The organism is Robertkochia marina, assembly GCF_004799345.1.
GTDB classification, from domain to species: Bacteria; Bacteroidota; Bacteroidia; order Flavobacteriales; family Flavobacteriaceae; genus Robertkochia; species Robertkochia marina.
Genome location: NZ_SSMC01000001.1, coordinates 807,398 through 864,884, shown reverse-complemented (window position 1 = coordinate 864,884; position 57,487 = coordinate 807,398). Strand labels below are relative to the sequence as shown.

At 43.9% G+C, this 57,487-nt stretch carries 58 protein-coding genes (2 of these 58 cut by a window edge); 17 read left to right on the top strand and 41 right to left on the bottom strand.

The features are described from left to right. Nucleotides 1-1,011: the 3' portion of a GTPase HflX gene (gene hflX / locus E7Z59_RS03510; RefSeq protein WP_136334896.1), read on the top strand. The gene continues 207 nt to the left of window position 1, outside the view; the window shows 1,011 of its 1,218 coding nt (coding positions 208-1,218); the start codon falls outside the window, past its left edge; it ends in the stop codon at nt 1,009-1,011. A 25-nt stretch (nt 1,012-1,036) separates the two neighbouring features. On the opposite strand, the gene E7Z59_RS03505 is transcribed toward hflX, so the two are convergent. From E7Z59_RS03505 to E7Z59_RS03470, 8 genes are all read right to left on the bottom strand, one after another. Then, nucleotides 1,037-1,966, bottom strand: a complete 930-nt coding sequence (locus E7Z59_RS03505) for a DUF3078 domain-containing protein (RefSeq protein ID WP_136334895.1) — start codon at nt 1,964-1,966, stop codon at nt 1,037-1,039. A gap of 84 nt (nt 1,967-2,050) precedes the next feature. After that, nucleotides 2,051-2,554: a DUF2480 family protein gene (locus E7Z59_RS03500; protein WP_136334894.1), complete on the bottom strand. Its 504-nt coding sequence runs from the start codon at nt 2,552-2,554 to the stop codon at nt 2,051-2,053. A gap of 28 nt (nt 2,555-2,582) precedes the next feature. After that, nucleotides 2,583-2,948 carry a four helix bundle protein gene (locus tag E7Z59_RS03495; RefSeq protein ID WP_136334893.1) on the bottom strand — a complete coding sequence of 122 codons (366 nt, stop codon included), beginning with the start codon at nt 2,946-2,948 and terminating at the stop codon, nt 2,583-2,585. Between the two features lie 102 nt (nt 2,949-3,050). After that, nucleotides 3,051-3,377, bottom strand: coding sequence for an iron-sulfur cluster assembly protein (locus E7Z59_RS03490; RefSeq protein WP_136334892.1), 327 nt, complete (start codon nt 3,375-3,377; stop codon nt 3,051-3,053). Nucleotides 3,378-3,383: 6 nt separating this feature from the next. After that, on the bottom strand, nt 3,384-3,806 hold the full coding sequence (locus E7Z59_RS03485) for a SufE family protein (protein ID WP_136334891.1): 423 nt from the start codon (nt 3,804-3,806) through the stop codon (nt 3,384-3,386). Nucleotides 3,807-3,844: 38 nt separating this feature from the next. Beyond that, nucleotides 3,845-4,273, bottom strand: coding sequence for a hypothetical protein (locus E7Z59_RS03480; RefSeq protein ID WP_136334890.1), 429 nt, complete (start codon nt 4,271-4,273; stop codon nt 3,845-3,847). A 79-nt stretch (nt 4,274-4,352) separates the two neighbouring features. Then, nucleotides 4,353-5,318 (bottom strand): zinc metalloprotease, encoded by a 966-nt coding sequence (locus E7Z59_RS03475; RefSeq protein ID WP_136334889.1) that lies wholly within the window; start codon nt 5,316-5,318, stop codon nt 4,353-4,355. 212 nt (nt 5,319-5,530) lie between these two features. After that, nucleotides 5,531-6,748 (bottom strand): aminotransferase class V-fold PLP-dependent enzyme, encoded by a 1,218-nt coding sequence (locus E7Z59_RS03470; RefSeq protein ID WP_136334888.1) that lies wholly within the window; start codon nt 6,746-6,748, stop codon nt 5,531-5,533. Nucleotides 6,749-6,834: 86 nt separating this feature from the next. Between E7Z59_RS03470 and E7Z59_RS03465 the strand changes: the two genes are divergently transcribed. Then, the gene (locus E7Z59_RS03465) at nt 6,835-8,181 is read left to right on the top strand and encodes a serine hydrolase domain-containing protein (RefSeq protein ID WP_136334887.1); all 1,347 of its coding nucleotides are present in this window, start codon (nt 6,835-6,837) and stop codon (nt 8,179-8,181) included. 49 nt (nt 8,182-8,230) lie between these two features. On the opposite strand, the gene sufD is transcribed toward E7Z59_RS03465, so the two are convergent. From sufD to E7Z59_RS03445, 4 genes are read right to left on the bottom strand one after another with little or no spacing between them, the layout of a single operon-like run. Then, on the bottom strand, nt 8,231-9,544 hold the full coding sequence (gene sufD / locus E7Z59_RS03460; protein ID WP_136334886.1) for a Fe-S cluster assembly protein SufD: 1,314 nt from the start codon (nt 9,542-9,544) through the stop codon (nt 8,231-8,233). 15 nt (nt 9,545-9,559) lie between these two features. Continuing rightward, nucleotides 9,560-10,312, bottom strand: a complete 753-nt coding sequence (sufC, locus tag E7Z59_RS03455; RefSeq protein ID WP_136335503.1) for a Fe-S cluster assembly ATPase SufC — start codon at nt 10,310-10,312, stop codon at nt 9,560-9,562. Between the two features lie 45 nt (nt 10,313-10,357). After that, nucleotides 10,358-11,803, bottom strand: coding sequence for a Fe-S cluster assembly protein SufB (gene sufB / locus E7Z59_RS03450; RefSeq protein ID WP_136334885.1), 1,446 nt, complete (start codon nt 11,801-11,803; stop codon nt 10,358-10,360). Between the two features lie 27 nt (nt 11,804-11,830). Continuing rightward, nucleotides 11,831-12,160: a HesB/IscA family protein gene (locus E7Z59_RS03445; RefSeq protein ID WP_136334884.1), complete on the bottom strand. Its 330-nt coding sequence runs from the start codon at nt 12,158-12,160 to the stop codon at nt 11,831-11,833. 280 nt (nt 12,161-12,440) lie between these two features. Here E7Z59_RS03445 and thiL point away from each other — a divergent pair, with 280 nt between their 5' ends. Further along, the gene (gene thiL / locus E7Z59_RS03440; RefSeq protein ID WP_136334883.1) at nt 12,441-13,487 is read left to right on the top strand and encodes a thiamine-phosphate kinase; all 1,047 of its coding nucleotides are present in this window, start codon (nt 12,441-12,443) and stop codon (nt 13,485-13,487) included. A gap of 4 nt (nt 13,488-13,491) precedes the next feature. On the opposite strand, the gene E7Z59_RS03435 is transcribed toward thiL, so the two are convergent. Both E7Z59_RS03435 and E7Z59_RS03430 read right to left on the bottom strand, forming a co-directional pair. Continuing rightward, entirely contained in the window at nt 13,492-13,728 is a 237-nt protein-coding gene (locus E7Z59_RS03435; RefSeq protein WP_168731231.1) for a hypothetical protein, read from the bottom strand. 47 nt (nt 13,729-13,775) lie between these two features. After that, nucleotides 13,776-14,555, bottom strand: coding sequence for an alpha/beta fold hydrolase (locus tag E7Z59_RS03430; RefSeq protein ID WP_136334882.1), 780 nt, complete (start codon nt 14,553-14,555; stop codon nt 13,776-13,778). Between the two features lie 60 nt (nt 14,556-14,615). Here E7Z59_RS03430 and E7Z59_RS03425 point away from each other — a divergent pair, with 60 nt between their 5' ends. After that, nucleotides 14,616-15,887, top strand: a complete 1,272-nt coding sequence (locus E7Z59_RS03425; RefSeq protein WP_136334881.1) for a branched-chain amino acid transport system II carrier protein — start codon at nt 14,616-14,618, stop codon at nt 15,885-15,887. A 39-nt stretch (nt 15,888-15,926) separates the two neighbouring features. On the opposite strand, the gene E7Z59_RS03420 is transcribed toward E7Z59_RS03425, so the two are convergent. Next, on the bottom strand, nt 15,927-17,219 hold the full coding sequence (locus E7Z59_RS03420; RefSeq protein ID WP_136334880.1) for an aminopeptidase P family protein: 1,293 nt from the start codon (nt 17,217-17,219) through the stop codon (nt 15,927-15,929). Between the two features lie 116 nt (nt 17,220-17,335). Between E7Z59_RS03420 and E7Z59_RS03415 the strand changes: the two genes are divergently transcribed. The 5 genes from E7Z59_RS03415 (at nt 17,336) to E7Z59_RS03395 (ending at nt 24,665) form a co-directional block, all read left to right on the top strand. Beyond that, entirely contained in the window at nt 17,336-20,188 is a 2,853-nt protein-coding gene (locus E7Z59_RS03415) for a VPS10 domain-containing protein (protein ID WP_136334879.1), read from the top strand. Nucleotides 20,189-20,427: 239 nt separating this feature from the next. Beyond that, complete coding sequence (locus E7Z59_RS03410) at nt 20,428-21,087, top strand: succinate dehydrogenase cytochrome b subunit (protein ID WP_136334878.1); 660 nt, start codon at nt 20,428-20,430, stop codon at nt 21,085-21,087. Nucleotides 21,088-21,099: 12 nt separating this feature from the next. Continuing rightward, a complete protein-coding gene (locus E7Z59_RS03405; protein WP_136334877.1) occupies nt 21,100-23,103 on the top strand; it encodes a fumarate reductase/succinate dehydrogenase flavoprotein subunit in 2,004 nt (667 codons plus the stop codon). A gap of 53 nt (nt 23,104-23,156) precedes the next feature. After that, nucleotides 23,157-23,903: a succinate dehydrogenase/fumarate reductase iron-sulfur subunit gene (locus E7Z59_RS03400; RefSeq protein ID WP_136334876.1), complete on the top strand. Its 747-nt coding sequence runs from the start codon at nt 23,157-23,159 to the stop codon at nt 23,901-23,903. Between the two features lie 147 nt (nt 23,904-24,050). Continuing rightward, nucleotides 24,051-24,665, top strand: a complete 615-nt coding sequence (locus E7Z59_RS03395; RefSeq protein ID WP_136334875.1) for a DinB family protein — start codon at nt 24,051-24,053, stop codon at nt 24,663-24,665. 596 nt (nt 24,666-25,261) lie between these two features. On the opposite strand, the gene E7Z59_RS03390 is transcribed toward E7Z59_RS03395, so the two are convergent. The 6 genes from E7Z59_RS03390 to trhO form a co-directional block, all read right to left on the bottom strand. Then, on the bottom strand, nt 25,262-25,918 hold the full coding sequence (locus E7Z59_RS03390) for a CoA transferase subunit B (protein WP_136334874.1): 657 nt from the start codon (nt 25,916-25,918) through the stop codon (nt 25,262-25,264). Between the two features lies 1 nt (nt 25,919). Then, entirely contained in the window at nt 25,920-26,621 is a 702-nt protein-coding gene (locus E7Z59_RS03385) for a CoA transferase subunit A (RefSeq protein WP_136334873.1), read from the bottom strand. 144 nt (nt 26,622-26,765) lie between these two features. Next, the gene (locus E7Z59_RS03380) at nt 26,766-29,108 is read right to left on the bottom strand and encodes a penicillin-binding protein 1A (RefSeq protein WP_136334872.1); all 2,343 of its coding nucleotides are present in this window, start codon (nt 29,106-29,108) and stop codon (nt 26,766-26,768) included. Nucleotides 29,109-29,117: 9 nt separating this feature from the next. Further along, on the bottom strand, nt 29,118-29,600 hold the full coding sequence (locus E7Z59_RS03375; protein ID WP_136334871.1) for a gliding motility lipoprotein GldH: 483 nt from the start codon (nt 29,598-29,600) through the stop codon (nt 29,118-29,120). Continuing rightward, nucleotides 29,593-30,849, bottom strand: coding sequence for a PSP1 domain-containing protein (locus E7Z59_RS03370; protein ID WP_136334870.1), 1,257 nt, complete (start codon nt 30,847-30,849; stop codon nt 29,593-29,595). Before E7Z59_RS03370 ends, E7Z59_RS03375 begins: the two co-directional genes overlap by 8 nt. A 112-nt stretch (nt 30,850-30,961) precedes the next feature. After that, nucleotides 30,962-31,993: an oxygen-dependent tRNA uridine(34) hydroxylase TrhO gene (gene trhO / locus E7Z59_RS03365; RefSeq protein WP_136334869.1), complete on the bottom strand. Its 1,032-nt coding sequence runs from the start codon at nt 31,991-31,993 to the stop codon at nt 30,962-30,964. Nucleotides 31,994-32,230: 237 nt separating this feature from the next. On the opposite strand from trhO, the gene recA reads away from it, so the two are divergent. The 4 genes from recA to E7Z59_RS03345 all read left to right on the top strand — a co-directional run bounded on the left by recA (nt 32,231) and on the right by E7Z59_RS03345 (nt 35,695). Beyond that, nucleotides 32,231-33,238, top strand: coding sequence for a recombinase RecA (gene recA / locus E7Z59_RS03360; protein ID WP_136334868.1), 1,008 nt, complete (start codon nt 32,231-32,233; stop codon nt 33,236-33,238). Nucleotides 33,239-33,331: 93 nt separating this feature from the next. Continuing rightward, the gene (locus tag E7Z59_RS03355; protein WP_136334867.1) at nt 33,332-33,769 is read left to right on the top strand and encodes a hypothetical protein; all 438 of its coding nucleotides are present in this window, start codon (nt 33,332-33,334) and stop codon (nt 33,767-33,769) included. Nucleotides 33,770-33,791: 22 nt separating this feature from the next. Continuing rightward, nucleotides 33,792-34,334 (top strand): RNA polymerase sigma factor, encoded by a 543-nt coding sequence (locus tag E7Z59_RS03350; RefSeq protein WP_136334866.1) that lies wholly within the window; start codon nt 33,792-33,794, stop codon nt 34,332-34,334. Between the two features lie 2 nt (nt 34,335-34,336). Beyond that, the gene (locus E7Z59_RS03345) at nt 34,337-35,695 is read left to right on the top strand and encodes an outer membrane beta-barrel protein (RefSeq protein WP_136334865.1); all 1,359 of its coding nucleotides are present in this window, start codon (nt 34,337-34,339) and stop codon (nt 35,693-35,695) included. A 72-nt stretch (nt 35,696-35,767) separates the two neighbouring features. Here the strand turns inward: E7Z59_RS03345 and E7Z59_RS03340 are convergent, their stop codons facing one another. Beyond that, entirely contained in the window at nt 35,768-36,508 is a 741-nt protein-coding gene (locus E7Z59_RS03340) for a lysophospholipid acyltransferase family protein (RefSeq protein WP_136334864.1), read from the bottom strand. Between the two features lie 129 nt (nt 36,509-36,637). On the opposite strand from E7Z59_RS03340, the gene trpS reads away from it, so the two are divergent. After that, nucleotides 36,638-37,606: a tryptophan--tRNA ligase gene (gene trpS, locus E7Z59_RS03335; protein ID WP_136334863.1), complete on the top strand. Its 969-nt coding sequence runs from the start codon at nt 36,638-36,640 to the stop codon at nt 37,604-37,606. A 1-nt stretch (nt 37,607) separates the two neighbouring features. On the opposite strand, the gene dprA is transcribed toward trpS, so the two are convergent. Then, nucleotides 37,608-38,717 (bottom strand): DNA-processing protein DprA, encoded by a 1,110-nt coding sequence (dprA, locus tag E7Z59_RS03330; protein ID WP_136334862.1) that lies wholly within the window; start codon nt 38,715-38,717, stop codon nt 37,608-37,610. Between the two features lie 101 nt (nt 38,718-38,818). Here dprA and E7Z59_RS03325 point away from each other — a divergent pair, with 101 nt between their 5' ends. Next, nucleotides 38,819-39,754: an HU domain-containing protein gene (locus E7Z59_RS03325; protein WP_136334861.1), complete on the top strand. Its 936-nt coding sequence runs from the start codon at nt 38,819-38,821 to the stop codon at nt 39,752-39,754. Nucleotides 39,755-40,009: 255 nt separating this feature from the next. Here E7Z59_RS03325 and E7Z59_RS03320 read toward each other — a convergent pair whose 3' ends face one another. Continuing rightward, a complete protein-coding gene (locus tag E7Z59_RS03320; RefSeq protein WP_136334860.1) occupies nt 40,010-40,885 on the bottom strand; it encodes a sugar phosphate isomerase/epimerase family protein in 876 nt (291 codons plus the stop codon). Nucleotides 40,886-41,139: 254 nt separating this feature from the next. Between E7Z59_RS03320 and E7Z59_RS03315 the strand changes: the two genes are divergently transcribed. Further along, nucleotides 41,140-41,649: an acyl-CoA thioesterase gene (locus tag E7Z59_RS03315; protein WP_136334859.1), complete on the top strand. Its 510-nt coding sequence runs from the start codon at nt 41,140-41,142 to the stop codon at nt 41,647-41,649. A gap of 21 nt (nt 41,650-41,670) precedes the next feature. Here E7Z59_RS03315 and E7Z59_RS03310 read toward each other — a convergent pair whose 3' ends face one another. The 8 genes from E7Z59_RS03310 to E7Z59_RS03275 form a co-directional block, all read right to left on the bottom strand. After that, nucleotides 41,671-43,341, bottom strand: a complete 1,671-nt coding sequence (locus tag E7Z59_RS03310; protein ID WP_136334858.1) for a formate--tetrahydrofolate ligase — start codon at nt 43,339-43,341, stop codon at nt 41,671-41,673. 122 nt (nt 43,342-43,463) lie between these two features. Then, nucleotides 43,464-44,699, bottom strand: a complete 1,236-nt coding sequence (locus E7Z59_RS03305; RefSeq protein ID WP_136334857.1) for a murein hydrolase activator EnvC family protein — start codon at nt 44,697-44,699, stop codon at nt 43,464-43,466. Between the two features lie 3 nt (nt 44,700-44,702). Further along, complete coding sequence (locus tag E7Z59_RS03300; protein ID WP_242015581.1) at nt 44,703-45,518, bottom strand: DUF4292 domain-containing protein; 816 nt, start codon at nt 45,516-45,518, stop codon at nt 44,703-44,705. Continuing rightward, nucleotides 45,487-46,440: a tetratricopeptide repeat protein gene (locus E7Z59_RS03295; protein WP_136334855.1), complete on the bottom strand. Its 954-nt coding sequence runs from the start codon at nt 46,438-46,440 to the stop codon at nt 45,487-45,489. The genes E7Z59_RS03300 and E7Z59_RS03295 overlap by 32 nt, the downstream gene beginning before the upstream one ends. 56 nt (nt 46,441-46,496) lie before the next feature. Further along, the gene (locus E7Z59_RS03290; protein ID WP_136334854.1) at nt 46,497-47,507 is read right to left on the bottom strand and encodes a sugar phosphate nucleotidyltransferase; all 1,011 of its coding nucleotides are present in this window, start codon (nt 47,505-47,507) and stop codon (nt 46,497-46,499) included. Nucleotides 47,508-47,567: 60 nt separating this feature from the next. Then, the gene (gene dut, locus E7Z59_RS03285) at nt 47,568-48,002 is read right to left on the bottom strand and encodes a dUTP diphosphatase (protein ID WP_136334853.1); all 435 of its coding nucleotides are present in this window, start codon (nt 48,000-48,002) and stop codon (nt 47,568-47,570) included. Nucleotides 48,003-48,016: 14 nt separating this feature from the next. Continuing rightward, on the bottom strand, nt 48,017-49,498 hold the full coding sequence (locus E7Z59_RS03280; RefSeq protein WP_136334852.1) for a lipopolysaccharide biosynthesis protein: 1,482 nt from the start codon (nt 49,496-49,498) through the stop codon (nt 48,017-48,019). 52 nt (nt 49,499-49,550) lie between these two features. Next, a complete protein-coding gene (locus E7Z59_RS03275; protein ID WP_136334851.1) occupies nt 49,551-50,057 on the bottom strand; it encodes a hypothetical protein in 507 nt (168 codons plus the stop codon). 200 nt (nt 50,058-50,257) lie between these two features. On the opposite strand from E7Z59_RS03275, the gene E7Z59_RS03270 reads away from it, so the two are divergent. Then, a complete protein-coding gene (locus E7Z59_RS03270) occupies nt 50,258-51,478 on the top strand; it encodes a hypothetical protein (protein WP_136334850.1) in 1,221 nt (406 codons plus the stop codon). A gap of 92 nt (nt 51,479-51,570) precedes the next feature. Here E7Z59_RS03270 and atpG read toward each other — a convergent pair whose 3' ends face one another. The 9 genes from atpG to E7Z59_RS03225 all read right to left on the bottom strand — a co-directional run. Then, nucleotides 51,571-52,431 (bottom strand): ATP synthase F1 subunit gamma, encoded by an 861-nt coding sequence (gene atpG / locus E7Z59_RS03265; protein WP_136334849.1) that lies wholly within the window; start codon nt 52,429-52,431, stop codon nt 51,571-51,573. Between the two features lie 60 nt (nt 52,432-52,491). After that, a complete protein-coding gene (gene atpA, locus E7Z59_RS03260) occupies nt 52,492-54,072 on the bottom strand; it encodes a F0F1 ATP synthase subunit alpha (protein WP_136334848.1) in 1,581 nt (526 codons plus the stop codon). A 65-nt stretch (nt 54,073-54,137) separates the two neighbouring features. Beyond that, a complete protein-coding gene (gene atpH, locus E7Z59_RS03255; RefSeq protein ID WP_136334847.1) occupies nt 54,138-54,689 on the bottom strand; it encodes an ATP synthase F1 subunit delta in 552 nt (183 codons plus the stop codon). 6 nt (nt 54,690-54,695) lie between these two features. Beyond that, nucleotides 54,696-55,196, bottom strand: a complete 501-nt coding sequence (locus E7Z59_RS03250) for a F0F1 ATP synthase subunit B (RefSeq protein ID WP_136334846.1) — start codon at nt 55,194-55,196, stop codon at nt 54,696-54,698. An 81-nt stretch (nt 55,197-55,277) separates the two neighbouring features. Next, on the bottom strand, nt 55,278-55,469 hold the full coding sequence (atpE, locus tag E7Z59_RS03245) for an ATP synthase F0 subunit C (RefSeq protein ID WP_117158138.1): 192 nt from the start codon (nt 55,467-55,469) through the stop codon (nt 55,278-55,280). A 33-nt stretch (nt 55,470-55,502) separates the two neighbouring features. Continuing rightward, nucleotides 55,503-56,582, bottom strand: coding sequence for a F0F1 ATP synthase subunit A (atpB, locus tag E7Z59_RS03240; protein WP_136334845.1), 1,080 nt, complete (start codon nt 56,580-56,582; stop codon nt 55,503-55,505). A 105-nt stretch (nt 56,583-56,687) separates the two neighbouring features. Next, nucleotides 56,688-57,095: a DUF6168 family protein gene (locus E7Z59_RS03235; protein ID WP_136334844.1), complete on the bottom strand. Its 408-nt coding sequence runs from the start codon at nt 57,093-57,095 to the stop codon at nt 56,688-56,690. Beyond that, complete coding sequence (locus E7Z59_RS03230; protein ID WP_136334843.1) at nt 57,092-57,316, bottom strand: AtpZ/AtpI family protein; 225 nt, start codon at nt 57,314-57,316, stop codon at nt 57,092-57,094. Before E7Z59_RS03230 ends, E7Z59_RS03235 begins: the two co-directional genes overlap by 4 nt. Next, on the bottom strand, nt 57,282-57,487 hold the 3' portion of the coding sequence (locus tag E7Z59_RS03225) for a bactofilin family protein (protein WP_136334842.1). Its footprint extends 205 nt past the window's final position; 206 of the gene's 411 nt are visible here — the last part of the coding sequence; the start codon falls outside the window, past its right edge — the gene reads right to left on this strand; the stop codon is at nt 57,282-57,284. The genes E7Z59_RS03230 and E7Z59_RS03225 overlap by 35 nt, the downstream gene beginning before the upstream one ends.

Here is a 57,487-nt window from a genome sequence, read left to right as displayed (position 1 = left end):
GTTGAAAATTTCGTCAAGGCCAATGATATAGGTACGGTTATTTTTGACGACGAACTTTCTCCGGCCCAGCAAAAGAACATTGAACGCATACTGCGGTGTAAAGTACTTGACCGAACCAGTCTTATTCTCGACATTTTTGCCCAACGAGCACAGACCAGCTACGCCCGCACCCAGGTAGAGTTAGCTCAATATCAATATTTACTTCCCAGACTTGCCGGATTATGGACTCACCTTGAACGTCAACGAGGGGGTATTGGTATGCGCGGACCCGGGGAAACGGAGATCGAGACCGACCGTCGTATCGTAAGAGATCGTATCAGCCTGCTTAAGAAAAAGCTCGCCAAGATAGATAAGCAGATGGAAACTCAGCGAGGTAACCGCGGAGCCCTGGTAAGGGTCGCCCTGATAGGGTATACCAATGTTGGAAAATCTACGCTTATGAATGTGATCAGTAAGAGCAATGTTTTTGCAGAGAACAAACTTTTTGCCACCCTCGACACCACCGTACGAAAGGTGGTTATAGGAAACCTGCCCTTTCTGTTGAGTGACACGGTAGGTTTTATCCGAAAGCTCCCTACCCAACTGGTTGAATCGTTTAAAAGTACCCTTGACGAAGTTCGTGAAGCCGACCTCTTATTGCACGTGGTTGACATCTCTCATCCGAATTTTGAAGAACATATTGCCTCGGTGAACAAGATCCTTGACGAGATTGAAAGTGCTGATAAACCCACCATCATGGTGTTTAACAAGATCGATGCCTATACCCACGAGACGATAGAAGAGGACGATCTCATTACCGAAAAAAGCAGTAAACATTTCACCCTGGAGGAGTGGAAAAATACGTGGATGGGCAAGATCGGAGATAATGCCTTATTTATTTCTGCATTAAATAAGGAGAATCTTGAGGATTTCAGAAAGAAGGTATACCAGGCGGTAAGGGAGATCCATGTTACCAGATTCCCTTACAATAACTTCCTGTATCCGGAGTATGAAGAGATCGACCCGACTTAATGGTCAGACGATCTTCCGATCACTCTTAAATACTGAAATTAATACCCAGCAACCAGTAGGACTGCAGGGCGTTATCTACATTGTCAAAATCGGCATCCGGAATTCCGAGGGTATTAATGGCATAGTTAAGGGCCTCCTGCTTGTTATCACGAAGTCCGAATTCAAAGCCTAAACCAATATTCTTCCAAAGGGTATAGGCCAGGGTATTGGTCCATGTCCAATTGGAAAAATTGGAGCTCTTGTAACTGAAAAATCCTGTGAAATTAGATTTCACCTTCAGGTCGCCCCATTTTTTAAAGTAATCGGCCATGACCTTGGCACCCGTCGAAGAGGTGAATATATCGTCAGAGGAGCTAAAAACGAAGTTGTAGTTGAGCGGGTGTACCACAATGGTCAACTCATCTTTGATGGCCAACCAGGTAACCCCTGCCCCCAGGTCTAAATACCCCGGATCATTAAAATTACTTAGGAGGGTCGATCTGTATTCTGCCATTGCAGAGAGGGCAAATTTTTCAGAAAGCTTGTAGCCGAATAGCGAATTAACGTTAAATACATCGGTGGCCTCCCGAAAACCTTCATTATCGTTAGGGTCGTTCTTATCATCGAACTTTACCCATTGAATATTGACATTCATGGCGTTCTTCCAAAAATAGGCATCCCGGTCTAGGTTGGCAAAACCATTGAAATTGAATCCTATCTTACCGGAATTCACGTTCGGTGACTCCTGGGCGTACCAGTTGTCGAACTGAGAGATACTTATTCCACCGGTGAGCAATGCACCGACCTGCCAGCCTTTAACGTTGTCGATCTGCTCGGTGAGAAATTTCACCTCATCTTCCAGCAATTTAATACTGTCTTGTTTCTGTTCTTTGAGTGCTTTGAGCTCTTCGATGGTCTGCGCGGAGGCAAGAGAAGAAAATAATACTACTGTAAGGAATAGATAAACGGATCTCATATGAAATAGGTATAGATTATAACTATCTGATTTGACATCAAATAACAACTAAATCTAACCCTTACATGTCAGAGAATATAAAAATCACTTTCTTTTGTACAAAGGCACCGATGAACAGGCCTCTCCGTACATAATGGTTTTGGCTATCGGCTGAAGTTTTCTTAACAAAAAGAGATAGGCGTTTTGAGGTACCGGCTTATTAGAGCAGCCTTTAACGATCACAGGAAGGTCCCGGAGGTATTCCAGATCGAGGTCATTGATGACTTCCTGATAGATCACTGTTTCAAGGTGATCAGGATCTCCCACAACAGTTTTTTGGGCATAAGGAGTAAGGTAGGTTGCGATAAGCATATATGCCCAGGCAGGAACAATGGCATCGGTAGAACAGTGCAAGGCTACAAAGGCATCCTGGTAGGATTGCCAATTCACTTCTTTAAGACTTTGCCTGAATTCCTTTTCTCTCAGCAGCAACCCTTCATAAAGCCACTGACTGATATCCAGCTGTACCCGCTCTCCTTTCGGATAGTGGTCTTCCAGGTCGAAGGTGACCAGCTTACTTTCGGCTACTCGGTTACGAATTTCTTCCATATTCAGTTTGCAGTTTGCTAAAATATATTCATTTGGTTTTGCCCAGATGCTTCATTAAACCAAAAATTGCCTTAGAAACTTCATCAGTCAAGGCAAAGGTTTCTTCAAATTCCTCTTGAGTTATATGATTAACATCTACAGCCAAATACAATTGCGACTTTAACTCATTACATGATCCTTTGGCAATGTCTGAAAATCTTATGAACTCTTTCTTACTTCGCCGCCCGCAACCTTCTGCAATATTTGATGAAATTGAAACAGCGGTACGTCTTAATTGTTTCTCAAGAACAGTTTCTCTTTTTGAAGTACTTGTTTGACCTAACTCGTAGGTCATCTTGTTTACAGCTCTTGCCTTTTGCCATGCAATAAGGTTTTCAAACCCTTTCTGAATCATTTATAGAATATTTTCTATAAATATAATCTATTCCAGAGTTCTTAATCTAATGATTTACAGTTTTTCATCCATAACTGCTAACGGCTAACTGCAAACTGCTTACTACAATAATCCTAATTCCAACTTAGCTTCTTCGCTCATAAGGTCCTGGCTCCATGGCGGATCAAAGGTGATCTCTACCATAGCGTCTTTTACCTCGTCAATGGTCTTTACCTTTTCCTCGACTTCTACAGGCAGTGTTTCTGCCACCGGACAATTGGGTGTGGTCAGGGTCATCAGGATCTTAACCTCGTGATCTTCATTAACGAAAACATCATAGATCAATCCTAGTTCATAGATGTCTACCGGGATCTCCGGATCGTAGATGGTTTTTAATACTCTTACGATCTTTTCTCCCAGTTCTGTGGTATTTATAGTGGCTTCACTCATTATCTTCTAGTTTAATTGTGTTTGATAGGCAATGGCATACATTTTTAATTGTTTAACCATGCTTACCAAACCGTTTGCCCTTGTAGGAGACAGGTGTTCTTTAAGGCCGATCTCATCAATAAAGGCCGTATCGGCATCGATAATATCTTTAGGTGACTGTCCGGAGAAAGCTCTGATAAGAATCGCTATGATCCCTTTGGTAATGATGGCATCACTATCGGCAGTGAATTTCAGCTTATCATCATCAAGTTCGGCATGTACCCACACCTTACTTTGACAACCCTTGATAAGGTTTTCATCCACCTTGTATTTATCGTCAATAAGAGGCAGAGATTTCCCCAGCTCTATCATGTATTCATAACGCTGCATCCAGTCGTCAAACATGGAGAATTCATCAACAATAGTATCCTGGATCTCTTTTATGGTCATAGTGAAAATTTTGAGCAAAAATACAACAACTTGCCATGCTATTCAACTGTTTCTGCCAATGATAATATAGCTTTAACCAATGACTCTAATGGCTTTGGTGCGCCCCCGTGATCAAATTCCGCCGACTTATATGTTCCTCCGGGAGACTTGATCTCTACCATTGCAGCCGGAGCAGCATCTGTAAATCTCTTTTCTCCTGAGCTTTTAAATTTATCCATCTCAGACAATGAAAATGAGCCTGAAACATCCAGTAACTGCTCCCACTCTTCTGATGTGATCTTACGGCCGGCACGATCCATCCCCTTTAATCCGGAACGCACCTTAAGACTGTCCTCGGTTATGGTGACCTCATACAAACTGCCGCGGGTAACCGCTTCGTATCGAAACATTTGAGGTTCGTTCTCCTGCAGCCCCTGATTCGAATTGCAATGGGAAAGAACAGCAATTAATACGATTAGAATTTTCATAGAAATAGGGTTTATAGTTAAAAGATATAAAAATGGCACTCAATAAGAGTGCCATTTCTGTACTTTATTATATTGAGAATTAGTCGGCCATGGTAACACGGAAACCTCCGTTTTCGAAATTGGCCATCATTCTTACTTTTTGACCTTCCGTGAACATATTCAAACAAGGGTCATCAGAATAATCCATGAAGTTCATGGTCATATCATTCGTACCACAACTCACGGTAGGATAGGTCGGACACCCTCTGCTTGGCCCGTCAGAATCAGGAGTGTCGGCCACAAAATCAGAAGCACCACAACCGCCATCGCCCCAGATGTGACGAAGGTTCAGCCAGTGTCCTACCTCATGGGTGGCAGTTCTCCCGGTTGAATACACGGTATTTCCGGTAAACCTGTGATCTAAAACTATCCCATCGGTAGCCCAGCTACCACCCGGAAATTGTGCATATCCTAAAATGTTTCCTCCGCGGTAAGGCATATTTCCAACAACCCAAACATTCAGGAATTCCTGAGGATTCACCACATCACTTCCTCCCGAAGAGGAGAATTTCATAGAATCATCCGGTCTCCATGATCTTTTCTTGGTAGAAACACGAATCACGTCTTCCAGCACAAATCGAATTCCAATATTAGATTCCACTGTCTGAAATTCTGAAGGAATGGTGTTTCGACCGGGATTTTGAAGATTAAAATCTTCATTCAAAGCATCAACCTGTTCCTGGATCTGCGATAAAGGAATATTTTCACTGGCACTATTGTAAATAACGTGGAAAACGACCGGAATTTCAATAACTCCGTTTACCAATCGCTGTGAAAGACCACTCTTAATAATGTTGCTGGTATGCAGTTCGATGGCCTGCATATTTACCGCAAGATCAGGGTCGTTCAGCAGGTTTTCATTTAAGACACCCATGGTACCACACTGGTCTTCTGCAAAAACTAATTGCTCCTGTATCTCATTTACAACCTCTTCGTTAGAAGTTGTCTTCTCACAGGAGGCAAGCAGCAGTAACAAACCGGTAAGACTCAAAAATAGTTTTTTCATAATTGACTAATTGTTAGGTTAATAGAGGCATAATATACACACTTTAACTTAATGTTAACAATTTGTTTAAGACAATTAGAAAACCATAATCGATACCGTAATTTGTATTTTGTCGATAACCCCTTTCCGTTAAAAGAGTCAGAAAGCTCCTTAAAAGTTATCAACAATTAAACAGTTTGAGAGCAAATGGATAAGAATCAACTGTGTTATGACTAGGCTAGCATCATTTGTGCTTTCTGAACGGCTTCGATAAACCGATCTACTTCTTCGCGGGTATTATAAAAAGCGAAGCTGGCTCTTACTGTGCCGGGAATCTTATAATAATCCATGATCGGCTGAGCACAATGATGTCCTGTACGCACTGCAACCCCCAGCTTATCGAGAATAGCACCAATATCATAAGGGTGTATACCTTCAATATTAAAAGAGATCACAGAGGTCTTATTTTCGGCAGTGCCGTAGATCTTAACCCCCTCTATTTCCTTAAGAAGTCTACCTGTAGCATAGTCGAGTAATTCGTGCTCATAGGCGGCAATGGCATCAAATCCGATCCCGTTCATGTAATCAACCGCTGCTCCAAAAGCAATTCCCCCACAGATATCGGGGGTACCCGCTTCAAATTTATGGGGCAGGTCTGCATAAGTGGTCTTTTCAAAAGTAACCTCAGCGATCATTTCTCCACCACCCTGGTAAGGAGGCATCTTCCTAAGCCATGATTCTTTCCCGTAAAGCATCCCTACTCCTGTAGGGCCACACATTTTATGAGCCGAGACGGTATAAAAATCAACATCCAGTGCCTGAAGGTCTGCTTTTATATGTGGAGCCGCCTGCGCACCATCTATAAGCACTGCGGCCCCGGCATCGTGTGCCATTTTAATGATCTTCTCTATGGGGTTGATCGTTCCAAGGGCATTAGAAATATGGTTGCAAAACACAATCCTGGTCTTATCACTCAACAATTGCTCATAGACCTCCATTTCCAATTCCCCTTTTTCGTTCATGGGAATAACCTTGAGAACAGCACCGGTCTTTTCACAAAGCATTTGCCAGGGTACTATATTTGAATGATGTTCCATGGCAGAAACCAGCAATTCATCGCCAGGTTGTAACAAGGCGGCAAATCCGTTGGCCACCAGGTTAATCCCATGGGTGGTTCCTGATGTAAAAATGATCTCATAAGGATGGGCCGCATTGAAATGCCTTTGTAACTTTTGCCTGGCCTCCTCATACTTTTCCGTGGCTTCCTGAGAAAGGGTGTGTACCCCTCTGTGGATATTCGCGTTGTAATTAGTGTAATAATCGGTTATTGCCTTTATAACCTGTTTAGGCGTTTGAGAAGTCGCTGCATTATCCAGGTAGACAAGGGGATATCCGTTGACCTTTCTGTTGAGAATAGGAAAATCTTCCCTGATGCTCTTAATGTCAATCATAACAATTCTTTACACAAAAATACTAAGTATTTATTAGGAGGAATCCCTATCTTAACATTTATTTGCAATAACAAAATCCCACCCCTGTGACTAAACTCAAACAAGGTATTAAGCTGCTCGGAGTCCTTCTCATAGGTGGACTTTTTGCAGTTTTCTTCCTGAATTATCCCAAGCTGGATATCATTACCGGATACTCATCAAAAAGCAATTGTTCCTGCACCTATATCGCGGGCAGACCTGAGGCATTTACCGACAGTGTAGACAACAACTTTTCTCCCGTAAATCTTGCCGACGATCGTGTGAGCAGATCAGAACAGGCTGCTTACGCTTCCCTTGTAGGATTAAAAAAACGTAAGGCGCGTTTTTTCCCTGAACTGGGATGCATCCTTATGCCACCGCAACAGGATGAGCTTACCTTTAGCGAGCGTCCGTTACGATCACGAAGCACAACCTCCCTGCCTTTTCCTTATGGAACAGCAGAACCAAGAGACACCGTATTTCCTGAAGTAAACTACGGGCTTCTAACAGAAACCATTGAAAATGCTTTTGCCGGTAATGAATTGCAACAAACCAGGGCGGTCTTAGTTGTTTATAAAGACCGCATCATCGCTGAAAAATATGCTCCGGGGTTCGATAAATCTTCTATTCACCTCGGATGGTCCATGACAAAAAGCATAACCGCCACACTTTACGGTATTCTTAAACATAAAAGTCAATTTGATTTAGATCAACCGGCAGCCGTTGAAGAATGGCAGCAAGATGATCGCAGTAAGATCACTTACCATCATTTACTTCAAATGAGCAGTGGTCTGGCCTGGGAGGAGGATTATTCGCGCATCTCAGATGTTACAGAGATGTTGTTTACTGCCACAGATATGGCCGGTGTAGCCAGTCGAAAAGAACTGCTCCATGAGCCCGGAGAACATTTTTATTACTCCTCAGGCACCACCAATCTCCTTTCCGGTCTTCTGAAGGATGAATTTCCCGACCTGCAATCCTATTTAAATTTCCCGTATGAAGCCTTGATCGATAAGATCGGCATGAACAGTATGATCATGGAAACAGATGCTTCCGGCACCTTTGTGGGTTCGTCCTATAGCTGGGCAACTGCAAGAGACTGGGCTAAGTTCGGACTGCTATACCTGCACAAGGGCCATTGGAATGGCGAACAGATATTTTCTGAAGACTGGGCTGATTACGTGAGCACGCCTGCTGCTGATTCTGAAGGCACCTACGGAGCCCAATTCTGGCTTAATGCTTCGGGTGTTATGCCTGATGCGCCAAGAGATACTTATTATGCTGATGGCTACCAGGGTCAACGGGTTTATATTATACCTTCTAAAGATCTTGTGATCGTCAGGCTGGGACTAACCAACGGAGATTATTTTGACGGGAATGGTCTTGCGGGAGGTGTCAGCAAGGCAATTCAATAAAAAAGGCCGTCACTCATGACGGCCTTTTTCTTTTCTAAACTTTCTTTACTTACAGGTCAAAACCAAGATTAACACCCAATTTAGAGGCGATCAATTTGGTAATACGCTGTTTTAGTTGAGGAATCTTCACACTTTCAAGAACATTATTGGCAAAACCAAACATAAGCAAGGCAGTTGCCTCCTTTTTTGGTATACCTCTTGAGCGAAGGTAAAGCAATGCCTCATCATCCAGTTGTCCGATGGTACACCCGTGTGAACATCTCACATCGTCTGCAAAGATCTCCAATTGAGGCTTGGCATTGATGGTAGCCGTATCATCCAACAGAATATTGTTACTCTGTTGGAAACCATTGGTTTTCTGGGCCTCCTTCTCTACGATGATCTGTCCGTTAAAAACACCGGTACTCTTATCGGCATAGATCCCTTTATAATCCTGGTGACTCTCACAATTTGGCTGTGCATGGTGCACCAGGGTAGAATGGTCTACGTGTTGTTTCTTATCGGTTATCGTTACTCCTTTCAAGGTAGAATCAAGATATTCACCCTTCTGGAAAAACTGCAGGTTGTTTCGCGTTAACTTACCTCCAAGTGAAAAAGTATGTACCGAAACATGGCTGTTACGTTGTTGAGAGATATAGGTATTATCTATCAAAGACGCCTCATCACGATCGTTCTGGATCTTATAATAATCAACGATCCCTCGCTTGTTAGCAAAGATCTCGGTAACGCAGTTCGTAAAGGTAGGATTATCGGTAAGACTCTGATGTCTTTCAATGATCTGTACATGCGCATTCTCTCCTACAACCACCAGGTTTCTTGGCTGGGTCAACAGTGAAGACTCTACTCCGGTAGTAAAATGGAGGATCTGTATCGGCTTTTCAACCACCACCCCTCGCGGGATATTAATGAAGGCTCCTTCTTTAGAAAAAGCAGTATTTAAAGAGGTAAGCCCATCTTTTACCGCGATCTTATTGAAATAATTCTCGATCAGTAAACGATACTTCGGCTTAGAGAGTGCTGCACTCATTAAGCATACGTCCAGCCCCTCATGTGAGGTTTCCGAAAGGTGCGAACTGTACACTCCGTCTACGAAGACGATCTTGTACGATTCTATTTCGTGAATGAAATATTGTTTTACGTCCTTATAATCTAAAGAGGTCTCCTTTTTAGGAAAAACGCTCAACTGAGGTTTCAGAATACTTTTAAGTGAAGTATACTTCCAGGACTCCATTTTTTTGGAAGGAAATCCCAGAGTTTCAAAGTTTTTTATCGCCTCAGACCGCACCTCGTGAACCGGATGATTTACATCAACCGTATTCTCAAATGCCATAAAAGACGATACCAATTTATCTTTTAAATCCATGTAATTCGTTGCTTTTTATACTGCTGCTTCCTGCTTGATCCAGTCGTACCCTTTTTCTTCTAGTTCAAGGGCTAACTCTTTTCCTCCTGACTTCACGATCTTACCGTTCAGCAATACATGTACGTGATCAGGAACGATATAGTCAAGTAATCTTTGGTAGTGAGTGATCACTATGGTTGCATTCTGAGGAGTTTTTAAACGATTCACTCCATTGGCAACCACCTTCAGGGCATCGATATCAAGACCTGAATCTGTCTCGTCGAGTATAGCAAGCTTAGGCTCCATCATAGCCATCTGGAAGATCTCATTTCTCTTCTTCTCACCTCCTGAGAATCCTTCATTAAGGGAACGGGACAGAAATTTACGATCGATCTCCAGAAGCTCTGATTTTTCGCGGATCTTTTTAAGCATTTCATTAGCCGGCATCTCCTCAAGACCTCTGGCCTTTCTGGTTTCGTTGATAGCCGTTTTCATAAAGTTTGTTACGGTAACGCCGGGTATCTCTACAGGATATTGGAATGAAAGAAAAACTCCCTGGTGAGCTCTCTCTTCAGGAGCCAACTCATTAAGTTCTTCTCCTTCCAGTTCAATGGTCCCGTCGGTTACCTCAAAATCTTCATTTCCCGCGATCACAGAAGCCAGGGTACTTTTACCTGAACCGTTCGGTCCCATAATAGCATGTACTTCTCCGGGGTTTACCTCCAGGTTAATTCCTTTAAGGATCTCTTTTCCTTCAACGCTAGCGTGTAAATTCTTTATCTTTAACATATCTGTTTCTGTATTTCCGGCCATCCGGAAAATTTTACTTTTTTATCATCCAACTGACCCCTCAAGAGAGATCTCTAATAATTTTTGTGCCTCTACAGCAAATTCCATGGGGAGCTTATTGAGCACCTCCTTGCTGAAACCATTCACGATCAAAGCAATAGCTTTTTCGGTGTCGATACCTCTCTGGTTACAATAGAAGATCTGGTCTTCTCCGATCTTACTGGTTGTGGCCTCGTGCTCTATTTGCGCAGTTTTATTTTTGGCCTCAATGTACGGGAAGGTATGAGCCCCACATTCATTACCCATCAACAGAGAGTCACACTGCGAAAAGTTTCGGGCATTCTCGGCGCGTCCGTTGATCTGTACCAAGCCACGATAACTGTTCTGAGATTTCCCAGCCGAAATACCTTTAGAGATGATGGTACTCTTGGTATTTCTACCAAGGTGAATCATTTTTGTACCGGTATCTGCCTGTTGATAATTATTGGTTACCGCTATCGAGTAGAATTCTCCGATAGAATTATCTCCTTTCAACACACAAGAAGGATATTTCCAGGTAACTGCAGAACCTGTCTCTACCTGTGTCCAGCTGATCTTTGCATTGGTCTCACAAATTCCTCGCTTGGTCACAAAATTGAAAACACCTCCCTTACCTTCTTTATCACCGGGGAACCAGTTTTGAACGGTAGAATATTTGATCTCTGCGTCGTCAAGCGCAATAAGCTCGACCACGGCTGCGTGTAACTGATTTTCATCACGCATAGGTGCCGTACAACCTTCCAGGTAGCTTACGTAGCTGCCCTCATCGGCAATAACCAGCGTTCGCTCAAACTGCCCTGTCCCTGCCTGGTTAATTCTAAAGTAGGTGGATAATTCCATGGGGCATCTTACACCTTTTGGAATATAACAGAATGATCCATCTGAGAACACTGCTGAGTTCAGGGCCGCATAAAAGTTATCTTTTCTAGGCACTACAGTACCGATATACTTCTTTACTAATTCCGGGTACTCGCGAATAGCTTCAGAGATCGAACAAAAAATAATGCCTTTTTCGGCGAGGGTCTTTTTGAAGGTAGTGGCTACAGACACAGAATCCATCACTACATCGACCGCCACCCCGGCAAGCTTCTTTTGTTCGTCAAGAGAAATTCCAAGCTTCTTGAAGGTATCCAGCAATTCCGGATCTACCTCATCGAGACTGTCATATTTAGGCTTCTTGCTCGGAGCTGAATAATAGGATATCGCCTGAAAGTCGGGCTTTTTATACTTTACATTCGCCCATTCCGGCTCTTCCATCTCTTTCCAGACACGAAAGGCTTCCAGTCGCCAATCCGTCATCCACTCCGGCTCTTCCTTCTTTTTAGAGATAGCCCTGACAATATCTTCATTCAGGCCAACGGGAAACGTATCAGATTCTATATCCGTATAAAATCCGTATTCGTACTCCTTGGTCTCCAGTTCCTTCTTTAATTCTTCTTCGGTATATGCCATTGATCTTTTTCTTCTGTTGTCTGTATTTTACAATGAAAAGCTTTCACCACATCCACAGGTACGCTGGGCATTCGGATTGTTAAACACAAACCCTTTTCCGTTTAACCCTCCTGAATATTCCAGGGTTGTACCTACCAGGTATAAAAAGCTTTTTTTGTCAACAACGATACGCACATCATTGTCTTCAAATATTTTGTCATTTTCCTTTTGTTCCTTATCGAAATTCAGGTCGTATGACAAACCGCTACAACCACCACTCTTCACCCCTACACGAACATAATGGCTCTGCACGTCATAACCATCTTCCGCCATGAGCTGGGAAAGTTTATTTTTAGCTGTATCAGATACTTTTATCATCTTAAATAGATTATTTCTAAATAGTTCACAAAAATAAGAACTAAAAGACGATTTACCATATTTTAATGAATTTATAAATCAAATGAAGATATAGGCGTTTCCTATACTGTTCACCGCTGTTTGGAAGGTTTTAAAAGATTTTCGGCAATTGTCGAAAATTTCACAAACAGGGCTTGCAAAAAAAATGAAATTCCCGTTGTTTGCAGGAAACTTTTTACGATTCAACAATTGACAATCTCCCGATATTAAACAATTCAATGCATCTGTTTACCTTTGCAGCATGCTTGAAGACAAAAATCCACAACGTACACCCCTGGAAGAATTAGGGGAATTTGGTTTGATAGATCATCTTACCAAAAGCTTTACCACTACTCAGCCCTCTACCATCAAGGGTATTAGTGATGATGCTGCTGTCATGGAGTTCGGCGACCTGCAAACAGTAATGACCACCGACCTTTTGGTAGAAGGAGTGCATTTTGACCTTGCTTACGCACCCTTGAAACACCTGGGTTATAAGGCGGTAGTGGTAAACCTGTCTGATGTGAGTGCCATGAATGCCAAACCAACCCAGATCACAGTTTCTATTGCAGTCTCGAACCGCTTCCCTTTAGAAGCATTGGAAGAGCTTTATGCCGGTATTGGATTAGCGTGTAAACGTTATGGGGTGGATCTTGTTGGAGGAGACACCACATCTTCTACCAAAGGACTTCTCATATCTGTAACGGCCTTGGGAGTAGCCCCAAAAAATGATATTGTGTATCGCAACCAGGCAAAACCTAACGATCTGCTGGTGGTTACCGGTGATCTTGGCGGCGCCTATCTTGGGTTACAGGTCCTCGAACGTGAGAAGGAGGTCTTCAAGGTTAACCCCAATAATCAACCTGACCTTGCTCCCTATGCTTACATTGTGGAACGACAATTAAAACCGGAAGCCAGAACCGATATCCCCGAATTACTGAAAGAATTAGAGGTCAAACCCACTGCCATGATCGACATCAGTGACGGACTTTCTTCTGAGATCCTGCACCTTTGCAAGGGTTCTAAGGTAGGATGCAATCTGTATGAAGATAAAATTCCTCTTGATCCCCAGGTTATATCAACAAGTGAAGAGTTTGAATTAAACAGTACGATGGTAGCCCTGAGCGGAGGTGAAGATTATGAACTCCTGTTTACGATTTCCCAGGATGATTACCCGAAAATAAAGGGCAATCCGCACCTAAGCGTCATAGGACATATGACGGAAGAAAAAGAAGGCGCACATCTGGTAACGCGGGCTCAGACTAAGATTCCTTTAGAGGCCCGTGGATGGAATGCCATGAAAAGTTAATAGATCAGGCAACAGTTCTCAGCGAGTGCCGTTTGCGGTAAAAATCAGCCAGCACGCGATTGATCTCCTTTAATTCCGGAGTTAGAACATCCAGCCTTCCATTAGGATTGGTGGTTGTTTCGCACTGACAAACTTCACATTTGTACTCTGTTACATGAGGGGTAACTTCTTTTGACACCCGGTAACGGTGTCCAAACACAGAACACAGCATCTTGCCCAAGCTTAAATTAGAAGATTTCATAGTTTTGGATTTTAAGGCACTCTAACTTAAAAAATTATAACCAGCTATCAAATTTTTTTTAGCCAAATCCCCAGATCTTGTTGTAAAACTGCCGAATTCTCGAGGTAACTCATGTGTCCGTCAGGGTAAACAACCACTTCCACATCAGTGTATTTCAACCTGTTACGAAGTAATTCCACATCCATCACCGGGTCTTTTTTACCCAAAACCACCATTTTTGGGTAAGGCGTAAAGTGCATTAAAACTTCCCTGTCAGGTCTTATTTTCATTCCTTCCAGGGCAGCCACAATTCCTTGAAGCGGGGTCTTCAAAGCTTCCTTTTTCAAGACTCCGATCTCCCTGGCAAAGATTTTCCTGTTCTTAGGCCTGAAAAGATTGGCCACCGCTACCCTTATAAAGCTTTTGTGATTTTGCTTGACCGCAGCAATGGCCCTGTCACGGTTTCTCTTTTTTTCATCAGAGTCAGGAAGTGGGGTAGAATTGACCAGGGCAAGCCCCTTCACATGGTCGGCATACATTTCTGCAAAAGCCAGGGCCACATAACCTCCCATAGAGTGCCCCGCGAGCACCACTTTTCTCAACCGTAAGTGATCCAGTACAGCCTTTACTGCCTCCGCCATCATGGTCATGGTATGCATATACCCCAGACAGCCCGTAGCCCCATGCCCTAACAGATCAATACATACCACACGATTTCGCTCAACCAAATGCGACTTAAGACCTTCCCAGATGCTGCTGTTCTCCAAAAATCCGTGAAGCAGGATCACCGCAGTACCTTTCCCTTCATCTGTATAAAAAATTTGAGTGCCTTTGTAAGCTAATTCCATTTTATGCTATCTTGAATCACGTTTTAAAATGAATCGTCAGCTCAAAGATAAACCAACCTAATGAGGTATACGAAACTTACCCTAATCACCAGCTTTGCTTTATTCTCACTTTTTTTCGGCGCCGGTAATATAATTCTTCCTCCTTTTCTCGGTTTCACCACCGGAAGCAATTGGATGTGGGTAGCTGTTGGTTTTATGATCACGGCAGTCATCATACCCATTCTGGGTATCAGAGCTCATGCCCGTTTACAGGGCAGTATGCTTGATTTTGCAAATCGCATCTCCCCCCTTTTCAGCCTTGTATTCTGCTCTTTGGTTTACCTGATCGCTGTTTGTCTTCCTTCTCCCAGAACCGCCAGCCTTACGCATGAAATGGCCGTAGCACCCTATTTCGAGGTGAGCAGCCTGCTTACCAGCACCGTTTACTTTACAGGAGTATTCTTTTTCGTTTATTTCAGATCAAAAATTCTTGATAATATCGGCAAGTTCCTCACACCCTTCATCCTGACACTTCTTTGCCTGGTCATTTTAATGGTCGTCTTCGGCGATCTGAGTTTAGCAAACTCCATAGCCGGTAATGCCACCGTTACCGAAGGCATCCTGGAGGGTTATCAGACCTTTGATGCCATGGGAGCTGTGGTGGTCGGTGCCGTGATCATTATTTCCCTCAATTACAAAACCGACCTGGCGTACCGGGATCGTAAAAAGATCATTACCAGAGCCGGGATCATGGCCGGATTAGGACTTTGCCTGATCTATTGTGGTTTGATCTACAGCGGAGCCCTGCTTTCAGGAATCTATGAACAAGGACTTGACCGCAGTGGAATATTGAACAATATGATCTTCTATGCCTTGGGGGAAAAGGGTCATTTTTTTCTTTCAGTGCTTATAGCCCTGGCCTGTTTTTCTACCACGGTAGGCATCATCACAGGAGCCTCCGACTTTGTAAAAGGCATCAGTAGGGAGAGTGACCTGGCCTACAGGGCCGCAGCATTACTAGGGTGTATCATCGGAATCCTGGTCGGGCAGTTCAAGGTTGATCTGATCATTGACCTGGCCATTCCTGCCTTACTGTTTATCTATCCGCTGATCATTATTTTTATCATCCTCCACAACCTCCCGGAAAACCTGGTTAGACCTGATACTTTTAAGTGGGTTACCTACACCGTGATCCTTTTCTGTGTACCCGATGTTCTAAATGCCCTCGGCTATAGCTGGGCCAGCGAACAACTCACAGCGATCACTCCATGGAAAACCACAGAGTTCAGCTGGGCCGCACCGGCCTTGCTTGTATTTCTCCTTTTTCAAATAAAAAAACCGGCTAAAACATGATCGTTCAAGCCGGTTTGATAATTTAAAGGATCTACCTCCTTATTTGTTCATCCAATCTTCGATCTCCTCTACTTCGATGGGAATATCCCTCATTAAATTAAAAGGTTCTCCATTCTCTCTGATCACCACATCGTCTTCGAGTCGAATTCCCATATTTTCACCGGGAATATAGATACCGGGTTCAACGGTAAAAACCATATTGGCTGTCATAGGCTCCTTTAAGGGCCCGTAATCATGGGTGTCCAGCCCGATATGATGACTCGTTCCGTGCATAAAGAATTTTTTATAGGCGGGCCAATCAGGATCTTCATTCTGCACATCAGCCTTATCCAGAAGTCCCAGCCCCAGCAATTCGCTGGTCATTAACTTTCCTACCTCTACGTGGTATTCTTTCCAGAAAGTTCCGGGAACTAACATCTTTGTAGCCTCATTCTTAACCCTTAGCACAGCATTATAAACTTGTTTTTGTCTGTCAGTAAAACGGCCGTTAACCGGAATGGTACGGGTCATATCACTGGAGTAATTTGCATATTCAGCTCCAACATCCATTAACAACATATCACCATCCTTACATTGATTCTTGTTCTCAATGTAGTGTAGTACATTGGCATTATTACCCGAGGCAATAATAGGGGTATAGGAGAATCCACGGGAGCGGTTTCTCAGGAATTCGTGCATGTATTCTGCTTCGATCTCATACTCCCAAACGCCGGGTTTCACAAATTGCAATACCCTTTTAAACCCTTTCTCGGTTATATGACACGCCTGTTGCAAGATGTCGATCTCCTGTTGCTCTTTAGTCCCCCTGAGTCGCTGAAGGATGGGATTACTTTTCTCCCATTTGTGAGCGGGATATTTCTTTTTACACCATTGAATAAAACGATCCTCACGGGTTTCGGTTTCTACCGCCTGACGGTAGTGTTCGTTCGTATTGAAGTACACAGTGTCGGCTTCGGTCATGATATCAAAGAATACCTTCTCAAATTCAGTAAGCCAGTATACTGTTTTGATCCCGCTTACTTCAAAAGCCTTCTCTTTGGTGAGCTTTTCACCCTCCCATACAGCAATATGATCATTGGTTTCCCGCACAAAGAGAATTTCTCTGTGCTTTTCTTCTACAGCATCAGGGAAAAGTAGCAGGATACTTTCTTCCTGGTCTACACCACTCAGATAAAAAATATCTCTGGCCTGCTGAAAAGGCATGGTACTGTCTGAACCAATGGGATAAATGTCGTTTGAATTAAATACCGCTATACTTTTCGACTTCATTTGAGCCATGAATTTTTTGCGGTTCGCGATGAATAGATTACGGTCTATCAGGTCGTATTTCATATCTATTGTTTAAATTTCCCCAAATTTAAGAAGAATGACAGCCTTTAATGTTAAACTTCGCTAAATTTCCCGAAACACGTCAACAGACGTATTTTTTTTACTAAAAACCACTAACTATGAAATACCCTTTACTGCTATCGCTCCTTGCAGGGATGCAATTGCAACTTCAGGCACAACAACCGGCTTCTGCTCCTGAAGATTACCTGGAAGCCATTAACACTAAAAAAGAACTCGAGCTTCAATCCAGGGTGGGAGCCCTGCCCTTGCGCAATGCGGGGCCTACCATTATGAGCGGACGGGTGACCGATCTTGCTGTAAACCCACAGGACCCGACCGAATTTTATGTGGCTTATGCAAGTGGTGGCCTATGGCATACCGCTAATAACGGGACCACCTTTACTCCGGTAATGGATAATGCCCCCACTCAAAACATAGGTGATATTGCCGTAGACTGGAAAAACGAAATTATCTGGGTAGGAACGGGAGAAAATAACGCTTCAAGATCATCTTATGCCGGAATTGGTATGCTGCGTTCTGATGATCGAGGCACGACCTGGACACATGTAGGATTACCCGACTCTCACCATATTGGCCGTATTCTGCTGCATCCGGAAGATCCCAACACATTATGGGTAGGGGTTGCCGGTCACCTGTACTCTCCTAATGAAGAAAGAGGTGTTTATAAAAGTACTGATGGCGGAAAAACCTGGAGTAAAACTCTCTACATAGATGAAGAGACAGGGATTATTGATATGGCCATGGTTCCCGGGAATCCCGAACTCATTTTTGCCACCGCCTGGCAAAAGGACCGGAAAGCATGGAACTTTAAAGGAAACGGAAAGGGCTCCGGGATCTACAAAAGTACCGATGGCGGAGAGACCTGGACCTTACTGACTACCGAAGATAGCGGGTTCCCAACAGGAGAAGGTGTTGGAAGAATCGGAATTGCGGTTTACGACCAAAATACCATTTACGCCATTCACGATAACCAATACCACAGAGAAAAAGAAAAAAGTGAAACCAAGAAAGATGACCGTCTTGAAAAAGATGATTTCAAGGCCATGGATACCGAAACCTTCCTGGCGTTAGATAATAAAAAATTAAATGAGTACCTGAAGACCAACGGATTCCAGGAAAAATACCGTGCAGAGAATGTCAAGCAGCTGGTAAAGAGCGGCTCTGTAAACCCCGCTGATCTTGCCAAGTATCTTGAAGATGCCAATACCATGCTTTTTGACACCCCTGTGATCGGCGCCGAGGTTTTTAAAAGCACCGATGGCGGTAAAACATGGACCAAGACGCATGAGGACAGTATTGACGACCTCTTTTACAGTTACGGGTACTACTTCTGCCAGATCGCTGTAGACCCGGGCAATCCTGAGAAATTATACGCCGGTGGTGTACCGATCATCCGCTCAGATGACGGAGGTAAAACCTGGATCTCCATAAACGGAGACAATGTACACTCTGACCATCACGCCATCTGGATCAATCCTGAAAAACCCGGTCATATAATCAACGGAAATGACGGAGGGGTAAATATTAGTTATGATGACGGTGAGAGCTGGATCAAGAATAACACTCCGTCTGTAGGCCAATTTTACGCCATTGAAGTAGACGATCAGAAACCCTATAATATTTACGGCGGACTCCAGGACAATGGTGTGTGGAAAGCTCCACACAATGCCCAAGAATCCTCTTCCTGGCATCAGCGCGGTCAGTATCCGTGGGAAATGATCATGGGAGGTGATGGCATGCAGGTAGAAGTAGATTCGCGTAACCCCGAGATCGTTTACACAGGATTTCAGTTTGGAAATTATTTCCGCCTGAACCTGGAAACAAAAGAACGTAAGTACATTCAACCGAAGCACGAACTGGGTGAAAGTCCGTATCGTTTTAACTGGCAAACGCCTATCCTGCTTTCTCCTCACAACTCCGATATTCTTTACCTGGGAGGAAACAAACTCATGAGAAGTCTTGATCGTGGAGACAACTGGAAAGCGATCTCTGAAGACCTTACCGCCGGAGGAAAACGCGGTAATGTTGCCTATGGCACTCTGACAACCATCAGCGAATCGCCTTTTACTTTCGGGTTTTTATACACGGGAAGTGATGACGGAATGATACAACGCTCTACCGATGGCGGCAGTTCATGGCAGCTGATCTCAGAAAGCCTGCCTAAAGACCTGTGGGTGAGTCGTGTGTCGGCATCAGGCCACAACGAAAACAGGGTTTATGCAGCTTTAAATGGTTACCGTTGGGATGACTTTACACCCTATATCTTCGTGAGCGAAGATCGTGGCAACACCTGGAAAAACATCAGCAGCAACCTCCCATTATCTCCTGTGAACGCGATCCTGGAAGACCCGGGAAATGAGAATCTTCTGTTTGCCGGTACCGATAACGGACTCTATATAAGCTTTGATCGCGGAGCCTCCTGGGAACCCTTCAGCAACGACCTTCCTCAGGTGGCTGTTCATGACCTGGTAATACAGGAAAGAGCAAAAGACCTGGTAGTAGGTACGCATGGAAGAAGCATTTACATAGTGAATATTGAAGCCTTACAACAGGCCGATGCTGCTACCCTGCAGAGTGAAATAACCCTGTTTGAACCGGAAGACATCAGATATTCACCACGTTGGGGTAAATCAGGCACCTGGTCTGATCCATATGAACCAGAGTTTTCTTTTACGGTTTACGCCAAAAGCGAAGGCACGCTAAAGCTATCGGTTAAAAGTGAATCAGGGTTAGAAATGAGAACCACTGACATGGAGGTTAAAAAAGGATTTAATACCCTTTCGTACGACCTGCGTGCCGATGAAAATGGTATTCGAGCCTGGAATAAAAAGAACAAAAAGGAATCATTGAAAGAGGCAGACAACGGTGCAACCTACCTGCCCAAAGGAACCTATTCCATCTCAGTTTCTAAAAATGGCACTACACACGAAAAGTCATTTGAGATCAAATAGTTATTAGTTAATTTTTATTTAAAACCCCGGGTGATACCCGGGGTTTTATTATATTCAGCAGGTACGGAAATCAATTTTCGTTTAGTCTTTGAGGCCTTTTCCGGCTTAATACCACCTAATCTTTAAACAGGCAAATCCGGTATTTTAAAATTGTTCTAAATTCCTTGTAAAAGGGATGTTATCCCTTGTGCAATAGCATGCGCTGGGTTATTTTTGCTGTAACTAACAAAATAGTACTAATGAGCGGAATACTTAACACTTCAATTGCCAGAAAGATCGCCATGGCTTTGTCCGGCCTCTTCCTGATAATTTTTCTAACCCAACACTTTATCATCAACTTCACATCGGTGGTCAGCCCCGAAAGTTTTAATGAAATTTCTCATTTCATGGGTACCAACCCACTGGTGCAGTTTTTATTGCAGCCGGTATTGATCTTTGGGGTGGTTTTTCACTTTGTTATGGGTTTCATCCTTGAACTTCAAAACCGCGCGGCGAGAACCACCGGGTATGCAGTATACAAAGGAAGCGCCAATGCGAACTGGGTATCCCGAAACATGATCATCAGCGGATTGGTGGTTTTAGCATTCATGGGATTACACTTTTACGATTTCTGGGTACCAGAAATGATCTACAAATACGTTGAATTTAATTCGGAAGATCCGAACCGCTATTACGAAGAGCTGGTGCACAAGTTTGAAAGCCCGGCCCGAACCGGAATCTATGCGGTCTCTTTTATCCTGCTGGCACTTCACCTGTGGCACGGATTCCAATCGGCCTTCCAAACGATGGGAGTAAATAACAAATACACCCCGGCCATTAAAAACCTGGGGAAAGCCTTCGCGGTCCTTATACCTTTTGGCTTTGTCGTTATTGCAATTTTCCATCACTTTAACCACTAAACACTAAGATACATGGCAACATTAGAATCTAAAATACCACAAGGGCCATTGGCCGATAAGTGGACCAAACATAAAAATGATATTGACCTGGTAAACCCCGCCAACAAACGTAATATCGATGTGATCGTAGTGGGTACCGGGCTTGCAGGAGGTTCGGCAGCAGCCACCCTTGCAGAGCTGGGTTATAATGTAAAAACCTTTTGTTACCAGGATTCTCCAAGAAGAGCACACTCTATTGCAGCCCAGGGAGGTATTAACGCCGCCAAGAATTACCAGGGTGACGGAGACTCTGTATACCGCTTATTCTACGATACCGTAAAAGGAGGTGATTACCGGGCCAGAGAGGCCAACGTATATCGTCTGGCAGAGGTGTCAGCAAATATTATTGACCAATGTGTGGCCCAGGGAGTTCCTTTTGCAAGAGAATACGGCGGGTTACTCGACAACCGCTCTTTCGGAGGCGTACTCGTTTCAAGAACCTTTTACGCTAAAGGCCAAACCGGGCAGCAATTGTTACTCGGTGCCTATAGCGCCATGAACAGACAGATCAACCGTGGAAAGATCAAGGCTTATAACCGCCATGAAATGCTTGACCTGGTACTGGTAGACGGAAAAGCACGTGGTATTATTGCACGCGACCTGGTAACCGGAGAGATCGAAAGACATTCAGCTCACGCAGTGGTTATCGCTTCCGGAGGATACGGAAACGTATTTTTCTTATCAACCAACGCCATGGGTAGTAATGTTACTGCGGCCTGGAAGATCCACAAAAAAGGCGCCCACTTTGCCAATCCATGTTTTACACAAATTCACCCAACCTGTATTCCTGTTTCGGGAGACCATCAGTCAAAACTTACCCTGATGTCAGAGTCACTTCGTAACGATGGTAGGATCTGGGTACCTAAGAAACTGGAAGATGCCAAGGCTGTTCGCGAAGGAAAATTAAAGCCTACCGCAATTCCTGAAGAAGATCGCGATTATTACCTGGAAAGAAGATATCCTTCTTTTGGTAACCTTGTACCACGAGACGTAGCCTCCCGTGCCGCGAAAGAGCGTTGCGACGCAGGATACGGAGTAAATGCAACCGGTGAAGCTGTATTCCTTGATTTTGATGCAGCCATCATGCGTTACGGACGTGAAAAAGCCATTACCAGCGGGATGAAGAACGCCTCTGATGCTGAAGTGCGTAAGCTTGGAGAAGAGATCATCGAATCTAAATACGGGAACCTGTTCCAGATGTATGAAAAGATCGTTGATGAAAACCCATATAAGACCCCAATGATGATCTACCCGGCGGTTCACTACACCATGGGAGGTATTTGGGTAGACTATAACCTGATGACCACCATCCCCGGGTGTTACGCAGCCGGAGAAGCTAACTTCTCTGACCACGGAGCAAACAGGCTTGGAGCTTCAGCCTTGATGCAAGGACTTGCTGACGGATATTTCGTGCTGCCTTACACCATAGGAGATTACCTTTCTGACGACATCAGAACCGGTCCTATTTCTACCGATCTGCCGGAGTTCGAAAAGGCCGAAAAGAATATAAAAGAGCAAATAAACAGTCTGATCAATAACAACGGAACCAATTCTGTAGATTATTACCATAAAAAACTTGGTAAGATCATGTGGAATAAATGCGGAATGGCACGTAACGAACAAGGTCTTAAAGAGGCCATGGAAGAGATTCGTGCACTTCGTGAAGATTTCTACAAGAATGTTCGCGTTCCCGGGGATGAGAACGGCAAAAACTCAGAGTTGGAGAAAGCACTTCGCGTAGCTGACTTCCTTGAACTGGGTGAGCTTTTCGCCAAAGACGCCCTTCACCGTAATGAATCTTGCGGAGGCCACTTCCGTGAAGAATATCAAACGGAGGAAGGTGAAGCCCTCAGGGATGACGAAAACTTCAAATATGTAGCCGCCTGGGAATACAAAGGAGAACCCAAAGATGCTGTGCTGCATAAAGAAGACCTGGTTTACGAAAACATTGAACTTAAAACAAGAAGTTATAAGTAAAACTGTTGCTCAAGGGCAACCCCTGCTAAGGCAGGGTTAAAAGCACCAAGATTATGAAATTAAAACTCAAAATATGGCGTCAGAAAAACGCCGACTCAGCAGGAAAGATCGTCGATTATGACATCAACAACGTATCTCCGGATATGTCTTTCCTGGAAATGCTTGATGTACTTAACGAAGACCTGATCGCTAAAGGAGATGATCCTGTAGAATTTGATCACGATTGCCGAGAGGGTATCTGCGGAGCATGTTCGCTCCAGATAAACGGAGAGCCTCATGGTCCTGACAGAGGGGTTACTACCTGTCAGCTGCATATGAGAAAGTTCAAAGATGGCGATACTATCTATATTGAGCCTTTTCGCGCCAAAGCATTCCCTGTTGTTAAAGACCTCATTGTTGACCGAAGCGCATTTGATCGTATTCAGCAGGCCGGAGGTTATATTTCTGTGAACACCTCAGGAAACACCATTGACGCCAATGCTATTCCGATCAATAAGCACGATGCCGACAAGGCTTTTGATGCTGCCACTTGTATCGGCTGTGGGGCATGTGTTGCTGCCTGTAAAAATGCCAGCGCCATGCTGTTTACCTCTGCCAAGGTATCTCAGTTCTCACTGCTCCCACAAGGTAAAGTAGAGGCTACAGAGAGGGTGATGAACATGGTGAAGCAAATGGATCTTGAAGGATTCGGAAACTGTACGAATACCGGAGCTTGTGAGGTAGAATGTCCAAAGGGTATTTCCCTGGAGAATATCGCACGACTTAACCGCGAGTATCTTTCAGCCTCTGTAAAAGGGTAAACCTTTAACAACATAAACCATAAAAAAGCCTGCAGTATTGCAGGCTTTTTTATTACCAGCCAATATGTTTTACAAATACTTAATTAATTGTTTTTCAGCGTGTTAAATACTTTATTGCGTATTTTTGCGTTTATTAAAAACATCAACATGAAAACAAAAATGTCAACCATCCTCCTGATTGTCATGTGCCTGACCATAAACACAGCAGATGCACAACAAGGTCTTACCAAAGAAGAAAGAAAAAAAGCCATCAATCTTTATGACAATGCCATGGCAGAAACAGACGAGGTAATTGAAGGGTTATCTGCAGCACAACTCCGGTTTAAACCCACAGAAGACAGTTGGTCTATTGCCGACTGTATAGAGCACCTGACCCTTACTGAAGACATGTTTATGCAAATGATCGAGAAATCACTGGAGACACCCGCAGATGAAGCCATGAAGGCTAACAAAAAGTTCTCCGACAAAGAGGTTTTTGCGATGATCACTAACAGAGATCAAAAAATGCAAACCCAGGAACCCTTGGAACCATCCGGTAAATGGGGCACTACCAAAGAAACCATGAAAGCCTTTAAAAGCTCAAGAAAACAAACGGCAAACATGATAAAGAAGACGGACAAGGATCTGAGAAACCATTATTTTGAATTTCCTTTCGGAACGGTAGATACCTATCAGCTGTTGATCTTCGGTGCCGGCCACCAAAAGCGTCATAACGCTCAGATCATGGAAATAAAAAATCATCCTGACTTTCCTACTTCCTGACTATTTACACCAAAAAATCATACCCTCCCTCTGCCCCTAAAGGCAGAGGGTTTTTTTATGGTATAAAAACGATTAGAATGGATATGATCAAAACAAAAAAAGAGACGCAAAAATCTATTTTGCGTCTCTTTTCAAGTTTTCACCAAAAAACTGTTTGTTTTGGGGCCATTCTGAGGGGCGATCAGAACATAAACAGCTTCTTAGTCACTAGCAATAAACTTTTACTCAATTCAAGGGCCGACGTTAAGTTCTCAATTAGGGCAGCAAAAGCTGATCGACCCTCAGACTTCCTATTCTGGTAGGTTGCAGAATACTCACTCATAACAAAGCAGATTGAAGTAGGTTTACGATTAAAGACTTTATAAAAGTAAGACCACAAATACAATGCTTACAATTTATGTTGCAAAGACACTAATTCTTGTTGTGTATCTCTCTTTTAAATCTCTATGTGTAAGAACGTCATGATTGCTTTCAAGAATAAACTTACAACAAATTTTGAATTCATCGATAATCAACATGATTTTTTCGATGAAATGCACGGTTCAGGTAAAAATAAAAGGCCCAAAGGCCTTTTTGCTTTTAATATCATTTCAGACTCAAAACTTCATTTCAGGCACCTCCGCGGGCACTTTCAGATTTCCTTCAGTTGCCGCTTTGATATCCTCCACCGACACCCCGGGAGCCCGTTCAAGCAAAACAAAGGAACCATCCTGAATTTCGAGTACAGCCAGATTGGTAACCACCTTCTTCACGCAACCTACACCGGTAAGCGGCAGGGAGCAGGTTTTAAGCAGCTTCGATTGTCCCGCCTTATTGGTATGCATCATGGCCACGATAATATTCTCAGCAGACGCCACAAGGTCCATAGCACCCCCCATACCCTTTACCATTTTACCTGGAATCTTCCAGTTAGCGATATCACCGTTTTCGGCCACTTCCATAGCCCCTAATATGGTAAGGTCTACATGCTGTCCTCTGATCATGGAAAAACTCAATGCAGAGTCAAAGAATGAGGCTCCGGGGAGGGTTGTTATGGTTTGTTTACCGGCATTGATCACATCGGCATCTTCTTCTCCCTCAAAAGGAAATGGCCCCATGCCCAACACTCCGTTCTCACTTTGAAATTCGACTGAGATATCATCTCTTACAAAATTTGCTACAAGAGTAGGAATCCCAATTCCAAGGTTCACATAATAACCGTCTTTAACCTCTTTAGCTATTCTTTGTGCTATTTGTTCTTTGCTAAGGCTCATCTTATACTTTTTTTCTAACGGTTCGCTGTTCTATTCGTTTTTCGTAGTGTTCACCCCGATAAATTCTTTGCACAAAGATCCCGGGGATATGAATGGCATTTGGATCCAATTCTCCCGCCGGCACCAGCTCTTCTACCTCAGCTACGGTAATGGTTGCAGCCCCACACATAACCGGGTTAAAATTTCTTGCAGCGCCCTTAAAAATAAGATTTCCTGCTTCATCACCCTTCCAGGCTTTAACAAAGGCAAAATCGGCTTTAAAGGCGTGTTCAAGGATATGCATTTTACCATTAAACTCACGGCTTTCTTTGCCTTCTCCTACTTCGGTTCCATACCCTGCCGGGGTGAAAAAGGCAGGCACACCGGCCTGGGCTGCACGACAACGCTCAGCAAGACTTCCCTGGGGTATAAGGTCTACCTCAAGTTCGCCACTGAGCATCTGGCGCTCAAATTCATCGTTTTCTCCCACATAGGAGGAGATCATTTTTTTGATCTGCTTATTTTGCAATAGAAGTCCAAGGCCAAAGTCATCGACCCCAGCATTATTAGAAATACAGGTCAGATCTTTAACGCCCATGGAAACGAGTTGAGCAATGCTGTTCTCAGGGATACCACAGAGCCCGAATCCGCCCAGCATTAAGGTCATGCCATCGGCAACACCTTCAAGGGCTCGCTCTGCAGAACCTACCGTTTTATTGATCATAAAGCTTTGTATTTTTCAAATGACCCCCTGCCTGGACAAGGGTTCTATAGTTGATTTTTTTCAACATGAAAAATACGAAGAATCAATAAAAGGCAGGTTTAAATTGCGAATAATTTAAAAACGTAGACTCCTAAAGACCTTCTTTTAGAAATCTATTTCCACATCAGGGGTTTTCACCTTAGGAATAGTGTCATTAGCCTCATCTGCTGCCAGATCGCAATCAATTCGAATGGTAAGACCCTCAGGAACTTCAAAATCTTCTTTTGATACCCCCAGATCTTCATCGGCATAGACCTGCTTCATATAAAGACCCCACATTGGTAATGCCATTGAAGCGCCCTGACCATAGGTGATAGTTGCAAAGTGGGTTGCACGATCTTCACCCCCTACCCAAACTCCGGTAACCAGGTTAGGCACCATTCCCATGAACCAGCCGTCACTTTGATTCTGGGTGGTACCGGTTTTACCGGCTATTGGGTTGTTAAACTCATAAGGATACCCGGTGATGATCTCCTTATAAACTGTCTGCTCTCCCAATGATTTGTGACGCAACCTCATTCCGGATCCTGATTCGGTAACCCCTTTCATAAGGTTTACAGTGGTATAAGCCACCTCAGGGCTCATAACGTCTCTGGTCTCAGGAACATTCTCATATAAAACGGTCCCGTTCTTATCTTCTATACGGGTAATCATGACCGGTTTTACATACACCCCCATATTGGCAAAGGTTCCGTAAGCACCCACCATTTCATACACAGAGATATCGGGTGTTCCAAGTGCAATAGAAGGTACCGGTAGAATATCGGCATCTACCCCCATTTTCTTAATAAGGTTCACTACCGGCTGTGGCCCTACCATATCCATCAACCTGGCCGTTACCGAATTCACCGAACCGGCAAGGGCCTGCTTCAGGGTGATATTCTCTCCCGTAAATTCCCCGTTGGAGTTCTCAGGGCACCAGGCCTCCATATTACCATATTTTCCACCTTCTATACAGGTAGGCAGATCCGGATACTCATCACAGGGCGATAAGTGCAACTGATCAATAGCTGTAGAATACACGAAGGGTTTAAAGGTTGAACCCGCCTGTCTCTTAGACTGTTTTACCTGGTCGTACTGAAAATGCTTATAATTGATTCCCCCTACCCAGGCTTTTACATGACCTGTTTGAGGCTCCATAGACATCATACCCGTTCTCAGGAAGTATTTGTAATAACGGATAGAATCCATAGGCGTCATCACCGTATCGATATCTCCCTTCCAGGAAAAGATCTCCATGGGTATGGGTTTATGAAATGAAGCTTCGATCTCTTCATCACTCTTCTTCATATCATACTTCATTTTCCTCCAACGTTCCGATCGCTTCATGGTAAGCCGCATCAGGGTATCTATCTGCCCCTGGCGAAGATCCTGAAAAGGCGCCGTAGGGTTTCTCTTTTTGGTATTCTGGTGGAAGAACTCGGCCTGTAAACGCGGCATATGCTGCTGCACGGCATTCTCGGCATAGGCCTGCATCCTGGAATCAATGGTAGTGAATATCTTCAATCCGTCCAGGTAAATATTGTATTTAGAACCATCCGGTTTCCTATTCTCTTCCTCGGAAGCCCAATTCTTTAACCAATCTCTGAGGTACATCCTGAAATAGGTGGCGATACCCGTACTATGAGATTCCGGGTGATAATCGATCTCAAGCGGTAATGCCTGCAGACTGTCACGCTCTTCTTTGGTCAAGAAATCGTTCTTATACATTTGCCCCAAAACAACGTTTCTGCGGTTGGTAACCCCTTCTACATTTCTTCTCGGGTTGTATAGCGCTGAATTCTTGAACATTCCCACCAGCATGGCTGATTGCTCTACGTTCAGTTCTCCGGGCTCTTTTCCGAAGTAAACACGTGCCGCAGAACGAATACCATCTGCATTATTATTAAAATCATAGATGTTAAAGTACATAGCTATGATCTCTTCTTTGGTGTATTGCTTTTCTAACTGAACAGCAATGATCCATTCCTTGATCTTTTGAAGGATACGCTCGCCAATATTGGCAGAAACCTGGTCGGTAAATAATTGTTTGGCCAGCTGCTGAGAGATCGTACTGGCCCCGCCGCGGCTTCCTAAAAAAGCAACGGCTCTCACGGTACCCCAGGCATCAATACCGGAGTGATCATAAAAGCGCTCATCTTCGGTAGCTACTAAGGCATTTACCAGATGATCAGGAAGATCATCAAAGGGAACCGGAGTTCTGTTGTCACTCAGGTAGTATTTTCCAAGAGTTTTACCGTCTGAGGAAATAACTTCAGAGGCCAGGTTGGTTTGCGGGTTTTCAAGGATCTCAAAAGTGGGTAATTCTCCGAAAAACCCCCATGAAGCGAGGGAAAATATCATGACAATTGCCAGGACACCCAAGGCAAACAACCTCCAGAACCATTTAATATATACGCTGAAATTCCGGTTTTTCTTTTTCTTCTTTGGAGCAGCTTTCTTAGCCATAAATAAGTACTATTGTAAACGTTCTATCGATATACCTACGTCTGTAATCCCTTGCAGGGATCTTACACCTTCTACATTTCCGTTTTTTCGCATCGCATGTAGGATTTTAACCTCATAGCTCCCGGTATCAGGAAACTGAACCGCCTCCTTATACCAGAGTTTATTTTCCTTCAGGTCTGTAAATCCTTTCCCCAGCCATTCCCCATCAGGCCTTGCCATTTCATATTCAAGAGTATCAGTGATCACCTTCCCTTGAGGAAATTCCATATCAACAATCAGGAATATATTGCTGAAGGAAAATTTTTCATCATTTCGAAGATTGATGAACAGGTTGTAGCGATTCAGGGTATCGGGTGCCCTGAAGTTAAAATTGACGGCCTGGTCTTTATCCCAACCGTCGCCTATGGTTTTGTATTCCGCAAAAGCGATATTATTCCCACTGCAGCTTCCCAGCATGATCAGCAGGCCAAGCAAAATAACAGCTCTATGCATTTCGGGGTCTTCTTCTTTTATTGGGTTTGCGGTTTCCTTTAGGTTTCCCACCACCTTGGTTTTTGGCGGCCGGCTGCACTTGGTTACCTTTAGACTTTTGTTGTTGCCCTCCTTTCGGACGACCTTTACCGGAGCGCTTACTTTTACGTCGATTTTTAGGTCGGTCAAAACGGGTCAGACTATCCTGTCCTACAACGTTCTCAAAGTCTTTTTTATTATTCTCTGCAGGGTCTAAAGAAAACTCTTCAAGACTCACTACAGTTTCTCCCTTTTGATTTTTCTCTACAATGGTATTCACCTGTTCGGTTGACAGCATATGCCATTTCACCCAATCACCTTCATAGGCATACCACATGAGACCTTTAAAGATGTCGATCTTCTGACAAACAGCCAGACCCTTCTCGGTCTCCAGCTTAATATCCTGTTTCGGAAACTCTTTAAGGGCATCAAGATAGGCGTCGAGCTCATAGTTGAGACAGCATTTGAGCTTACCACATTGCCCTGCAAGTTTCTGAGGGTTGAGTGATAATTGCTGGTAACGCGCACTTGCAGTATTCACGGAGCGAAAATCTGTGAGCCAGGTAGAACAGCAAAGTTCCCGGCCACAGGACCCGATACCTCCGAGCCTGGAAGCTTCCTGACGGTAGCCAATTTGCCGCATTTCAATACGTATATTGAATGCCCTGGCCATATCCTTGATCAGCTGGCGGAAGTCTACACGGCCTTCAGCAGTATAGTAAAAGGTTGCCTTGGAGCCATCACCCTGAAATTCAACATCAGAGATCTTCATGGCCAATCCAAGAGAAATGGCCAGTTCACGAGATCGTTTCTGAACATCGGGCTCCCGATCACGGGCGGCCTGCCAGATATCAATATCTTTCTGGGATGCTTTTCGATAAATTTTAGGCAAGGAAGGATCTTCAGGATCGGTGCCTTTTTTCTTCATCTGCACCTTTACCAGTTCACCCACAAGAGTAACGATACCGACATCATGTCCGGGACTTGCCTCGGTAGCCACCACATCACCAATGGAAAGGGTCAGGTTTTCCGTATTTCTGAAAAACTCTTTTCGGCTATTCTTGAAGCGTACCTCCACGCAATTAAACGGTTCATGACCATTGGGGAGGGACATATTTGAAAGCCAATCAAAAACAGTAAGCTTATTACAACCGTCACTACCGCAAGTTCCATTATTCTTACATCCGCGGGGCTGTCCATCCTTACCGGTTGAACAACTGCTACAACCCATAATTATATATCTTGATCCGCGGTCTTAACCTGAGTTAAGAACCGCGGAGTAGGTTCATATTTCGATTTACTATCTCGTAAAGATAAGATTATTTCGGAACAACAAAAACGGGCTATTTTTTATACAAAAGCGCCTCTGAACGACCTTTCTTAAAGATCTTGTTGCTCTGGTTCTTACCCTTCCTCAATCGCCTCTGCTCTTCTAAAGGCAGTGCTATGATCTCCTTGCACCGATCTGAACAACACGCATCCATTTCGGCGGCACACTCCTCACATTGAATAAAGAGCAAATGACAGCCGTCGTTAGCACAGTTAACATGGGTGTCGCAAGGTTTGCCACACTGATGACACTGAGCAATAATATCGTCTGAGATCCTCTCTGATCTTCGTTCATCAAAAACAAAATTCTTCCCGATAAACTTATTTTCCAGACCTTGTTCGTCTACCTGCCTGAAGTAATTAATAATACCCCCTTCAAGCTGGTAAACATTCTTAAAGCCCTTATGCTTGTAGTATGCACTAGCCTTCTCGCAGCGAATGCCTCCGGTACAATACATCACCAGGTTCTTGTCTTCTTTGTGCTCCTTCAGGTCTTCTTCAATGATGGGTAAAGAATCCCTAAACGTATCCACATCAGGCGTAACCGCATTTTTGAAATGCCCGATCTCACTTTCATAATGGTTACGCATATCCACCAACACGGTATTCGGGTCTTCGATGATCTCGTTAAACCGAATCGCGTCAAGGTGTACCCCTTTATTGGTTACATCGAAGGTGCTGTCATTAAGACCATCAGCCACGATCTTCTTTCTCACTTTGACCTTTAATTTCAAAAAGGAAAAATTATCCTGCTCGATGGCAATATTAAGACGCACATCCTTTAAGAAGGAAATACTGTCAAGATGATCTTTAAATCTTTGAAAATTTTCAGCGGGAAGCGAAAGTTGTGCATTAATTCCTTCATGAGCCACATAGATCCTGCCGAGCACTTCCATGGAATCCCACTGAAGGAAAAGCTCATCTCTGAATTTACCCGGATCTTCAATCCTGGCATACTGGTAAAAGGAGATCGTGAGACGATCCTTACCGGCTTTAGCTATGAGTTCCTTTCTTTCTTCCGCACTTAATGTATTGTACAGTTGCATGCTATACCTTATTTTAAGTTAGAATGAATTTGCTGCAAAAGTAAGGTATTTTTAAACCTCCTGAAAATACTGATTTCAGGGCCATTGCCACCCTTCAAAAGACCGCCTCCAGCATCCAATTATTTGGATTTTATCCGTTTTATTGGATTTTTTCCATAAAAAAGTGGGTCTCAAGGGGTTGTTTGCTGAAAAATAAATAGTATTTTAGCACCATTCATAAACTAAACCTTATCATACATGAGCTCGGAAAAAGATGCGAAATTAAAAGCGCTGAAACTTACACTGGATAAACTGGACAAGACCTACGGGAAGGGTGCAGTAATGAAGATGGGAGACAGTGTGGTTCAGGATGTGGAAGTGATTCCAACCGGATCCATCGGGTTAGACCTCGCCCTCGGGGTGGGTGGATATCCAAAAGGAAGGATCGTTGAGATCTACGGGCCGGAATCATCCGGTAAAACCACTCTTACCCTTCACGCTATCGCCGAGGCTCAGAAGGCTGGCGGAATCGCTGCTTTTATTGATGCAGAACACGCCTTTGATCGCTTCTATGCTGAAAAGCTTGGAGTAGACATAGACAACCTGATCATTTCTCAACCCGATCACGGGGAGCAGGCATTGGAAATTGCTGACAACCTGATTCGATCAGGAGCTATCGACATTGTTATTATTGACTCTGTTGCTGCCCTGACTCCAAAGAGTGAGATCGAAGGGGAAATGGGAGATTCCAAAATGGGATTACATGCAAGACTTATGTCACAGGCGCTGCGAAAACTAACCGCGAGTATCAGTAAAACCAAATGTACCGTGATCTTTATCAACCAGCTGAGAGAGAAGATCGGGGTTATGTTCGGAAACCCTGAAACCACTACCGGGGGTAATGCACTTAAATTCTACGCCTCTGTTCGACTGGATATCAGACGTTCTACTCAGATCAAAGATACCGGCGGTGATGTTTCAGGTAACAAAACCCGTGTAAAAGTAGTAAAGAACAAGGTGGCACCACCGTTCAAGGCAACAGAATTCGACATCATGTACGGGGAAGGAATTTCAAGAATTGGTGAAATTCTCGACCTTGGGGTAGAATACGACATTATCAAGAAAAGCGGCTCCTGGTTCAGTTATGGCGACACCAAACTCGGACAAGGAAGAGATGCCGTTAAACATCTCCTGAAGGACAACCCTGAACTTCTCGAAGAACTCGAAGAAAAAATACGAGAGGCTATCAAGGCCCTGAAAGAATAACAAAAAAACCCGGATGAACCGGGTTTTTTTATTTTCCCACGCAACCATTTCTACATTTCTGCATCTATATGATAGACCATTACATCATATGGCATGAAAAAATATCTGGTTTATCTGATAATTTTTCCCTGGATCATCGCTTTTCAAAGCTGTGATCTCAATGATGATAATGATTTCAGTTACTCCTTCGAAGCGCTTGAGATCGTAGACGCAGAGTTTCCTGACAGTTTTGAGTTAGGTCAGATCTACCGTATTAACGTTCATATGAACAAGCCCGGTGATTGCCACTATTTCGAAGGATTTGACTTTTATCGTACCGGTGAAACAGCGACCGAAAGAACGGTTTACGCGATCGGTTCTGTGCTGAATCGATCCGATTGCCTGTCACTGGAAGGAGAGACGATCATTGCATATTTTAATTTTGAGGTTTTGTTTACCGGGACATATGTGTTTAAATTGTACACAGGTACCAATGAAAATGGAGAGAAAGAATTTCTTATCTATGAGGTGCCCGTCATAACACCCCCTTAAACTAAAACTGATCAGAAACCAGGTGCAGCTAAAAAACCTTGTAGCGCGTTGTAAGAAACGGGATCGCAAAGCCCAGGAACAACTATACCGTATCTACGGAGACAAGTTGTATACCTTGTGCTTACGTTATTCCCGTAATCGTCGCGAGGCTGAAGACAACCTTCAAGACAGCTTCATCAGGATATTTGATCGGATAGATCAATATAAATTTAAAGGTTCATTTGAAGGATGGCTGCGCAGGGTAACCCTTACCACGGTTTTGCAAAAGTATCGCCAAGACGGGGTTCTTGAGCTGGTAGGCACCCAGGAACTGCCGGAAACTGAAGAAGCAGGGGTTGAGCACGAAAATATTGACTTGGCTCAGTTATTAAGATTCGTACAGGAATTACCGGATCAATATCGCATTACCTTCAGTCTTTACGTACTGGACGACTACTCTCATAAGGAGATCGCCGCTATGCTGAACATCAGTGAAGGTACGTCGAAGTCAAATCTGGCCCGGGGTAAAGCCTTATTGCGCAAGCGCATAAATGAAATAAAAGAAGTGATCAAAAGCACAAATTAACCATGAAAGAGGAAAAAGATCTCGAACGTCTTTACCGGGAACGCTTCAAAGATTTTGAAGTAAGTCCCGCCCGCGATCTGTGGACAGGTATAGAAGATCAACTCGACGCTTCTGAGAACCGAAAAACCATCCCTCTATTCTGGAAAAGAGCCATGGGGGTAGCCGCATTACTGGGAGTGGCATTTTTTGGTGCGCGCTCCTTTCTAAACACCCCCAACCAAAATCCGGAGAACAATACAATCATTACCGCCAGCCCCTTACAGCAAACCTCTTCTCCTGATAAGCAAATAAAAGACGAAACCTCAATACAAATATCTTCAACGCCGGAAGCTTTAAGGAAAGCAATAGCAACATCCCCACAGGAAGCGCCATCTTCAGAAGGGAGCATCCGGGACCGAAACCAATCAAAAGGAAGTCAAAACAGGCTGAATCAAAGAGAGACTGTAAATCCTGAAGGTAGCACACAAAGCTTTACTTACGGCTATACCAGCGAAATATACCTTGCTTCCACACCGATCGTACTGTATCAGGATTATGCATTTACAACAGGCATAATGCCAGCAAACCACCCTGATCTTTCGCAAGAGTCCCCGTCCCTGCTGGATCTCGCTTCAAACGATGAGGAGAAAATTAATGAGGACGCAGCCGGCAATTGGGTTGTTTACCCTGCGGTAGCCCCGGTATATTACGGAAGTCTGAACAATGGCTCTCCGATCGAACCCGGGTTAAGCGATCATTCTAAAAGCGGAGAAACCCATTTAAGTTATGGGGTCAATGTTGCCTACCATCTTAACAAGAAGCTCAGCCTGCGAACCGGGGTGAACAGGGTAACCATGGGATACACCACTAACGATGTCTCCTATACCCCCACTGCTTCTCCTGCTGCCAGGGTTGGGAACATAGATTATGCAAGCAGCAACCTCAATATTATCATCAATGATCTCGGACGCAGACCACAAAACGCCTTTCTTCCCGATGTACCCAAGGCCAACCTAAGGTATAACGGCGATATGGCGCAACGCCTGGGCTATGTAGAGGTGCCTCTTGAATTAAAATATAAAATGGTTGGTAACAAAATAGGACTTCACCTTATCGGAGGTTTGAGTTCACTGTTTCTGGTTGACAACAGCATCATGCTGCAATCTGAGACCCTAAACACAGAATTAGGAACAGCAACAAATGTAAATTCACTGAATTTCAGCACCAATCTTGGTGTTGGCGTTGATTATCGCTTCAGCGATGCACTGCTGTTCAATCTTGAACCCATGTTCAAATATCAATGGAATACATTCTCAGGAGATACCGGAGGTTTCAGCCCCTATCTTCTGGGTGTTTATACAGGCTTTAGTTTTAGGTTTTAACTATTTAGTTGGTTAGGTTAAATTGCCAAGGCAATGATGACCAAAAATGCTCTCTGTGGTGGGGAGCATTTTTTATTTGCCCTCCAGCAGGCACTTTTGAATAATTTCCCTGGTATAGTTCTTTAGTTCAGTCACCTCAGACATATCCTTCCCCTTTGTTTCCAGAAACCTGTGTATAGTTACGCGTAACCTGCCGGGACCACCGTCGCAGATCTCAAAAGGAAATTTCTTTTTGCTGTCCCTGAATGTCATAGGCACCACCGGGATCTGATGGGCAATGGCCAGCTTAAAAGCACCATCCTTAAAAGGATCTAACAAAACATCCCTCCCTTCGGGCACCCCTCCTTCCGGAAAAATACAAACACTCAAGCCCTGGGCCAATCGTTTTTGGGCACGCAGATAGACCGCCGATCTGCTCCGGGGGCTTTCGCGGTCTACCATAATACATACTCTTTTATAAAAATACCCGAAGACCGGCATCTTAACCAATTCCTTTTTCCCTACAAAAACAAATGGATTTTTACTCGCCCTCAGCATCAGCATGATGTCTGTCATAGAAGTATGATTGGCCACCAACATATAACTCTTGCCTTTTTGCATCCTCCCCTCTTTTTTTATCCGGGGAAAAAGTCCCATTCCATACAAAATAGGGGCTGCCCAAATATTTCTGGCTACCCAAAAGAATTGCGGGTAAAAACGTTCGGAGGCGGTTAGCACAAGAAGCACCGGAAAAAACAAAATAATTGGAATGCTCACCAACAGGTAAAACCATATCCGGTAGAGCAGCATCAGGAGGCATCTGAGTGGGTTCATTGTGCAGTCTATAGTTTACGGTGGCTACAAACATAACTTTAAAAATCAAATGCCGCCAATAAATATCCTGATCGTATTTATAATGTCTGTCATGATACTTAAATTTGCCGGACAGCAAATTGAATTTAAATGGCACGAATTCTTACAGGTATTCAAAGTACAGGTGTTCCGCACCTGGGAAATTTATTAGGCGCTATCATTCCTGCAATTGAAATGGCAAAAGCCCCGGAGAATGATTCTTTTCTTTTTATTGCCAACCTTCATTCTCTCACCCAGATAAAAGACGGAGAGACCTTAAGAGCAAATACCCTTGCTACAGCCGCTGCATGGCTGGCCTGCGGATTGGATACCGAAAAAACGGTTTTTTACAGACAGAGTGATGTGCCTCAAACAGCAGAACTCACCTGGTACCTCAGCTGCTTTTTCCCATATCAGCGACTAACGCTTGCGCACTCGTTTAAGGACAAAGCCGACAGACTGGAGGATGTAAATGCAGGTCTGTTTACCTATCCCATGCTAATGGCTGCAGACATTTTACTGTATGATGCCGAATTCGTACCCGTTGGAAAAGACCAATTGCAACACCTGGAAATGACGCGTGATGTTGCTTCCAGAATACACAGCAAGGTGGGTGAGATATTTGTGCTACCGGAGGCAAAGGTTCAGGAAAACACCAAGCTTATTCCGGGAACGGACGGGGAAAAAATGAGCAAGTCAAGAAATAATATCATAAATATCTTTCTGCCCGACAAGAAGCTTAGAAAGCAGATCATGGGAATACAGACCGACAGCACTCCCCTTGAAGACCCAAAAGATCCTGACACTTGTAATGTATTTGCACTGTACAAGCTTCTGGCAAGCGAAAAGCAAACCGCAGAATTAAGAGAAAAATACCTGGCCGGTGGTTTTGGTTATGGTCATGCAAAACAAGCCTTGTATGAACTGATCCTGGAAAGATTTGCTCAGGAGCGTGAACGATTCAACTATTACATGGAGCATCCTGAGAAGGTAGAAACCATCCTGGCTGAAGGAGCTGCCAAAGCCGCAAAAGTGGCCAACGGAGTTCTAGAAAGAACCCGCGAGAAACTCGGCTTTTAGTTCAGACCAGTTCGAAGTATTTCCCCGGCAAGGGTCTTACAACTCCCTTCATTTCCATATTCAGGAGGGTTGCCGAAAGCTTGTGCACGGGTATATCACAGGTATATGCGAGGTCGTCAAGAAGCATTTTTTCTGAGTCTTGTAACCTCGACACTACCAATTCTTCTGTAGCATCGAGTTCTACAAACAACTGCTTTTGTACCGGAACTTTATGATCGTCCTCATCCGGATCCCAGCCAAGCATATAGATCAGATCTGCAGCACTCTCCATGAGATGGGCCTGGTGCTTTTTAATTAAAAGATTACAACCCTTACTAAGTGGATCTTCAGGTCTTCCCGGAATAGCGAAAACCTCCCTGTTATACGAATTGGCAATATCGGCGGTAACCAGACTGCCGCCTTTTTCGGCAGATTCAACCACCACCACAGCCTGAGATAAACCGGCTATGATCCGATTCCGCCTTAAAAAATGATCTCTGTCGGGCATCTCTCCATGCCAGAAGTCAGTGACAAACCCGCCGTTTTCCATTACGCTTTCATTATAAACCTTATGGGCAGACGGATAGGTGATATCGAGCCCATGAGCCATACAGGCAATGGTTTGTAATCCGCTATTGATAGCTGCCCTGTGAGCACAAATATCTGCCCCATAAGCATACCCACTCACTATAGTTGGCCCCAAAGGCGCCAGATCTTCAACCAGCTTTTGGGTAAGCTCCATTCCCCGTGGGGTAATCCTGCGGGTACCCACCACACTTAAAAACCGGGGAGCCTCCAGACGAACATTACCCCTTACGAACAGGACAAGCGGACCATCCGGACAATGTTTTAACCGAAAAGGATATTCCGGATCGGTAAAGGGTATCACCCGGATCTTTTGCTGTTCCAGCCAAGTCATTTCTTTTTCGGCATCGATCAGGTTCCTTTTGTTTCTAACGGCCCTGACAGCCATAGTGCCAACCCCTTCAATACGGCTCAATAAAGAAAGCTTTTCAGAAAATACGGCCTCAGCACTCCCACAAGCAGCAATCAACTTGCGGGCGGTAAGATCACCTACACCTTTAGCACGCTGTAAGGCGAGCAGGTAATAGAGGTCTCTGAGGTTTTGCATGCAGCTGGTTTTTAATTTATTACAAAGCCATAAGGCAAACTGTTAATAAATTTAGAATAACAAATTGAAAACCTGTTGCATTTTTTCACATCTTTGTTTCTATGAGAATAGAAAAATACATTAGTGACCTGTTGTACCGCTACCAGTGCGTAACTGTACCGGGGCTGGGCTCTTTCCTGACCAGATATCGATCTGCAAAAATCCACAACTCCACTAATGCATTTTACCCTCCTTCTAAAGAAATTTCTTTTAACGGTCAACTTTGTAAAGACGATGGCTTACTTACCAAGCACGTCGCCCAGGTAAACCAGATAAGTTACGAAGAAGCCTCTGAAAAGATCTCTAAAATAGTACAAGCCTGGTTGCTTAAAATGCAAGCAGGAGAGACTATAGAGATGGACAGTATTGGTGAGATCTGGTACAATGAAGAAGACCGGATTCTATTCCAACCTTCTGATCGGGTAAATTACCTGACCAGTGCCTTTGGATTATCTTCATTTGTTTCTCCGGAAGTGAAAAGAGAAACCCTGAAAGAACAGGTGACCGAACTGGAAGAAAAAGCTCCTATTGCTTTTACTCCGGAGCGTCGAAGAGAAACCCCTTCCTACCTGAAATATGCAGCTATATTTTTGCTGGCTCTTTCAGCAGGTACAGTGGGTTATAAATTAGTAGAGCAGGATCAGGCACGTCAAATGGAATTTGCGCAACAACAGGCTCACCAGGAGGTAGAAAGAACAATTCAGGAAGCCACCTTCTTTGATACCACACCCATTGAGATGCCTGCGGTAACACTTGAGCTGCATCAGGCTCCATTAAAGTATCACATTATTGCAGGGGCTTTTCGTATAGAGGCCAATGCACAAAAGCGCATCAGCGAACTGGAAAAACGCGGTTTCCAGGCCCGATTGGTAGGAGTAAATAAATACGGACTCCACCAGGTGGCTTATTCAAGTTTTGCCGATGTACAGGATGCCTTATCCTATCTCAGAAAAGTTAAAAAAGAAGAGTCTTCAGAAGCTTGGCTGCTAGTCGACTAAGCGTCTTTAAGATCAAATGATAGCAAAAAAACCTTGTGGAACTCCACAAGGTTTTTTTGATTTATATAATGTTGTTGCTTCTACCGTTAAGGATTTAATAATTATGCTAAAATGATTATATAAAATGTGGCTGCCCCTCCTGCCTGTTGGCAAGCAGGTTTACTTCTTTATTCCTTTATTAAATCGTCATCTCACTACATAAGAAATCAAATTTCAGAGGGCTCAAAATGACAAGGAAATTTGAGATTTCAGACATCATTCAAAACCAATAGCCTCAATACCTTCATGGCTTATTTTAATGGCCTCCAGTGGAGATTGGTCAAAGGTCATGTCCTGCTCAACAAAATAGTATTTCATACCTGACTTTTCCTTTTGCTCAAGTATCTTTTTAAAGTCAATATTACCCTGACCTACAGGAGCAAACCGACCTTTATCATCCATATCCTTTACATGCCATAATTTAAATCTCCCCGGATATTCTTCAAAATAGGCTAATGGATCTGCACCTGCACTGGTCACCCAAAAAAGATCCATTTGAAAGTTCACCAATTCCGGGTCAGTATTCTCTAATAGATAATCAATAGGCACAACCCCTTCCTTATTCGGCTTAAATTCAAAATCGTGGTTATGGTATAACAGCTGTAATCCGGCCGCATTACATTTTTGACCGAGCTCTGTCAATATTTCAGCGAGTCTTTCTACCCTGCCGTTCATACCCATACTCATAGCTTCCCTGTCATAAACAAACATTCCCATAGGTGGTATGGGCACCACAAAATAGGTGAATCCTGCAGCCTTCGCATCTGCGATCAATTTGTCTGCATTTTCAAGGGTAACACTGCTTTGGTGAGTGCTTATAGGAGTGAGCCCTTTTTCTTCGAGCAGGTTTTTAAAGCCCTCCGGAGAATACCCATAGTATTTTCCATCCTCGTATCCGGCCGCTTCTATATATGCATAACCGGCATTAGCTACCTGCTGAAGCGTACTGTCTGCACTTTGCTTCATCTCAGCTCTTACCGTATACAGGGCCAGACCTCCTGTACCCTTAGATCCGATCGTTTCACAAGAGTAAAAACTCCCAACGACAAGGGTAAACGCCATAAAATAAATGAAAGAATTTTTAAAGGTCATATGATGGTATTTTTAGGATTTCCGCGCAAAGGATCGAACTTAAATTGCCCTGAACCTGCGCTTTATATGAAGTCACAATTTAATTAAATTATAAGACTCCGCTTCTGCATAACACATAAATTAACCGAGACTCCGAAACCCTAAGGTCCCTGCACAGGCATATCCAAACATATACCCCACCTCATAACTATGTAACAACCCCCTTATTTTAATTTTGGCACTACAAAAAGTATCTTTGCATAAAATTCACATCAATGAAGGCTAAGACACCAAGCGATTCACGTACTACTATGACCGATCTCGTACTGCCCAGCGAGACCAACCCTTTAAACAACCTGTTTGGGGGAGAACTTTTGGCAAGGATGGACCGTGCTGCCAGTATTGCCGCACGACGACATTCAAGGCGTGTATGCGTAACAGCCTCTGTGAATCACGTGGCTTTTAACCGGGCAGTCCCATTAGGGAGTGTTGTTACTGTAGAAGCCACTATTTCCAGGGCTTTCAAAAGCTCCATGGAGATCTTTATTGATGTATGGATAGAAGACAGGGAAAGCGGTAATCGCACCAAGGCCAACGAAGCCATCTATACCTTTGTGGCCGTAGATGAAACCGGGCGCCCTATCGAGGTGGCTCCTGTAGTACCGGAAACAGATCTTGAAAAGGAACGTTTCGCTGCAGCCTTAAGGCGCAAACAGCTGAGTCTTGTACTGGCAGGTAAAATGAAACCTCATGAAGCTACCGAACTAAAAGCGCTTTTTGATTAAATCGGGCAGCCCTAATTAAGCTCAGGAAAGTCCGCTGATATTTCCATTAGCATCAATATCCATCCCTTCAGCTGAGGGTATTCCGGGTAATCCCGGCATGCGAAGTATATTCCCGGCTATAGGAATCAGAAATCCTGCTCCGGCTGCGATCTCAAATTCGCGTATATGTATATCAAAGTTTACCGGCCTTCCTAATAGCTTTTCATCGTCGGAGAGCGACTTTTGAGTCTTTGCTATACAAATGGGTAATTCTCCGAAACCGAGCTCTTCAAAACGTCTTAATTGGCTTTTAGCCTTGTTAGACAGGATCACATACTTGGCCCCGTACACGGTTTTACATACTTTTTCGATCTTCTCTCTAACAGGATCCTTTAAGTCATAGGTAGGCCGAAAACCTTCTCCCGATCTGCCGAGGGCCCCGATCACAGCGCGGGCCAGACCTTTAGTACCTTCACCTCCCTTCACAAAACCGTCGCTCACAGCCACTTCCACCCCGTATTCCTGACATACTGATTTCAGGGCTTCCACCTCTTCATCAGTATCTGCCTGAAAACGGTTCACACATACTACGGCAGGGACCTTAAAACTCGCAATGGTTTCCAGGTGTTTTCGAAGATTTTCCGAACCGGCCTTTACTGCTTCGGCATCCGGTTCCTTTAGTTCAGACAAGGCCTTGCCTCCATGATACTTCAGGGCTCTTATGGTAGCTACCAGCACCACGGCCCGGGGAGAAATACCCGCATTACGGCATTTAATATTGAAGAACTTTTCAGCACCGAGGTCGGCCCCAAATCCGGCTTCGGTTACCACATAATCTGCCAGAGACATGCCCATCTTGGTAGCTATCACGCTATTTGTTCCCTGGGCAATATTAGCAAAGGGACCACCGTGAATGAATGCAGGAACATTTTCAAGCGTCTGCACAAGATTTGGCTTAATAGCGTCTTTAAGCAATGCGGCCATAGCCCCCTGTGCCTTCAGGTCACGGGCATAAACAGCTTTTCCCGAGAAAGTATCCCCCACATAAATATTTCCCAGTCGGTCCTTGAGATCTTCAAGATTATTACTTAAACATAGAATAGCCATGATCTCAGAGGCCGCTGTGATATTAAAACCGGTCTCCATAGGAATACCTCCTGACTTACCACCAAGGGCACTCACGATCTTTCTCAGAGAACGGTCGTTCATATCCATACAGCGCTTCCAAAGCACAGTGCGGGGATCAATACCTAAACTTCTTGTTTTGCTCTGAATATTATTATCTATTAAGGCAGCCAAAAGGTTATTCGCCTTTTCAATAGCCGAGAAATCCCCGGTAAAATGAAGATTAATGTCTTCCATGGGAACCACCTGAGAATAACCGCCCCCGGCAGCACCCCCTTTAATACCAAAAACGGGCCCCAAAGACGGTTCCCGCAGCACCACAGCCACCTTTTTACCGATGGCTGCAAGCCCATCGGCCAGGCCTATGGAGGTCGTTGTTTTTCCCTCTCCTGCCGGAGTGGGGGTAATAGCAGTAACCAGTATGAGATTGCTCTTGGCTGCTTTTTCATCATCAATGAGCGAAAGAGGTAATTTCGCTTTATGTTTTCCGTATTGCTCCAATTGATCTTCAGCTACATTAAGCTGTGCTGCAATCTCTTTAATATGATGAAGTTTTGCCTTTTGGGCGATCTCAATATCTGATAACATACGCTTTGTTTTTAAGATTAAAATGCCCCAAAAGGACATCATAAGGTTAAAAATACACCCTATTATTCACTTAAAACAAAACAAATGTCAGTTTGAAACTTGCTGAGAACCTTGTAATAAGATCACATTCTGTAGATCCAGTTGGAAGGATTGTCGATCTTATTATTGTTGTAGATCATGAATTTTAAAAGGGTCTCATTGGTAACATTATTAGTGAAGACCTCCCCTATCTGCTGCTTGGTACCCACCAGATCCCCCTCTTTTACAAACACCTTACTTAGGTTGTTGTACACAGAAATATAACTTCCGTGCTGAATAAGCACTGCTTTGTTTCCACCCTTATATCCGGTTACTGCAAGCACCTTTCCTTTGAAAACAGATCGCGCTTTTGACCCTTTTTCGGTGGCAATACGAACGCCGTTACTCTTAATTTGAACGGAGCGTACCACCGGGTGGGGCTGGGTTCCATATCTCATTTTAATAACCCCTTTTTCCACAGGCCAAGGTAACTTCCCTTTATTCTCCTTAAAGTTCTTGCCCATCACTTCAGCCTCTGCCGTAAGGGCAAAACTGGTAGACGACACTTTTTTTCCTTTTGCCCGGTTTTCCCTGTTTGAACGAGCGATGGCCTCCTTGATCAGGTTATCGATCTGGCGATCGATCTCATCTGACTCCTGTTGTTTTCTACGTATCTGGGCCGCATATTGGCTTTCTTTTCGTTTGATGGAGTTCACCAGGTCCCGCTGGGCATTCAATTCCTGTTGCAACTCCGCCTGCACCACCTTATTTTCTTCCACCAGGGCCTGCTTCTCCTTACGCTGAGCAATGAGATCATTGTTCAGGGTTTTAAGCCTTTCAGTAGTCTTAACGATCTCTTCCCCCTGCTCTTTTCGGTAACCTGCATACTGCTGCATGTACTTAACACGCTTAAAAGCTTGCTGGAAATTGTCTGATGACAGCAGGAACATTAAACGGCTTTGCTGAGACTTACTTTTATAGGATTTCCTGATCATGGCAGCATAATCTTCCTTCAAACCTTCCAATTGCTCTCTCAGGCTGCTGATCTCATTGATGTTTGCGTTGATACGGCGGTTAAGCAGGTTGGCCTGCTGGTTGGTTACCTTTATCAGTTCTCTCCGCACACGGATCTTCTGATTCAGATCCTCCAGCTCTTCGAGCACGGATTTCCGCTCTTTTTTTTGCTGCGATAATAACGAATTGATCTGCCTGATCTCTTTTTGAAGACGTTCTTTACGGGCCTCCAGCTTTCGCTGTTCTGCCGATTGAGCATGCACTCCTCCCAGGAATAAAAAACTGGCAAGAACTATAAGAATGAGGGGCGATCTGAGGTGCTTCATAAATTAACGGTCCAATTCTATGGGCGTAAAACCATTGGGTATATTATACGGAAAGCTGAGGCGTTCATTGAATTCCAGGCTTCGGTACTCCAGATCGATCTTCGTAAGCACGGTACCATCCTGAGCTTCGAGACTTATCTTATCGGGAACCACTATGCCTTCAACCTGTTGATAGCTTTCATATGCAATATTAAGAATTCTTCCTTTTTCGGGTTGAGAAAGTTGTTGTACAGCCATTTTAAAATTTCTCGGCTCCAGGAGAAACAGCAGCTTATAAAGCTCTTGTTGCCTGTTGGGTGTCAACTGGTAATAGTCGCTGGAAACACTTGCGTCAAATCGCTGATCCTTTAGATCGAGAATAGACTGTCCCAGAAGGAGGTTCTGCACCATGGTGTAGTTGACCTCTGTACCCAAAAGCTTATTGAGTAAGGCATAGTCGCCATCAAAGTAAGTATTGTCAAGTTTATTGTAGAAGCTTACCCGATCTGGCGTTATCAACACCTTTACCACAGAGAGGGTGGCAGAGAGCCAAATGGCCTCATCCTTTTTCATACGCATACTCACCGAAAATCCCTGGCTGGTATGGTCGTCTGCATAATCGATCTTGATCCTTCCTCTAAGGGTTTCAAAATCAGCATCATTTCGATAGTGATTCCTAATGATCTGCTTCGCACTGAGGTTACTCTCTGTAGCCGTTGCTATGGCCGCCTTTTTAGAGCCGCAAGACACCAGAAACGCCGAAATTAAAATAACATACACCCATGAGGTTGCAATGCTACGGCCCTTTTTAATTATGTAATTGTTCGATCTTGCTGTCAATCTCTTTGATTTTATCCTCATTGCCCAGTTCCGTATAGGCTTCTTTCATGATCTGAAAGAAACGCAATTCAAGTTCTTTATTCTCCAATAAATATGCCAATCCCTCCTCTGCCACCGCCACAGCCTGTTCAGGGTCTCCTGTATGCAAAAGTCCAAGTGCCCTGTAGTAATAAAACTCCGGTTGGGCAGGAAAATTGCTTACTGCATCTGTACTTTTCAGCAACACCCGGTCATAGCGTTTTTGATCTGCCAGGGTTTTGAGCTCCCTCCTGAAATGATCGGGAGTATTGCCTTCCTCTCCTTCACCTCTCGTAGCGGAAGTCTCCGCTTCCTGCTGAACCTCCTCTTCAGGCTCAGTCTTTTCCATAATGGAAAGCTTCATGCGATGTGCCGCAGCTTCAGCCAGAGGCCCATGGTTATTATTAACCCTCTCAACTATAGCCAGTGCTTTGTCTTCATCACCCTTTTTAAGATACAGACCAGCCATGATTAGCTGCTGCTCCCAGCCCTGATCCTGATATTCTTCGGTTATGGCTACGGCCTTATCAAGGGCATTCTGTTCCAGATACAGATGAACTGTTTCATTCAGGTACCATACATTAGAGGGAGCTGCTTTGACAGCCCTGAGAAGATGATCCTCTGCCGCCATATAATCCCGGTTTAGCAGGTAGATCCTTCCCATTTCAAAGTCAACGGCAGGCTCACCGGCATTGAGTGACTTGCATTGGGTCAGGTAATGCAATGCCTTGTCGTAATTACCGATACCTTTCTGTTTTAAGGCTTCAAAAAAGTTTTCCTGAAAAGTGTCTTCTACAACCTCAGTGGTGATGTCGGCATTTTCTTCCACCTGCGCACAGAGCACCCCTGTGAAGCAAAATATTGCTGCCAAAATCAGGGGTCGTATACTGTACACAACTTTCATGCCTTTACTCCGGTTTGTCAGACTCTTTTAAAGGGGGCTAAACCCACCTTATGACGTTATTTAAGAGCCGAATAGTCGCCTATACTCACGTCGGTAAATTGCCCATTAAAGGTTGCATGATTACCGATCATGGCATTCTCTAAATTAGCGTTTTTTACGATGGCATTGGTCTGAATTAGACTGTTTTTAACAGTAGTGTTCTCAATGTGAGTACCATCACCAATAGATACATTAGGACCTACCGTGGCGTTTTTCAAAACAACCCCGTCCCCAATGTAACAGGGCTCTATGATCTCAGAGTTCTCTGAAGTGATGTTTGCTGACACCAGGTTCTCTCCATCAGCATGAAGAAAATCGAGCATACGGCTGTTGGTCTCTACCGTAACATCTTTGTTTCCACAATCCATCCATTCATCAACCTTGCCGGGCACAAAGCGCATTCCCTTTTCCATCATGGCTTTGATACCATCATTGATCTGGTATTCGCCACCGTGGATAATATTGTTATCAAGCACCCCTTGCAATTCCTTCTTAAGCACTCCGGCATCTTTAAAATAATAGATCCCGATAACAGCCAGGTCAGACACAAAATCCTGTGGCTTTTCCACCAGGCCGGTAATTTCTTTAGCCTCATTTAATTCAACCACCCCGTAAGCCTGAGGATCTTTAACCTGTTTCACCCAGATCACACTGTCTGCGGTTTTATCGAGGTTGAAGTCTGCCTTAAACAGCGTATCAGCATAGGCTACCACGCAAGGGCCTTCCAGGGAATCTTTTGCACACATAATGGCATGTCCAGTACCCAGGGGCTTATCCTGGTAGTAGATCGTTCCTTTTGCACCCAGATCTTTAGCCACCTTCAACAGTTTTTCTTCGATCTCTGCGCCGAAGTCATCCTTAATGATGAAGGCAACCTCTTCAACCGCCTCCTCCAAAACACCGGCAATATCTTCAACCAATCGCTGTACGATGGGTTTGCCTGCAATAGGTATTAGTGGTTTAGGGATCGTTAATGTGTGCGGACGCAGTCTTGATCCGCGTCCTGCCATAGGAACAATAATTCTCATCTCTTTCTGCATTTACGACCTAACGGTCTCATTGATATAAATGATTTAACTTTAATTCTATTATTTAGTACCGGTACTTCCAAATCCGCCGGCTCCACGAGCAGTTTCGCTTAACACCTCTACTTCATTCCAGTCGATACGCTCGTGTTTAGCAATGACAAGTTGGGCCACCCGCTCTCCGTTTTCTATAGTGAAGTCTTCATTAGAGAGGTTCACAAGGATCACCCCAACCTCTCCACGATAGTCGGCATCAATGGTTCCGGGAGCGTTAAGGACTGTAATGCCCTTTTTAGCCGCCAAACCACTTCTTGGTCTAACCTGGGCCTCAACACCTACAGGTAATTCAATAAATAATCCTGTTTTTACGATGGTTCTTTCAAGAGGTTTCAAGGTAATGGGAGCATCAATATTAGCCCTTAGATCTAATCCTGCTGAGGCATCGGTTTCGTATTCGGGCAATGCATGGTTTGACTTGTTTATTACATGTATCTTCATAGAATGACATTGTGTTATTTAAGTTTCCTGACGGTGTTATCCAACAGAGGCTTGAACAGCCTGAGAAGCTCCCGGCGTTCAAGGTACCAGATAAGGGTCAAAAATAATAAAAGTAAGGCGGTTCCACTTAGCAGATCACCCTTAAAAACATAAAAGGAGAGGGCAGATAACCCTATTGAAGCGCCCAGGTAAGCCCCGATCTTTTTTACGTTATAGGGCACGGGGTAATATCTTCGCCCCAGGAGGTAAGATATGACCATCATACTGCCATAGGCAGCCAGGGTAGCGATTGCCGAACCCTTATAACTCAAAACCGGGATGAGCAAAAAGTTGAGGCCGATGGTAATGACCGCACCTCCTACCGAGATCAATGCTCCAAAACGTGTGCGATCGGTGATCTTATACCACACCGATAAGTTGTGATAAATACCCAGGCATAAATTTGCCAGGAGGATAAAAGGAACGATCCATAAGGCCCTCCAATAACTCTTTTCGGGCAACAATATCATGGCGAACAGATCTGTATACACCACTACGAACAGTAAAATAAAGGACCCGAAAATGGTAAAGTAGAGAGTTATATTGGCGTAGGTTTGTTTAGCGTCTTTCTTATTGGCCTGGCTGAAGAAAAATGGCTCTACCCCAAGTTTAAAAGCTGTAATGAACAGGGCCATAAAAGCCCCCAGCTTATAGGCAGCTCCGTACACCCCTACCTCAGCTTCGGCGACCTCGTCAGGCAACAGGTATCTAAGCATGAGTTTATCACCTCCTTCATTGATAGAAAATGCTAAACCTGCTACTAATACCGGCAAAGCATAGGCTATCATTTGTTTCCATAGATGGGTATCAAGTTTAAATCCTATTCTGAAATAAAGCGGTAATACCATCAAAAGGGTAAAGGCACTGGCTATAAGGTTAGAGATAAAAATATAGTGTACTTTATTCTCAAAAACCAATTCGCTCAGGGCCCCTTGCCCATCCTTGGTTAATACAGGCAATACCAGAAAAAAGAACAGGTTTAATGCCAGGTTCAGGACCACGTTGGATATTTTGATAAAGGAATACCGGAGAGGTTTTTCTTTTTGGCGGTACCATGCAAAAGGGATCACCGCAAGGGCATCGAGAAACAGAATCAAGGCAGCATAAACAATAAATGCAGTCTCATATTTTAAGAAAGCTGCAACCCCATCTCTGAACAACAATACAGCAGTTAGGAAAAGGGTTGAAGTGATCGTCAGGGAGGTTAAGGCCGTAGATTGTACCTTACCGGGATCATCACCCCGGTTGATAAAACGAAAAAAGGCTGTTTCCATCCCGTAAGACAGGAACACATTACCCATGATCAAATAGATCATGAGTGAAATATAAATACCAAAATCGCTTTCAGGTAATCCCGCAACGTAGAGCGGTGTCAGAATGAGCCCCAATACCCTGGGCAACACAGTAGCCAGACCGTAGATAAAGGTATTCTTAAACAGTTTCTTTAGGGCGGTCAAATTGAATTATTTAGACGCTAAAATTATTCAAATTAATCAGGCCTTCCAATGGTTATGGCCTGTTTTTTACAGAAGGCTTTTCCTCGTAGTGAATGGCAGTGGACAATATGAGGTTATCAATTTTAAAATACCTGCGTTCTCCTTTATCGAGATAACTGATCACGGCCACTCCTTCTTCCAGTTCAAAAGGGCTTTTTTTAAGGCTGGGAGGCCGGTTGCCGACTTCCTTTCTCGGGTCGGCATGCATTACGATATCATAATCTTCTTTTGTGGTTTCAATGGTGCCTTTGTACACGAGGTAATTGTCCTTTTGAATTTTTTCAAGTGCTGTCCCCTTGTTACCGTAGTATACTGAATCGAGGGTATAGGAACGCCCTTCTGATACGGGAAAATAGAGGTTCACTCCGGTATATTGCCTATTAGCACCGGCTGTCCAGGGTTCAACCGCGGGATTTTCGAGGGTAAAAGGTGCTTTGGTCTCAAGGATCTGAGAACTCCCACACTGGGTAAATACCAGGAGAGTTAACACCCCAAAAAGAAGGGTAAACAGGTTTTTCATGGTTTGCTCGGTTTCAATTATAAATATACGTATTCAAAATTGATGCCAACGTAGTTAGTGGAGAGTCGGGAAAGGTTTTTAGTCTGGAACCAGGATTCAAGAGCCAGGAATCAAGAAGGAAATTATGGTGAATATATTTTCCTTATCTTAAACTAACCAAATTCCTCCACCCTGCGCAAACACCACAAACTAATACAAGCATGCGTAAGACATTCATACTTTGTTTAAGCCTGATGTACTTTTCCGCTTTTTGCCAATCTTATCAATTCAAAGAAGGTGATAAATACATCGTCAAGGTAGATGCCCTGGATTATGCCTTTGCCATGCCTGATACGATTCCTTCAGGGTGGATCACTTTCAGAATGATGAACAAGGGCATGGATACTCATATGGCTTATATAGGAAGGAAACCTGACAGCCTTGCCACACAGGAATTTATTGCCATGGTATACAATCCCAAAAAACACTACGAAGGTATTGGCTATGGTGGCCCGGGATTACATTCTTCCGGAGTAGCGAGTGAGACGACTCTTTACCTGGAATCAGGAGAATATTTTATGGGATGCGGGGCGATCACAGAAAAAGGAATAAAACACTCTAAATTGGGAATGGTACGGTATTTCCATGTGTCTGCTGAAAAAGTGAAAAGTAGGGAGCCTAAAGCCGATGGCAACATTAACATTACCAAATTCACCCTTTCTCATGATCTACCCTTAAAAGGAGGCAAAAATACCTTTAAGATCATCCACGATGGACCTGATGCGAATATACATTTGATTAAATTTGATGAGGTAAGCTATCGAAATGCTGCAGAATCCTACTTGACAAATCTCACTGATCCCACACCGACAAAGATGCTTGGGGGCAGTGAACAAGCAGAAAAAGGGAAGGTGGTTTATGTTACCCTTAATCTTGATCCCGGCGATTATTCATGGATGGCCTATTTCGGATTTCCCTGGGGAAAAGATGTTCCCTTCACCATAGAAAATTCAGGAAAACTGGAGGCAAACAATGAAACTTATACAGTCCAAACCGCCATTGATCTAACCATGACGGCGAATGGATTTTCGATCTCAGAAGAACTAAAACCCGGAGTTCATCTTATAAAAATAAGGCCATCCGATCTTAAATCACATTCTCCTGTTTTATTTCGATTTAAAGAAGGTGTTACGTCTGACGTTTTTAAAGATTATATTTCAAACTTTCATAGTGCCCTTGTTAATAAAAATAAGGTCAAAATAGAAGAAATACGCCAATCTAATCCATGGTTAGGAAAGGAAATTCGAATGAATAATCATTATTCCTCCAACTTAAAAATCACCTTTCCTCCGGGCAAATATGCACTTTACTGCATGCACGCCTTCACAACCCATGAAGCCCACTTTCATAAAGAAGAACCTGTTTTCTTTGAGGTGAAATAACCGATGTGTTCCTCCTTTTAACCTCATAACCTCATAACTAAAAAAAGCCCCAGGCTTACACATGGGGCTTTTTTATGGTATGAACCTTCAACTTATCCGTTCAGGGCCTCGGCACCACCAACGATCTCGAGGATCTCTCCGGTAATAGCCGCCTGACGCGCCTTGTTATAGGTTAGTGTTAATTCAGCTTTTAGCTCACCGGCGTTATCGGTTGCCTTATGCATAGCCGTCATACGTGCTCCGTGCTCTGACGCAAAAGAATCCCTGATGGCTTTGTATAGTTGGGTCTTAAGCGATTTAGGAATAAGGGTCTCTACGATCTCCACCTTATTAGGTTCAAAGATGTAATCCATAGACGCCTTAGCCTCTCCTTCAGATGGACTGATAGGAAGGTAATCTTCCGTTTTCACGATCTGCGTGGCAGCATTCTTAAAGTGGTTATACAACAACACGATCTTGTCATAGTTACCTTCGGCATACTGTTGCATCAGGGTTTCTGCGATGGCAGCAACATTATCGAAAGTAAGGTTATCAAAAACCTCGTTGTTGTTAAAGGCTACTTTATACTTTTTAGAAAGTATATCATTCCCTTTTTTACCAATGGTTACCAGGCTTACTTCCTTTCCCGCAAACTGACCTTCAGCCAGCCTTGAAGCTTCCTTGATAACATTTGAGTTAAAGGCTCCACACAAACCTCTGTTTGAAGTAATGGCTACGATAAGAACCTTATTCACCTCTCTTTGCTCAGCGTAAACGCTTCCGGAATCGCCATCGAGGGTGGCGCTCAGGTTTTGCAAAAGTTCGGTAAGCTTATCAGCATAAGGTCTCATGGCAGTGATCGCATCCTGTGCCTTTTTAAGTTTGGCAGCAGATACCATTTTCATTGCACTGGTAATCTGCATGGTGGATCCTACCGAGCTAATCCTGCTACGTATTTCTTTTAAATTTGCCATACTCTTATTTATGAATCCGAAGCAGGAGGTTACACTCCAGCTTCGGATAGAATATTAAAATTAAGCCTTGTATTTCGCAGATAGGTCTTTTGCTACCGCTTCCAGGGTATCAGTAACCTCTTCTGTAAGCTTACCAGCTTTCAGGGTGTCAAGAACATCTCTGTGCTTGGTGTTCAGGAACTCAAGGTAATCTCTTTCGAACTCCTTCACTTTCTCAACAGGAACATTTCTCAACAGGTTCTTAGAACCGGCGTAGATAATGGCTACCTGATCTTCTACAGTAAACGGATCGTTTTGAGCTTGCTTAAGGATCTCTACGTTACGCTTACCTTTTTCAATTACATTCATGGTAGCAGCATCAAGGTCAGAACCAAACTTAGCGAAAGCCTCGAGCTCACGGAACTGGGCCTGGTCAAGCTTAAGGGTACCTGCTACTTTCTTCATCGACTTGATCTGAGCAGAACCACCTACACGCGATACAGAGATACCTACGTTAATCGCAGGACGCACCCCTGAGTTGAACAGGTCAGACTCCAGGAAGATCTGTCCGTCAGTGATCGAGATCACGTTTGTTGGGATATAAGCAGATACGTCACCCGCCTGTGTTTCAATGATAGGCAGAGCCGTTAAAGAACCTCCTCCTTTTACAACCGGCTTCAGAGAATCCGGAAGGTCATTCATGTTCTTAGCGATCTCATCATCGGCAATCACCTTAGCAGCACGCTCAAGAAGTCTTGAGTGAAGGAAGAATACGTCTCCGGGATATGCCTCACGTCCCGGTGGACGACGAAGAAGAAGTGATACCTCACGGTAAGCAACAGCCTGCTTAGAAAGGTCATCATAGATGATCAATGCCGGACGTCCTGTATCTCTGAAGTACTCTCCGATAGCAGCACCTGCGAAAGGAGCATATACCTGCATAGGAGCAGGGTCAGAAGCGTTCGCAGCAACGATCACGGTATAATCCATAGCTCCTTTGTCTTCAAGGGTCTTAGCGATCCCTGCTACCGTAGAAGCCTTTTGCCCGATGGCAACATATATACAGAATACAGGCTCACCTGCATCATAGAATTCTTTCTGATTAAGGATGGTATCAATACAAACAGTTGTTTTACCTGTCTGACGGTCACCGATCACAAGCTCACGCTGTCCACGTCCGATCGGGATCATGGCGTCAACAGACTTAATACCTGTTTGAAGTGGCTCGTTTACCGGCTGACGGAAGATTACCCCCGGAGCTTTACGCTCAAGCGGCATCTCGTAAAGGTCACCTCCGATAGGTCCTTTCCCATCGATAGGGTTACCCAAAGTGTCAACAACACGTCCTACCATTTTCTCCCCTACTTTGATAGAGGCAATTCTTTCGGTACGTTTTACAGTATCACCTTCCTTAACACTGGTAGAAGATCCAAGAAGTACAACCCCTACGTTATCTTCTTCAATGTTAAGTACAATACCTTCCATCCCGTTATCAAAAGAAACGAGCTCTCCGTATTGAACATTATTCAGTCCGAATACGCGGGCAATACCGTCACCGATCGTTAGAACGGTACCAACTTCATCTAAAGAAGCCTTTGCTTCAAACCCTGATAGTTGCTTTTTTAATATTGCTGATACCTCAGCAGCTTTAACTTCAGCCATCTTAATTAAATATTTAGATTTTCGAACCGGACTTGCGAACAAGACCGGCCATCCTTATTTTAAAATTATGCAGAGACTACCGTTGTATTAACGAAATCTCTCTTCAAATTACTTAGTTTATTGGCAATACTTGCATCAAATTGCTGATCCCCTACTCGGAGGATAAACCCGCCAATGATGGTTTCGTCAACTACCTTTTCAAGGGAAACATCTTTCCCGGTTAGCGACTGTACCTTCTCCAATATCTTTTGTTCCAATGCTTCGGTAAGAGGCACAGCGGTGGTTACCACGGCCTTTTGTTTTCCTTTCAGCTCATCGTAAAGCACCATGAACTTCTCGGCAACCATCTCGAAAATCTCGATACGATTGTTCTCAAGAAGAAGTGCGATCAGCTTATGGCTGGCGTCGCTGAAATCTTCAAAAACCTCTTTAAGCACATTGCTTTTTACCTGAGCCTTGATCACCGGACTTGCAATCAGTGTCCGTAGCTCTTCGTTTTCTCCTACTACCTTAATTACCTTAAGCATATCCCCGTGAACAGCCTCTAAAAGACCCTGTTCCTGCGCATAGCTTAAAATAGCCTTTGCGTATCGTATTGCTGCCCTGCTACCTGTCATGCTGTATTAGTTTAGCTTAACGTCTTCCAACATTCCTTCTACAAGCTTTAACTGCTTGTCTTTTGCAGAAAGTTCCTCTCTTACAACCTTCTCTGCGATCTCGATGGAAAGTTCTGCCACCTTATTCTTAAGATCATTAATAGCCGCCTGCTTTTCGCTTTGGATGCTAGCCTGAGCAGATACAATAATCTTGTTAGCTTCTGCCTGAGCTTGCTCCTTGGCGTCAGCGATCATCTTATCTTTAACTTCTCTGGCTTCCTTCATCATGGCGTCACGCTCAGCTCTAGCCTGCTTTAGCAACTTTTCGTTATCTGCCTGCAGATTCTGCATTTCCTTACGGGCATTCTCTGCAGATTCCAAAGCTTGCTTAATTCCTTCTTCGCGATCATTTACCGCTTTAAGGATAGGACCCCATGCATATTTTCTAAGTAGTAATACCAGTCCAACAAAAATGGCGATCTGCCAAAAGAAGAGTCCGAACGAAAATGATTCTATTAACTTTTCCATGAAATATTATTGTTATAAATGTTTAATCTGTTTAGGGTAAACAGATAGCTGCAACCAACCGTTGCAGCTATCTGAAGAGTTTTAAGCTGCGAAAAGAGCAGCAAATCCAATACCTTCGATAAGAGCAGCAGCAATAAGCATAGCAGTCTGGATCTTACCAGAAGCTTCTGGCTGACGCGCAATAGCTTCCATAGCCTGACCACCGATTCTACCGATACCAAGACCAGCACCAATTACAATTAAACCAGCTCCTACAATAGTTGGGATTTCCATAGTTATATAATTAAAAATTAAACATTCAATTTATTAATGATCGTCGTGATGCTCTTCATTAGCCATACCGAAGTACAGAGCAGAAAGCATGGTGAAAATATACGCCTGCAGCGCAGCCACCAAAAGTTCCAGGATAGATAAGGCAAATGCCAGTCCGAAAGAAAGGGTGCTTCCTATCCAATTTTTGAAGATGAACATCAGTCCGATAATACTCATCAACACCACGTGTCCTGCGGTCATGTTCGCATAAAGACGAATCATCAGGGAGAACGGCTTAATGAACATTCCAAGTACCTCGATCGGAGCAAGAACGATTCTCATAAGCTTAGGCACTCCGGGCATCCAGAAGATGTGACCCCAGTAATTTTTATTAGCTGTAAAGGTGGTGATCAGGAAGGTAAGTAAAGCCAACCCGAAAGTTACAGCGATGTTTCCGGTTACGTTAACCCCAAGAGGTGTCATTCCTAAAAGGTTCAGGAACCATATAAAGAAGAATATGGTTAACAGGAAACTCATGTATTTCTTATAATGCTTTTCTCCAATATTTGGAACAGCGATCTCGTCTCTTACAAATACCACCAAAGGCTCGAAGAATCTTCCTGCGCCGGTGGGAATACCGTTGTTCTTTGCATAGCTGACAGCCAGATTTCTGAACAGCCAGAACATCAGGAACGACACCAATAACATGGTTACTACATTCTTGGTGATCGAAAAGTCAAGAGGTTTTGCATTGGTAGGGTGATGATGGTCATCATAATTGATGGTGCCTTCAGCATCGGTCTTATAGATCTTATTGTGGTAAAGCGCATAGTGATTACCGTCTACCTCAGCCACAGTTTCTCCATGATGAAATTTAGAAGAAGAGAACACCTTTAGTCCATTATCCCATAAAATCACCGGCAGTGGAATCCCCACATGAGTGCCGGCCTCTTCATCTTCGGTAAGAATAAAATAATATGAATCCTGAAGGTGGTGGTCAATAAAGGCCTTAATACCTTCTCTTTTAGACTCCTCCCCATGAGCGGATTCAGTTGTTTCATGTTGTGCCCAGGTAAAAAACGGGGCTAAAACGAATAAAACTAAAAGGATCTTTTCAGTAAATTCTCTTCGCATATCACTCAAATAAAGGTGGCTTAAAAATCGGTGCAAATGTAACGCTTTAAATGAAAAACAAAAACAATTTTTCTCGAATATTTAGCCGGTGTAAAACCCACTTGTTCAGGAGTCTGTGTCGGGTTTTGAATTTAACAATCGATAAACGGCCAGGGATTCAAAAACGAGGCTGATGAAGTATGGAATGAAAAACCCAATGAATTCAGCTTTTGACAGGATCCCGTCGGCTTTATATGCCGGGCTGAACCAGATAAAGAACACGGCAAATTTTAACATACTGCCGGCTAGAAAAAGAAATCCGATTTGAGAAAAGTATTTCTTTCTTAACCAATAAATAATTACAAGAATAAGTACGGCAAGCAAGGCGTTAGCAAGGTAGGCATGGTCTAAAAGCACCTGGGCAGGTCGAATAGCATTCAGTTCGAGGGTTAATTCATGAATAAAATAGGCCCCGAGAATAAAAAGGAGAAACCAAAATATCATCCAAAACAAAGGGTGTATTTTCGATCTCACTTTTGCATCTGATTTAGCTGTTTGATCACCACGTAAATCGAAATAAAAACCCCGAACAGGGTTAATATAATGAGGTAGAGCTTATTGCCCTCATTATAGGTGTCATCTAACCATCTTCCCAGCCATGCGAACAGGAAGATGGTTACACCCATTTGAATAGCGATCCCTGAAAAGATCGCGAAATTTTTAAGCGGATTTCTCTGGTCGTCCTGTTTGTTCATCTTTAAGCGACTTTACTCCTGCTCCTTTCATGGCACAGGATGCGTTGAAGCTTGCTCCGGGTTCTACGGCAAGTTTCCCCACAACAACATCGCCTTCAATGACTGCAGAGCTTTTTAAGACAAGGATCTGAGCGACCTTAACTTCTCCGTTAAAGGTTCCTTCAATGTCGG

What these genes read in the sequence shown, in the direction of transcription:
- thiL (WP_136334883.1), top strand. Translation starts at nt 12,441, where the DNA reads ATGCTTGAAGACAAAAATCCACAACGTACACCCCTGGAAGAATTAGGG.
- E7Z59_RS03295 (WP_136334855.1), bottom strand. Translation starts at nt 46,440, where the DNA reads ATGAAAGTTGTGTACAGTATACGACCCCTGATTTTGGCAGCAATATTT.
- sufC (WP_136335503.1), bottom strand. Translation starts at nt 10,312, where the DNA reads ATGTTAAAGATAAAGAATTTACACGCTAGCGTTGAAGGAAAAGAGATC.
- E7Z59_RS03320 (WP_136334860.1), bottom strand. Translation starts at nt 40,885, where the DNA reads ATGACCTTTAAAAATTCTTTCATTTATTTTATGGCGTTTACCCTTGTC.
- E7Z59_RS03370 (WP_136334870.1), bottom strand. Translation starts at nt 30,849, where the DNA reads ATGGGTTGTAGCAGTTGTTCAACCGGTAAGGATGGACAGCCCCGCGGA.
- E7Z59_RS03290 (WP_136334854.1), bottom strand. Translation starts at nt 47,507, where the DNA reads ATGAGAATTATTGTTCCTATGGCAGGACGCGGATCAAGACTGCGTCCG.
- atpE (WP_117158138.1), bottom strand. Translation starts at nt 55,469, where the DNA reads ATGGAAATCCCAACTATTGTAGGAGCTGGTTTAATTGTAATTGGTGCT.
- E7Z59_RS03495 (WP_136334893.1), bottom strand. Translation starts at nt 2,948, where the DNA reads ATGATTCAGAAAGGGTTTGAAAACCTTATTGCATGGCAAAAGGCAAGA.
- atpA (WP_136334848.1), bottom strand. Translation starts at nt 54,072, where the DNA reads ATGGCTGAAGTTAAAGCTGCTGAGGTATCAGCAATATTAAAAAAGCAA.
- trhO (WP_136334869.1), bottom strand. Translation starts at nt 31,993, where the DNA reads ATGCAACTGTACAATACATTAAGTGCGGAAGAAAGAAAGGAACTCATA.
- dprA (WP_136334862.1), bottom strand. Translation starts at nt 38,717, where the DNA reads ATGCAAAACCTCAGAGACCTCTATTACCTGCTCGCCTTACAGCGTGCT.
- E7Z59_RS03475 (WP_136334889.1), bottom strand. Translation starts at nt 5,318, where the DNA reads ATGAAAAAACTATTTTTGAGTCTTACCGGTTTGTTACTGCTGCTTGCC.
- E7Z59_RS03275 (WP_136334851.1), bottom strand. Translation starts at nt 50,057, where the DNA reads ATGAAAAACCTGTTTACCCTTCTTTTTGGGGTGTTAACTCTCCTGGTA.
- E7Z59_RS03505 (WP_136334895.1), bottom strand. Translation starts at nt 1,966, where the DNA reads ATGAGATCCGTTTATCTATTCCTTACAGTAGTATTATTTTCTTCTCTT.
- sufD (WP_136334886.1), bottom strand. Translation starts at nt 9,544, where the DNA reads ATGGATTTAAAAGATAAATTGGTATCGTCTTTTATGGCATTTGAGAAT.
- E7Z59_RS03435 (WP_168731231.1), bottom strand. Translation starts at nt 13,728, where the DNA reads ATGAAATCTTCTAATTTAAGCTTGGGCAAGATGCTGTGTTCTGTGTTT.
- E7Z59_RS03305 (WP_136334857.1), bottom strand. Translation starts at nt 44,699, where the DNA reads ATGAAGCACCTCAGATCGCCCCTCATTCTTATAGTTCTTGCCAGTTTT.
- E7Z59_RS03400 (WP_136334876.1), top strand. Translation starts at nt 23,157, where the DNA reads ATGAAATTAAAACTCAAAATATGGCGTCAGAAAAACGCCGACTCAGCA.
- E7Z59_RS03470 (WP_136334888.1), bottom strand. Translation starts at nt 6,748, where the DNA reads ATGATTGACATTAAGAGCATCAGGGAAGATTTTCCTATTCTCAACAGA.
- E7Z59_RS03415 (WP_136334879.1), top strand. Translation starts at nt 17,336, where the DNA reads ATGAAATACCCTTTACTGCTATCGCTCCTTGCAGGGATGCAATTGCAA.
- E7Z59_RS03390 (WP_136334874.1), bottom strand. Translation starts at nt 25,918, where the DNA reads ATGAGCCTTAGCAAAGAACAAATAGCACAAAGAATAGCTAAAGAGGTT.
- E7Z59_RS03315 (WP_136334859.1), top strand. Translation starts at nt 41,140, where the DNA reads ATGAAGGCTAAGACACCAAGCGATTCACGTACTACTATGACCGATCTC.
- recA (WP_136334868.1), top strand. Translation starts at nt 32,231, where the DNA reads ATGAGCTCGGAAAAAGATGCGAAATTAAAAGCGCTGAAACTTACACTG.
- E7Z59_RS03490 (WP_136334892.1), bottom strand. Translation starts at nt 3,377, where the DNA reads ATGAGTGAAGCCACTATAAATACCACAGAACTGGGAGAAAAGATCGTA.
- E7Z59_RS03345 (WP_136334865.1), top strand. Translation starts at nt 34,337, where the DNA reads ATGAAAGAGGAAAAAGATCTCGAACGTCTTTACCGGGAACGCTTCAAA.
- E7Z59_RS03385 (WP_136334873.1), bottom strand. Translation starts at nt 26,621, where the DNA reads ATGATCAATAAAACGGTAGGTTCTGCAGAGCGAGCCCTTGAAGGTGTT.
- E7Z59_RS03485 (WP_136334891.1), bottom strand. Translation starts at nt 3,806, where the DNA reads ATGACCATAAAAGAGATCCAGGATACTATTGTTGATGAATTCTCCATG.
- E7Z59_RS03410 (WP_136334878.1), top strand. Translation starts at nt 20,428, where the DNA reads ATGAGCGGAATACTTAACACTTCAATTGCCAGAAAGATCGCCATGGCT.
- E7Z59_RS03380 (WP_136334872.1), bottom strand. Translation starts at nt 29,108, where the DNA reads ATGGCTAAGAAAGCTGCTCCAAAGAAGAAAAAGAAAAACCGGAATTTC.
- E7Z59_RS03310 (WP_136334858.1), bottom strand. Translation starts at nt 43,341, where the DNA reads ATGTTATCAGATATTGAGATCGCCCAAAAGGCAAAACTTCATCATATT.
- atpG (WP_136334849.1), bottom strand. Translation starts at nt 52,431, where the DNA reads ATGGCAAATTTAAAAGAAATACGTAGCAGGATTAGCTCGGTAGGATCC.
- E7Z59_RS03355 (WP_136334867.1), top strand. Translation starts at nt 33,332, where the DNA reads ATGAAAAAATATCTGGTTTATCTGATAATTTTTCCCTGGATCATCGCT.
- E7Z59_RS03500 (WP_136334894.1), bottom strand. Translation starts at nt 2,554, where the DNA reads ATGGAAGAAATTCGTAACCGAGTAGCCGAAAGTAAGCTGGTCACCTTC.
- E7Z59_RS03430 (WP_136334882.1), bottom strand. Translation starts at nt 14,555, where the DNA reads ATGGAATTAGCTTACAAAGGCACTCAAATTTTTTATACAGATGAAGGG.
- trpS (WP_136334863.1), top strand. Translation starts at nt 36,638, where the DNA reads ATGGCACGAATTCTTACAGGTATTCAAAGTACAGGTGTTCCGCACCTG.
- atpH (WP_136334847.1), bottom strand. Translation starts at nt 54,689, where the DNA reads ATGACAGGTAGCAGGGCAGCAATACGATACGCAAAGGCTATTTTAAGC.
- E7Z59_RS03250 (WP_136334846.1), bottom strand. Translation starts at nt 55,196, where the DNA reads ATGGAAAAGTTAATAGAATCATTTTCGTTCGGACTCTTCTTTTGGCAG.
- E7Z59_RS03395 (WP_136334875.1), top strand. Translation starts at nt 24,051, where the DNA reads ATGAAAACAAAAATGTCAACCATCCTCCTGATTGTCATGTGCCTGACC.
- E7Z59_RS03325 (WP_136334861.1), top strand. Translation starts at nt 38,819, where the DNA reads ATGAGAATAGAAAAATACATTAGTGACCTGTTGTACCGCTACCAGTGC.
- E7Z59_RS03445 (WP_136334884.1), bottom strand. Translation starts at nt 12,160, where the DNA reads ATGATAAAAGTATCTGATACAGCTAAAAATAAACTTTCCCAGCTCATG.
- E7Z59_RS03375 (WP_136334871.1), bottom strand. Translation starts at nt 29,600, where the DNA reads ATGCATAGAGCTGTTATTTTGCTTGGCCTGCTGATCATGCTGGGAAGC.
- atpB (WP_136334845.1), bottom strand. Translation starts at nt 56,582, where the DNA reads ATGCGAAGAGAATTTACTGAAAAGATCCTTTTAGTTTTATTCGTTTTA.
- sufB (WP_136334885.1), bottom strand. Translation starts at nt 11,803, where the DNA reads ATGGCATATACCGAAGAAGAATTAAAGAAGGAACTGGAGACCAAGGAG.
- E7Z59_RS03420 (WP_136334880.1), bottom strand. Translation starts at nt 17,219, where the DNA reads ATGAAATACGACCTGATAGACCGTAATCTATTCATCGCGAACCGCAAA.
- dut (WP_136334853.1), bottom strand. Translation starts at nt 48,002, where the DNA reads ATGAAGATACATGTAATAAACAAGTCAAACCATGCATTGCCCGAATAC.
- E7Z59_RS03270 (WP_136334850.1), top strand. Translation starts at nt 50,258, where the DNA reads ATGCGTAAGACATTCATACTTTGTTTAAGCCTGATGTACTTTTCCGCT.
- E7Z59_RS03405 (WP_136334877.1), top strand. Translation starts at nt 21,100, where the DNA reads ATGGCAACATTAGAATCTAAAATACCACAAGGGCCATTGGCCGATAAG.
- E7Z59_RS03340 (WP_136334864.1), bottom strand. Translation starts at nt 36,508, where the DNA reads ATGAACCCACTCAGATGCCTCCTGATGCTGCTCTACCGGATATGGTTT.
- E7Z59_RS03480 (WP_136334890.1), bottom strand. Translation starts at nt 4,273, where the DNA reads ATGAAAATTCTAATCGTATTAATTGCTGTTCTTTCCCATTGCAATTCG.
- E7Z59_RS03230 (WP_136334843.1), bottom strand. Translation starts at nt 57,316, where the DNA reads ATGAACAAACAGGACGACCAGAGAAATCCGCTTAAAAATTTCGCGATC.
- E7Z59_RS03425 (WP_136334881.1), top strand. Translation starts at nt 14,616, where the DNA reads ATGAGGTATACGAAACTTACCCTAATCACCAGCTTTGCTTTATTCTCA.